Below are 49,606 nucleotides of genomic sequence, written 5' to 3' on the forward strand. Positions count from 1 at the left end.
GTTCGAGGGCTGCCCGCCCGAGACCTGCGGGTAGACCGCTGGAGCCCGTCGGCGACGACGGGCCGAGATGGATGGTCGCCACCCGCGGACCCGCAAGGGTCCGCGGGGACAGGATCCGGCTTACAGGCCGACTCCTCCGCCTCACCCACTCTGACCTGGACCGATCCTGCCCGGGACCGTCGTCGGGGCACACCTGGGGCTCGGCTGCCCTGAGCGTCCTGTGTGGCTCGTGTAACGGCCGAGCCCGCTCCCGCGAACGGATGAGCAACCCAAAGAGATCCTTCGGGGGGACCAATGAGCGAGCAGCTCGACATGCCGGCCGGCGCTACGTCGACGCCCAAGAAGACCGACTCGCCAGCGGCGGTTGAGCCTTCGCAAGTTCCACAGCAGCGCGTTCCGCAGCGCGCGCCCGAGGCCCCGCCTTCGGTGAGCACCCCCGAGCCGCAGAACGTGCAGGCGCAGGTTTTGCCTGCGCCCGCTTCCGGACGTCGACTCTCACCCCCAGTCCTACGGAGCACGTCGCCGACGTCGTGCGGGCAGTGTCCAGTGACACGGCGACCTTCAAGCATGCCGATGACGACACGATCGCCACCTCCATCTCGAAGGTCTGCACATCAGGAGCGTTGTTTGGCATCCGTCCAGGTCCGATGATCTGGGCGAAGGTTGCCAGGGGGACCGGGACACATCCCGAGTCCGTCTCGCGCGAGGAGTTCGTCAACGCCGTCGACGACTTCTGCGCGTCCGAGCGCTGACCGGAGATCATCAGGCTCTGCCCCGCTCCTTTCCTTGCGATCAGTAGTGGGGCCGAGCACCTGGTCGACCGCCTCGCGGGTCCGATCATCAGAGTCCGGCCATCGGTGCGAGTAGGTGTCCAGCGTCTCGGCCGCCGTTGCGTGTTCCAGCCGGGTCTGGACTGTCTTCACGGATTCGCCGTGCCGGATCAGCAGCGACGCGAAGTAGTGCCGGAGATCATGGAACCCGGTGCCATGCGGAGCGCCGACCCCGGCCACCAGCGGACGCCAGACGAGCAGGGAGAACGCAGTCCGCCGCAGTGCGCGGCCATCGTCGTCGGTGAAGACAAGCCCATCGGGGTGAGTGATCGGGAACTGCCGAACGTGCTCGGCCGGCTCCTCGACGACGACGCGGGGCAGCGGAATCGTCCGGTGCGATGCCGAGGTCTTCGGCGGCGCGAGGAACGCCGGCTGCGAAGGCACCAGCACGAGCTGCCGATCCACGCGGAGGGTCCGGCGCAGGAAGTCGATCCGATCGATGGTGAGCCCGAAGCACTCGCCCTGCCGCATCCCTGTCCCGGCGCCGAGGACCACGAGGGCGCGATACCGCCCGGCGACCTTGTCGATCAGCGCCTCGACGACCTTGGCCCCAGCGGCACGACCTCGCGCGGAAGCTTTCGGGGTAGCCGGGTCCCGTCGCGGGCCGATGTCCCCGCCTTGCGCGCAACGGGCTCAGCGCTGGCTGGCGAGCAGCATTGCGGCGTCCTGCGGGGCCCAGAACCATGCGGGCGGTGCTGGCGTGCCAGGTCGCCTTGCCGGTCGCGGTGAGGATGCTGTCGTCCATGTCGTCGCGGTCTTCGTGGGAGAAGACGCCGACGTCGATCCGGAAGGCCCGTGGCACCCCCGTGCCGTCAATGGCGGCCCCGTTCGTCCCGCCGCTGGACGCTGGTCAGTGCATGAATGCTGCGTATGCGATGCCGCCGACGAGCACCATCCATGCAGAGACAGCGATCCAGAAGGTGACCCACATCAGGGGGCGTCCGGCGTTGGAGTAGTAGACGCCGTTGAAGTCTTTGGTAGCTCGCAGAGAGCGGGCCGCAGAGAGGGCGGCGGGGTCCTCGACGGGGACGGGATTGAGGACGTACTCGATCGCGACGGGCTCGGTCGTGGCGGGTCCGACGAGGATGGGTGTGAGGACGGGCTCGATCGCGGTGGGGCCGACGACGAGGACTGGCTCCGTCGTGGCGGTGACGGTGGGTTCGCTGGGTTGGTCGATGGTGGTCATGGAAGGAGTCCCCCCGGGAGTTTGGTCACTGTTAGTGAGGTCTCGCGGGGCGCGGTCTGGTCGTTACGCGACCATTTGGGTGATTGGCCCGCGCGTGGCCAGGCTGTTACGAACCCGTGGCCAGCCACCTGAACGCTCGCTTCCCGAGCCATGACCGTTCCTCTGTACAGAACGACCGAGGACCGACGGCCCGGACCGCGTGATCGGCGTTTCCTGGTCTCACCGCGGAGAGCGACTCCGCGGGCGACTGGAGGAACCGAGAAATGGCGATCAAGTGGCGGTGAAGATCGCGGCCGAGGTCCAGCCGGTCCCGCCGGAGTCGCTGCCCGGTTCGCCGTTCCGGCCGGTGGAGTTCGAGGGCCTCACCCCGTACCTGGACTCGAACAGCCCGCGGCCGCGGGTGGCGTGGCGTGGCGTTCGCGCGAGCGGGATGCACGCACCCGCCCAGGGCCGCCGCCACGCCCCGTCCTCGGGGTCGAAGTCACTGAAGCGGTGGCCTGATGCGCGGGCTGTCGGTGCGCCTGAGCCCGATCGGTCGGGCCGAGGTGATCACCCCGGCGGATCAGACTCCGATCCTCGACGTCGTCGAGAACGCCCGCATGGGAGATCAGCGACGACGAGATGGAAGCCGCCCGCTCGCTGCTCGCCGCCCTGACGGTGTTGTCGTCGCGTGCGAGCTGTAGACCCTCCCCATGGTTGCGGTGGCCCCGCGTGCCTCGGGGGTCATGTCGGAGGGTGCGGCATGAGCGCCGCCGACCCGGCGACCCGGCCGGCCCGCAGCGTGCGGCGCATGACGCGGGAGAGGCTTCGGATGCTGGTGCGTGAGCTGGTCTTCGACGGCGGCGCTGTCCCGGCCTGGCACGAGCACGCGGCCTGCTCGGGGATGGACGAGACGTTGTTCTTCCCGCCCATCGAGTGCGGGCCGCTCGGTGAGGAGCGGGTCGAGCCGGCCAAGGCCGTCTGCGCCGGGTGCCCGGTGCGGGCGGCGTGCCTGACCGAGGCGATGACTCGCGACTGCTCTTCGACGAGGGCCCGTACCGCGCCGACGGGTATCGAACGCCCCGCCACCGTCGGCGCCCGCATCCGGCGCTCCGCGCTGGTCGCCATCGTGCGCCTCATCGCGCTCGTCAACTGGGCCGCGGGCATGGCCGTGTGGTTCGTGGCCGACGTCCCCATCCTCGGCACCGCCTTCGCAGTGGTCGTCGTGCTGTGGAACGTCGAGAGCCGCACGGCTGCTCGAGCACGCCGACAGGCCCCGACCGCTCGGTGGCGCGAGGGGTCAGGCGACCGCGCTCACGGACGGCCGCGGCGCGGCGGTGTCCGGGACGGCTCGGGGCAGGGCCAGGGAGGCCCCGCGGACGAGTGTCGCCGCGAAGACGATGCTCAGGATCGTCGCGGCGCCGACGACCAGCGGTCCGGTGCCCTCCAGGTGGAGCGCGACGACGACCGGTGCGCCGGCTCCGAGGTTGGCCATGAAGAACGTGCAGGGGAACAGGACGAACAGCCCCAGGAGGCCGGCTGTGCCGGCGGACCGTTCACGCAGGACCGCCGCCGCGACGGTGAAGCAGATGACCTGTGCGGCCTCGAGGACACCGATGACGAGCGGGTAGTCGAAGACCCGGAACACGTGCGGGCCCCAGTACTCGTACGCGCCGCCGTTGATCCCGATCATCTCGAACACGCAGGACATCGCGAACTCCACACCGGCGAGCCCGAAGAGTGCTCGCGGGGTCATCCGCCCCATCCGGATACGCCGCGTCCCGACCATCGCCGCGCTGGCGTACAACACGACATACCCGCTGTGCGTCCAGATCGGCTGGGGGACGTCGAAGGCGGTGAAGTGCGTGTACATGCCGGGCGTGGAGTAGAAGTACAGCATCATCGCCGCGTCGTAGAGCGGTTCGGCGAAGGCCCCGATGCCCGCGGCCAGGACGAGCAGGGCATAGAAGGGCGTCCGCTCCTTGACGCCCCACATCACGGCGACCCCGAGCGCGACGACGGTGAGGATCCAGCTGCCCCAGGTGAGGACGTCCTGCATCACCAGATTGAGGGGATGCTCGATCGGTGGTGCTGACACGGGGACGCTCCTCGGAGTCGGTCTCGACACTGCGCCCGGGGAAAGTACCGAGCGCGAGCGGTGAGGCCTTCCTCTCGACGGAGGGCATTGTCTGATCTCGACGGGGGCAATTCCGGGCGGTTGCGCACCCCGAATCCCCTCACCCCGCCCCGAGCACCCAGGAGCGGGACGGCCTAGCCGTCGTCGTCCTTCTGCGGCTGCTGCGCGGGCGCCGGTGCCTGCGGCCGGGTCTGCCCGGGAGCGGCCGGCTGGACCTGGCCGGGCATCGGCGCCGGGACGACCTGGCTGGTTCCCGGAGCGCTGGGTGCCTTGTCGTCATCGTCCGCATCGGCCTTGTGGCCGGCTCCGGTGAGGACGAGCACGAGGCCCGCGATGGCGGCCAAGGTCGCGACGACGGGTCCGATGCGTTCCTTCGTCAACACCGCGACAGGGCCCCCTCTGGCGTGGTCCGACCGTGTGCGCCACCCGGCGACGCGGATCTCGAGGGTGATCGAACCCCGGGGTCTCGTCAAGGCGTCCCGGGCGGGCTCCGGGGTCCGGGGAGCCGGCCGCGAGGGGCGGGTCAGGCCGCCACGAGGCCGTGCGGGTCGATGACGAACTTCTCGGCGACCCCGGAGTCGAACTGCGCGTAGCCCTGCGGTGCCTCGTCGATCGAGATCGTCGTGGCGTTGACGGCCTTCGCGATCTGGACCCTGTCGCGCAGGATCGCGTTCATCAGCTTCCGGTGGTAGCGCATCACCGGGCACTGACCCGTCGTGAACGAGTGCGACTTGGCCCAGCCCAGCCCGATGCGGATCGAGAGGCTGCCCTCCTGCGCGGCGGCGTCGACGCCACCCGGGTCGCCGGTCACGTACAGGCCCGGGATGCCGAGCTGACCGGCCGCCCGCGTGATCTCCATGATCGAGTTCAGGACCGTGGCCGGCGCCTCGCCCGCGTCCTTGCCGTGCCCGCGGGCCTCGAAACCCACGGCGTCGACGGCGGCGTCGACCACCGGCTCGCCGACGATCTGCTCGATCTTCTCGGGCAGCGTGCCGCCCCCGCTCAGGTCCACGGTCTCGCAGCCGAAGGTGCGCGCGTGCGCGAGTCGGTCGGCGTTCATGTCTCCGACGATGACAGCGGACGCCCCGAGTAGGTGCGCCGACGCCGCGGCGGCCAGCCCGACGGGGCCGGCGCCGGCGACGTAGACGGTGGAGCCGGTACTCACCCCGGCCGAGACGCAGCCGTGGTACCCGGTCGGGAAGATGTCCGACAGCATCGTCAGGTCGAGGATCTTCTCCATGGCCTGGTCACGGTCGGGGAAGGGCAGCAGGTTCCAGTCCGCGTACGGCACCATCACGTACTCGGCCTGTCCGCCCTGCCAGCCGCCCATGTCGACGTACCCGTACGCCGACCCGGGCCGGTCCGGGTTGACGTTGAGACAGACCCCGGTGTGCCCCTCCTTGCACATCCGGCATCGCCCGCAGGCGATGTTGAACGGGACCGAGCACAGGTCCCCCTGCTTGATGAACTCGACGTCGCGACCCACCTCGATCACCTCGCCGGTGATCTCGTGGCCGAGGATCAGGCCGGGCGGCGCCGTGGTCCGGCCGCGGACCATGTGCTGGTCCGATCCGCAGATGTTGGTGGAGACGCAGCGCAGGATCACCCCGTGCGGGCACTGGCGCCCGACGTTCGCGGGGTTCACCCCGGGTCCGTCCTTCAGCTCCAGTCCCGGGTACTCGATGTCCTGGACCTCGACCTTCATGGGTGCGATGTAGGCGACGGCCTTCATGGGCGCTCCTCGATGGCGGCATGCGCCGAGAGCCCGTCGCCCCCGACGTCGTCCTCATCGTCACCCGCGATGTGGCCTGGGTCACTCCCGCACCCGGCCCAGTGCGGGGGCCCGGGAGCCGGAGGCCCCCGACGCCCGTCTCCGTGGCGCGGATGCTGACGGCCGAGCGCCGCGCCCCGGAGGGCGTCAGTGGCCTGACGGCCGGATGTTCGGGTTCAGGTGGAACACGTTGGCCGGGTCGTACTTGGCCTTGATGGCCGCCAGGCGGTCGTACTTCGCCGGGCCGTAGGCGGCGCGGACGCGGTCCTCCTCGAAGTCGACCATGAAGTTGACGTAGCTCCCGGCGCTGCCGGCGTACGGGCGGAGGGCCTCCCAGAACGAGCGGACCCACTCCCGGTCCGCGGCGAGGGCCTCGGCGTCGGGGGCGACCGCCGCGATGTTGAACACCCACCTCGTGGACCGGCTCCCACCGAAGGCGGTGGCCTGGTCGGCGACGTCCCCGAAGGCCCCGCCCACCGGGAAGATCGGGGTGAACGACATCGGCGAGGTCTTCCGGGGGAACTGCTCGACGACGACGTCGATGGCCGCGTCGGTGAACTCGTCGAGGTAGAGCGCCTTCTCGTAGCCGAAGATCCCCCAGGGGGTGCTCTCGTCGAGCATCTGCTGCAGCGCGGTGTAGGGCATCGGGGTGATGAAGTCGACCGCGGGCGGGAGCACCGCGCGGATCGGGGCCACGGCGGCCGCGTGCTCCTCGGCGGAGTCGAAGCCGACGATCAGGAACGCCACCCCCGGACTGAAGTGGTATTGCTCGGGCACGAACGGTGCCGGCGGGGCGTTCAGGCACGCGACGAGACTGCCGGCGCCCCGCGGCAGGCCGTCGACGGCGTCGCGGATCGCGCGCAGCGCCTCGCGGGCCGAGTCCAGGGGCCAGAAGAAGAAGCCCAGGTGCACCTCGGGGCCGATCGGGGCGAGCGCGAACTCGAAGGTCGTGACGACCCCGAAGTTGCCGCCGCCACCACGCAGGGCCCAGAACAGGTCCGGGTGCTCGGTCGGCGAGGCCCGCAGACAGTGTCCGTCCGCGGTCACGACCTCGGCCGCGACGAGGTTGTCGCAGGTGAGCCCGAGCCGGCTGGTCAGCCAGCCGAAGCCGCCGCCGAGGGTCAGGCCGCCGACGCCGGTGTGGCTGATCGTGCCCCCGGTCACCGCGAGGCCGTGCTCCTGGGTGGCCGCGTCGAGGTCGGCGAGCGTCGCCCCGCCGCCGCAGCGGGCCCGGCGGGCGCCGACATCCACGGTCACCTCGTCGAGTGCGCTCAGGTCGATCATCAGGCCGTCCACGCACACGGCGGCTCCCCCGAAGTTGTGCCCGCCGCCCCGCACCGAGATCTCGAGACCCTCGTCGCGGGCGAAGGTGATCGCCGCGCCGACGTCGCCGGGCGACAGACATCGGGCGATGAGCGCGGGTCGTTTGTCGATCTCGCCGTTCCACACCGACCGGGCCGTGTCGTACTCGAGGTCACCCGGACCGAGCACCGGACCCGACATCCGGGCCCGCAGACCCTCGACGCCTCCGCTCACCGTGGCAGTCATCGCCTACCGTCCTCTCCGTCGAGAGGTGCGTGCGTCCCGTGCGCCCGCACCTGGCAGCGGATGCACCGGGCGGGCTCCCCGTGACGGGGCCATCACCACGTGGAATCGTCGGACGAATGCGCGCGATCAATGACGTGTGATGCTCGGCGATGAATCGAGCTGCGCGGTCCGACGCTACTACGGTCCGTGATGTCGGGAATAGAATAACTTCGTGCCCAGATCTCCTCACCGTGCGTGACGCCATTCGTGCGGTTGGAATTCATCGGATCTGTTACTCCCCGACGTCGGAAAGAGACGTTGCGCGACGTGATGAGCAGGTTTCCGTTCCGTGCTCAATCGCCCGGGGGTGACGAACCGAGAAGTCGGCCCACGAGCTCCCGACGGCTGCGGACCCCCACCTTGTCGAAGATCGACTTGAGGTGGTCCTGAAGGGTGTGGCGGGAGATGTGCAGGGTGCTCGCGATGGTCGTGGTGGCCGTCCCCCGCAGGACGAGCCGCGCGACCTCGACCTCGCGGGGCGTGAGGCCGTGGGCGGCGAGCAGCAGCTGCGCGATCGTGTGCCCGCCCGCCCGCTCGAGCACCACCGCGATCCGGCCGTCGGGCGGCTCCTGCAACCGGGAGGCGTGGACGTCGAGCCAGTGTCCGTCCGCGGTGCGGGCCCGGGTGCTCGGGACCCGCGGTGCGGAGGTCCCGCCACGCTCCAGGCTCATCAGCGCGGTGGCCACCGCGTGGACGGGCACGGGGAGTGGCCCGGTCGCCCGTGGCCCGTCGGTGATCAGCGAGATCAGCGCCTCGGCCTCGGGGGTCATCGCGACCACCGCCAGGTCCTCGTCGGCGAGGACCACGACGCCGGGCCGGGGTCCCGTGGCGGCGCCGCCCGGCCCGTGGAGCAGGACCGCCTGACGGAGGCCGTGGGCGATGTGCGGCCCGAGACGGGCGATCAGGTCGCCGTCGTCCCGCGCGAACCCCAGCTCGTGGTCCTCGCGGTGCAGGCACAGGTAGCCCCAGCAGTGCGCGTCGACCACCAGCGCCGCACGCAGTTCGTCGCCCAGGCCGAGCGGCCCCATGATGTCGCGGTAGCGCCCGCTGGCCGCCCGCTCGTGGCGGGTCGCGTCGTCGAGTGACGCCACGTGTCGCGACGACGTGGCGAGCGCGGCGAACTTGTTGACGTCGACGGCGCCGAACTCGTTCTCGACGAACCGGGCCTGGGCGTCGCGGAGCGGTTCCTCGGCATGCGCCCCCGTGAACAACAATGTGTCCGGATCGGCGGTGGCGAAGAACGCCGCGTCGATCGACATCACCCGCCGCAATGTCGCGAGCACTTCGTGCTGCAGGCCGGGGACGTCCAGGCCCTGATGGCAGGCCCGGACGATCTCGTGCTCGACCTGGGCCGGGCTGGCTCGCTGCGGCATGGGGCCAGTGTCCGGTCCGGTGTGCTTCCCGCGGAACCCCAATATTGTGGGATGGCCACGGTCGCGGTCCGGCGTTCACGATTCCCGGCATGACCACTGATCAGATCGACCGCAACAAGAAGATCGTCGATGCCTTCATCCAGGAATTGTTCACCACGGGTGATCTGGGCGCCGTCGACCGCTACCTGGCCCCGGAGTTCGTCGACCACGACCCGCCCGTCCCCGGCGCGCCGAACGGGGCCGAGGGGATGCGGCGCGCGGCGGCGATGTTCCGCGCGGCGCTCCCCGACTGGCACAGCGTCCCGGACCAGATGGTGGCCCAGGACGACGTCGTCGTGGAGCGGTTCGTCGCCCGGGGCACTCATCGCGGCGAGCTCATGGGCGTCGCCCCGACGGGAAAGGTGCTCGTCCTGGCCGGGATCAACGTGTTCCGGCTGGAGGGCGAACGGATCGTCGAACGGTGGGGACGGCTGGACGAGCTCGGTCTGCTCCGCCAGCTCGGCGTCCTCCCGCCGACCTGACGATGGGGTCCCGTCGGAGCCGCAGGGGGCGCCGTGCCCGAGATCGCACCCGTCGCCCGCTCCCGGGCGACAGAACTCCTGGGGCTGGCCGCGCTGGTCTTCTCCGTCCTCTACTTCGTGTCCGACGTCTGGGAGACCGTCCAGGGCGGGTTCTCCGCGCCCCAGCTCTGGCTCACCCTGGTCGCCGAGGCCGCGATCCCCGTCGTGGTGGTTGGTCTGTACCTCGCGCAGCGTCCCTCGATCGCGCGGCATGCCGCGATCGCCGCGGGGGCGTACGCGTACGCCTACCTCTTCTGATCGCGGGGGTCTGGTTCGGCTACGCGGTCGTGCGGGCCGAGGTCCTCCCGCGCTGGACCGGGGTCGCCCTCGCGCGCGGCGTCGTCGCGGTCGCGGCGTCGCAGGGCGCACCGGAGGGCGAGCAGCTCGTGGCCGCCGCCCTCCGGGACCTCGGCATCGCCGGCATGGGCGCCGGACTGCTCGTCGGCGCCCGCGGGCCCCGCTTCGTCCCCCGGGCGCCCTGAGCGCGGCGGTTCACCGCTCGATGAGCGTCATCTGCTCCTCGGAGTGGTGCCCGCCTGCGGCGGGGGTGAGCCCGTCCAGGCGGGCCAGCTGGTCGGTGGTCAGCAGCACCGCGTCCGCGCCGACGTTCTCCTCGAGCCGCGAGACCCGCTTCGTCCCCGGAATCGGGGCGAGGTCGGAGCCCTTCGAGAGCACCCAGGCCAGCGCCACCTGGGCGGGCGTCACCCCCGCCTCGTCGGCGATCGTGCGCACCTCGTCGGCCGCGGCGAGGTTGCGCCGGAAGTTCTCCTCGGCGAAGCGGGGGTTGCTGCGGCGCATGTCGTTCTCGTCGAGGTCGTCGATCGAGCGCACCTGCCCGGTCAGGAACCCGCGACCGAGCGGGGAGTAGGGCACGAGGCCGATCCCGAGCTCGCGCAGCAGCGGGAGGATCTCGTCCTGCTCCCGGGTCCACAGCGAGTACTCGGACTGCAACGCGGTGATCGGATGGGTCGCGTGCGCCCGGCGGATCGTGTCCGCCCATGCCTCCGAGAGCCCGATGTGGCGGACCTTGCCCGCCTCGACGAGCTCCGCGACCGCCCCGACCGTCTCCTCGATGGGCGTCCCCGGGTCCACGCGGTGCTGGTAGTAGAGATCGACGTGGTCGACGCCGAGGCGGCGCAGCGATCCGTCGACGGCGGCGCGGATGCTCGCCGGGCTCGAGTCCGCACCCTCGCGGCCGGTGTGCGAGATCAGCCCGAACTTCGTCGCCAGCACGACCTCGTCACGCCTGCCCTCGATCGCCTTCCCGACGAGCTCCTCGTTCACGTAGGGCCCGTATACCTCGGCGGTGTCGACGAGGGTGACGCCGAGGTCGAGCGCCCGGCGGACGGTGCGGATCGACTCGGCGTCGTCGGTGCCCGAGCCGGTGTACGCGGCGGACATCCCCATCGCCCCCAGGCCGATGCGGCCCACCTCGAGCGTGCCCAGCGTCGCGGTCTTCACGTGGTCGTCCTTCCCGTGGTCGGTGTGTCCACGGGGAGACTTCCCGCTCAGCCGGCGATCACCCCGCCTGCGCGCGGAACATCGGCAGCGAGCCCGTGGCGCCGCTGCGCCAGCACTGCACGCGGACACCGTGCTCGGCGAGGACACGCCCGGCGACCGTGCGCGCGTCGGCCTCCGCGGTGTGGGCGTCGACGCCGTGGGCGAGCAGCCCGGTCGACCAGAAGCGGTCGTTGCCGCTCCAGGCGAGCAGGCTCCAGCCGGAGTTGTAGCCGGTCACCGGGTGGGCGGGGTCGTTGAAGACGAGCAGGTAGAGAGCGCCCGGCCCGGACGGGACGAGACTGCCGGGGCGGCCCGGGTGCACGGTCGAGGTGGCGACGACGATGTCGGCGAACGCAGTCATGGCGAGACCCTTTCGGTCACAGGAACGTCCTGGCCCCGGTCTCGAGCCGCTGCACCCCCTGGCTTGCCGACCGCGGGCCGCCCGGAAACGTCAGTCCGTGACGTCTCGCCCGGCGGTCCGCACCACGTGAGTCGGCGCAGCTCCACGACGATCGATCGTGCGCCGCGATGGATGGCGCCACAACATCGGCCGACCGTGATCGCCCGACTTAGGGTTCCCTCACCCGGTGGCCGCGCCTAAGGTCGGGAGCGCACGACGCGGTGCTCAGGGTCCGCCCGCCCACCAGGAGGTGCCGGTGTCCGAGACGACGTCCTCGGCCGCGATCCCGTTCCACCAGGCCGTCCGGCGGTCGACGTTGGAGGCCCACCAGCGGGCCAACCACTCGCCGTTCATGGACGCGCTGTTCGACGGGCGGCTCGCGGTGGCCGACTACGCCCGGCTGGTCGAGCAGTACTCGTTCGTCTACGGCGCGCTCGAATCGGTGAGCGACGCGCTCGCCGAGCACCCGGTCGCCGGGCCGTTCCTCATCGACACCCTGCGGCGCTCCTCCCGGATCGCCGCGGACCTCGAGTTCTTCGGAGTGACCGACCCCGAGCCGCTGCCGTCCACCGCGCGTTACGCCGAACGCATCCGCGAGGTCGGGGACTGGCCCGCCGGGTTCGTGGCGCACCACTACACGCGCTACCTCGGCGACGTCGCCGGCGGCCAGGCGGTCGCGGCGCTGCTGCCCCGGCGCTACGGCGTGACCGGCGGCGGCACCGCCTTCTACGACTTCTCCGGTCTCGGCCCGGTGCCGCGCTTCCGCGAGCACTACCGCGCGCTGCTCGACGCGGCGCCGTGGGACTCCGACGAGCGCGCCCGCGTCGTCGAGGAGGTCCGGACGGCATACGACCTCAACATCGCGATGTTCCACGACCTCTGGGCGCGGGCCGAGCCGGCCGCGGCGTGAGCGAGGTGCCGCCGCACCCGCCCGTGCCGGCAATGGCCCATTGCTGTCATCAGGCGAGTGGACGGCGCCATCCACCCATCCGTCGGTCGGTCAGGCCGCCGGGGCCCTGAGGGGCTCCAGGGCCAGGTCCGCGGCCTCGTGGCCGACCCGCAGCGCCTCGGCCAGCAGGCGGAGATCGGTCGAGGTGCGGGAGACCGCGGGTGCGTCGTCCGGCGGGCGCACCTGCAGCACCTTCCCGGCCGCCCCGAGCTCGGCGAGCAGCGCCTCGGTGGCCCGGGCGCGCTCGACCCGGTCCACCCACGCGTCCACCACTCCCGGCGCGTGACGGCGCAGCCAGCGGCGCACGACCGCGTCGACGACGCCTGGCGGCTCGGCCGCGACGTGGGCCCCGGCGTGCGTGCGCAGCACGACGAGGTGGGTGGCGCCCTGGGCCAGGGCGGTGTGCACGGCGACGGGCTCGGTCAGTCCGCCGTCGACCCACCGCCGGTCCCCGAAGGCCACCGGCGGCCCGGCGAGCACCGGCAGGGTGGAGCTCGCCCGCAGCGCGCGCCGCAGCGCGGGCGGCCCGTCGAGCAGCGGCGCGAGGTCGGTCGAGGCTCCGGTCGCCGCGTCGGTGGCCATCGGGTGGTAGGTCACCGGGCTCGCAAGGATCGTCGCGAAGGGCATCGGCACCTCGCGGACGTAGACGTGCTCGACCAGGTGCTCGAGGTCGACCACGCGGCCACCGCGCAGCACCCGGCGCGGGTCGATCGTCCCGCGCATCACCGAGCGGTCGGTCCACGGCGCCATCGCCTCGCGCGCCTTCCCGGCGACCAGCCAGGCCGCGTTGAGCGAGCCGGCCGACACCCCGTAGACGTCGTCGAGCAGTGGGGTCAGGCCGTGGTCCTCGACGGCGGCCGCCATGCCGGCCGAGAACGTCGCGCGGCTCCCGCCGCCCTCGACGACGAGGGCGACCCGGCAGCGGTCCTCCCTGCCGTGGTCGCGGCGCCGGGCGAGGACGTCCAGCACGGTCACCGCGGGTCCTTCCGGCGCCCGACGACGACGGTCGCGTCGGCCTCGTCGTCGTGCTCGGCCGTCGCGGACAGGCCCGCGGCGGCGACCGCCTCCCGCGCGGCGTCGGCCTGGTGCGCGGCGCACTCCAGCAGCACGGCGCCCCCGGGCGCGAGCCAGCCGGGCGCCACGGCGGCGATCCGGCGCAGCACCCCGAGCCCGTCGTCCCCACCGTCGAGGGCGACGCGGGGCTCGTGCTCGCGGGCCTCCGGGGGCATGGTCGCGAGGCCCGCGGTCGGGACGTAGGGCGGCGAGGCCAGCATGAGGTCCACCCGCCCGCGCAGGTCGCCGGGCAGGGCCGCGTCGAGGTCGCCGTGGTGGACCTGGGCGCCCGGCGGCACGGTGCGCCGGGCGCACGCGACCGCGGCGGCGTCGACGTCGGCCGCGTGCAGGTCGACCCGCTCCACCTCGGCGGCCACCGCCGCGCCGAGCGCGCCCGAGCCGCAGCACAGGTCGACGACGACGGCGCCGGGCCGGCCGAGCGCGACGGCCCGGTCGACGAGCAGGCCGCTGCGCTGCCGCGGGACGAAGACCCCGGCGACGACGGCGACCCGCCTGCCCCGGAACTCCGCCCAGCCCAGGACGTGCTCGAGCGGCTCGCCCGCCACCCGGCGCGCGGTCATGGACTCGCACGCGGCCGGGTCGGTGGACTCGGCCAGCAGCAGGGCGGCCTCCTCCTCGGCGAACACGCAGCCCGCGGCGCGCAGCCGGGCTGTCAGGGCCGCCTCCTCCACACCGCCCAGGTTAGCGATCAGTCCTCGTCACGGAACGGTGAGCACGATCTTGCCCTGGAGGTGTCCGTGGCCCGCCCGGTCGTGCGCCTTCGCGGCGTCGACCAGCGGGAACGTGCTGTCCACGGCGACACGGACCGTGCCGGCGTCGAGCAGGCGCCCGAGCTCGGCGAGCTGGGCGCCGTTGGAGCGCACCTGGGTTCCCGAGGTCGTGACGCCGAGCTCGGCCACTTCGGCGGGGTCGTACTCGGCCAGGTACACCGGGAAGAGCGCCCCGCCGCGCCGCAGCGTGCGCAGGAGGCGCCTGCTCTCGGGGCCGCCGACGGTGTCGAGGACCAGGTCGAGGTCGTGGGCGACCTCCTCCGGACGGGTCCGCGTGTAGTCGATGAACTCGTCGGCACCGAGGTCGCGCAGGAAGGACTCGTGCCGGCCCGAGGCGACCGCGGTGACGTGGGCGCCGCGCCACGTCGCGAGCTGGAGCGCGAGGTGGCCCACGCCGCCCCCGGCACCGTTGACGAGCACCGTCGAGTGCTCGTCCAGGGCCACCGGGCGGTGCTGTGCCGCCTGGAAGGGCGGGGGGTGGTCGTGTCCGAGCGCGATGAGGAACTGCCAGGCGGTGAGCCCGGCCATGGGTGCCCCGGCGGCGTGCACGTGGTCGAGGTGGGCCGGCTTGGGGGCGAGGTCCGCGGCGGGCGCGGCGACGTACTCGGCGTAGGCGCCGCCCTCGAGACCGGGGAAGCGCAGCATGCCGAAGACCTCGTCGCCGACGGCGAATCCCTCGACGTCGGGCGCGACCGCCGCCACGACGCCGGAGACGTCCGTCCCCGGGATCAGGGGAAGGCGCGGGGGCGGCATCACCTCGGGCGGGACGTCGGGCATCCCCTCGCGCACGTACCAGTCGGGGGGATTGACCCCGACCGCGTGCACGCGGAGCAGCACCTCGCCCGGCCCCGGCTCGGGGACCGGTACCTCGTCGGGACGCAGCACCTCCGGGCCGCCGAACTCGTGCAGCCGGATCGCGGTCATCGTGTCGCTCGGCATCGCTTCCTCGTTCCCGGCGCCCGTGGGCTACCGTAGATGGAGCAGTGCTCCGACTATAACCGGGGCAGTGCTCCGAATGTCAAGGTGGAGGTGGGATGCGGGCGGACGCGCGGAAGAACTACGACCATCTGCTCGTCGTCGCGCGCGCCGTCCTGACCGAGCAGGGTGCCGACGCGTCGCTGCGCGACATCGCCCGCAGGGCGGGCGTCGGGCTCGGCACGCTGTACCGGCACTTCCCCACCCGGGAGGCGTTGCTCGAGACCCTGCTCCGCGAGAGCTTCGACGCGCTGGCGGTGCAGGCGGCCGAGCTCGAGGCGTCGAGCCCGCCACGCGAGGCGCTCGTCTCGTGGCTGCGCGACTGCGTCGCCTTCGCCCACGCGTACCGGGGCGTGACGGAGCTGATGGTGGCCGCGATCGAGGATCCGGAGTCCGCTCTCCACGGTTCGTGCGTCTCGATGCGTGCGGCGGGGACGCGGCTGCTCGCCCGGGCGCAGGACGACGGCGCGGCGCGGCCGGACGTCGACGGCACCGATCTGTTCGCGCTGGTCGCGGCGCTCGCGTGGCTCGGTGACCAGCCCGGGCTCGCGCCCCGCGCCGCCCACCTCTTCGACGTCGTCACCGGTGCTGTCCTGACCGGCTGAGCACGCGTGTTGCCCGCGCCGGCGGCGTCGGTGTGGTCGGCGGCGGTCGGCAGGTCGGGTCGTGACGACGGAGGTGCCCCGGTGCGACCGACGCGGGGCGCACACAAACGCGGCGACGAGCCGTCGCCACTGGGGGACCGACGCGCGCCGAACACAACACCCGCACGGCCACCGAACTCGGGAGGGGCAGCGTGCGGGGCCACACGTCAGGCCCGGTCCGGGCACTTCCGTCCGTGGCGGCCCATGTGTGTGCGGGACGCGTCGGTCGTGCCAGCAGGGTGTCCGGTGCCGGGCGGAGTGTGTGCGTCGCGCGTCGGTCGCACCACCGCGGTGCCCGCCGTCGGCGGGTGGGAGGGGGCGGCGCTGTCGGCGGTGCTCCTCGCAGTGGCGTGCTGCTGGTCCCCGGCACCCGGGAGGCGCTCCGGTGTGTTTCGGTGATCCCGAGGACGCACCGCGCGAGGGTCGGAGGCCGACGATGCAGTACGGCGACTATCAGCTGGAGATCTACGGGGCCGGTCTGAAGGGCGTGCTGCCCCGCTGGCCGGTCGACTTCGCCGGGCTCGAGGCCGCGGCCGCCGCGAGCCTGCCCGACTGGATCCTGAACTACGTCGCGGGCGGCGCCGGGGACGAGCGCACCCAACGCGGCAACGCCGAGGCGTTCGGGTGGTGGGGGATCGTCCCGCGGATGATGAACGGGGCCTACGAGCGGGACCTCACGACGTCGATCTGCGGCATCGATCTCCCGACGCCGCTGTTCTGCTGCCCGATCGGCGTCATCGGGCTGTGCTCGCAGGACTTCCACGGTGATCTCGCGGTCGCACGGGCCTGCGCCCGGACCGGGGTGCCGATGGTGATGTCCACGCTCTCCCAGGACCCCCTCGAGGACGTCGCGGCTGCCCTCGGCGACACCCCGGGCTTCTTCCAGCTCTACACGCCGCGCGATCGCGACGTGGCGGTCTCGTTGATCCAGCGGGCGGAGAAGTCGGGCTTCCGGGGCCTCGTCGTCACCCTGGACACCTGGGTGACCGGCTGGCGCCCGCGTGACCTCAACACGGCGAACTTCCCGCAGCTGCGGGGCCACTGCCTGGCGAACTACTTCTCGGACCCGGCGTTCCGCTCGTTGCTCGACGCCCCGCCGGAGGAGGACCTGCGCGGCGCCGTCGGGATGTGGGCGAGCCAGTTCGGCAACAGCGTGTCATGGGACGACCTGGCCTGGATGCGCGAAGCCACGGACATGCCGATCCTGCTCAAGGGGATCAGCCACCCCGACGACGCCCGGCGTGCCGTCGATCTCGGGATGGACGGGTTGTACTGCTCCAACCACGGGGGACGGCAGGCCAACGGCGGGCTGCCCGCGCTGGAGACGCTGCCCGACGTCGTCGCGGCCGCCGGCGACGTGCCGGTGCTCTTCGACTCCGGGGTGCGCTCGGGGGCCGACGTCGCGAAGGCGCTGGCGCTCGGGGCCTCCGCGGTGGGGATCGGCCGGCCCTACGCGTACGCGCTGGCGATCGGCGGCGAGGACGGGGTGGTGCACCACCAGCGTTCGGTGCTCGCCGAGACTGACCTGATCATGGCGGTGGACGGCTATCCGACGCTGGCCGACCTGCGGGCCGAGGGCACGATCCGCCGCCTGCCTCAGCAGGTGCGCTGAGGACGGTCACCCTGCCCGCGAGGGGCACACCACACAGGTCCTCGATGCTCCGGACCTGCGTGGTGTGCTGCTGATCAAGGAGGTCGGCGGCGCCAGGTGCTCCTGATCATGCGGGGGACGGGGATCAGTCGTACGCCACCATCATCGTCGCGCCACCGGTGGCGAAGTTGGGGACGTCGCCCGCGGCGGCCTGGCCCTCGGGCCCACCCATTCCGGCCTGCAGGTCCTCGAGCGAGTCGAACTGGAGCTCCGCGATGAGGTGGTACGGCGGCTGCGAGCCGTCCAGGGAGGCGCAGTGCCGGTAGGTGAAGCTCCGCATGCCGGGGATCTTCTCGGCGAGCGGGGCGTGGGTCCCGGTGTAGTACGCGTCGAAGGCAGCGGGGTCGTCGGGCTGTCCGTACAGGACCGTGAGGATGTGCATCGGGTCACCATCGCGGACACCACCCGCGCGGTCACCTGCCCGACCGGGCAGGTCTGATCTTGGGTGCAGCCCCGACGCCGGGTCAGGTGGCGCGCGGCAGGACTATCCCGCGTGCTTCTCCATGACGCCGCCGAGCCGCGGCAGCGCCTCGATGACGTTCTCCTGGGCCTTCGGGCGCAGCTTCGAGTACATCGAGGTGATGGCCTGGCGGTTCGACTTCGCGGCGCGCCGGTCGGTGACGCCCAGCAGGGCCTCGGAGACGGGCTGCGGGTGGGCGGCCAGGTAGGCGCCGAAGTCAACCGGGGGGCCCGCTTCGGAGGAAGAAGCGCAGTAGGCCATCCAGTGCGGCTCCAGGGCCTCGACGAACTCGTCGAGCAGGGTGTCGATGACGCCCCAGATGATGCCGGGCTTGACCTTCTTGACCGCGGCGTACCCGGTCTTGATCATGCCGCCGGACAGACCGCTCTTGTCCTTGACCTCGTCGTCGACCAGCGTTTCCAGGTCGGTCACGACGTATCCGCGCTTGTCGGAGTCGAGCAGGGCTGCCTTGAGGGTGACGGCCACGCGGTGAGTCCTTCCACGGGGGAGCAGGGCGCGCCGACGGTACGACACCCGATCGTGATCACCACGCCCGGCCCCGGGGCCGAATCACACGGTTGTGGTTCTCACGAGCCGTCGTCGTGGGCCCCGTCGTCGTGGGCCCCGTCGTCGTGGGCACCGACGAACTCCAGGAACGTCGCCCAGGAGTGGTCGCGGGCCCGCCGTCCGGCGAGCACGCCGAGGTGGCCGCCGGGCTCCACCGCGAACCTCAGATCCGACGACGACGTCAGCAGTTCGGTCCCGCGGCGCACCCCGGCGACCGGTGCGATCCCGTCGTCGGAGCCGGCGATGAGCAGGACGGGCGCGGTGACGTCGGCCAGGCGGACCGGGCGGTCGTCGATCCGCACGGAGTCGGTCGCGACCTCGTTGCCCCGGATGACGTGGTGGTAGACCTGCCCGAACGCCCGCCCCGGGTACGCGACCATGTTGTTCATCAGCTCGTCGACCGCTTCCATCTGCTCGAGCAGTTCGCGGTCGTCGAGGTGGGTCAGGACCGTCAGCGGCTTCGTGATGTAGCGGTCGACGCTCGCGAGCTGGAACGCCGCGCGCACCGCGGGTGCCGGGAGACCGCCGAGCAGGCGGTAGGCCGTCGTGAAGATCTGGCCGCCGGTGTACTCGGCGATCGACCGGAACGGGGCGACGATCGGCACCGCATCGACGTCGACGGGCGAGGCGAACGCCGTCACGGAGGCGACCGGGAGCTCGGCGTGCCCCGCGACGGTGAGCAGGACGAACAGCCCGCCCAGACTCCAGCCCGCGAGGTGCACCGGGCGCGCAGGCCCGCCCTCGCCGTCGCCCGCGGTGCCGGGCGCGGCCTCCTCGGCCGAGACGCGGGTGACGGCCGCGGGGACGACGTCGTCGACCCACGTCTCCAGGCCCCGGCGGCGGCCCCGCCAGAACGCGGCGTCGTAGGTGACGACGTAGACCGTGCGGCCCTGCTCGAGCAGGAACTCGACGAGGCTGTTCCCCCGGCGCAGGTCGAAGGCCAGGTCGGGCGCGCCGAGCGGGGGTACCAGCAGGATCGGGTCGCCCACCCCGGTCGGTCCGTCCGGGAGGGGCGCGTACCGGTAGAGGGTCCAGCCGCGGTCGCCGGTCACGGCGATGCGGGGCATCCGCCGGGTGTCGGCGAGGTGCCCAGTGACGATCCGGTCCCGGACGTTCACCGCCGCGGCGCCGACGCGGTGCATCACGGACCCCGCCTCGTGGAGCGCGGCGCCGACGACCGCGGGCAGCGGGCCCGAGCCGTCCGACGGAGGCTCGGTGGGCGCGACGCCGTCGTCCGGGACCGAGGACGACGTGGACGGGGCGGTGGGCACCGCCGGATCGTAGGGCTGATCGGGGGATGCCGAGTGGTCGGTGTCGTCCGTTCGTCGCCGGACGACTCCCGGGGGTGACGCGACGAGCGGCCGTCCTGCCGCGACCGGCAGGCATCCACCCTGCTCGACGCAGCGTCCGGACGTGACTCCGACGAGTGAGCCCGGCGCCCACTCGGACGCATGACATCCCGCCTGATCGTCCGAGGGACGACTACACCATTCGTCCGTTTGACTGGGCACATGGCGCCCGGACCGGGGCGGAGCCCGGGTGCCCTGGCCCGGGTGGCGACCCGCCCGGGCGGTCGAGGAGAAGGAGTCCACGGTGGAACCGAGGTCGGTGTCGGCCGGTACGACGCCCGCGCCCGCGGGTGTCGACGGCGGGATGTTCGACCCCGGATCGCCCGGGAGGTTCGACCCCGCCGCGGCGTGGGTGCGGCTCACTACGGACGACGGGCCGGGAGCGCGGCGTCGGCGGGTCGCGGTGGCGGGCGTGTCGATCATGGGCGCGGCCGCGGTCAGCACGGCGGTCTTCCAGACGGTCACCGGGACCTCGACGTCGCTGGCGATGACGCCGGGCCTCGGTGCGCTGTTCGCGGGGGTCCAGACCCCGACCCCCGAGGGCCCGGCGGTGGCGCCGACCGCGCTCGCGGCGCCCGCCATCACCGACCTCGGCCCGACGCCCGGGACCGTGGCCGCACCCCCGCCCAGCACCCAGGTCGGCCTCCAGGCGCATCGCGGGCCGCTGCCCGGCCCCGGCGAGGCGGCGGGCCCGGCCGCACCGGCCTTCCCGGCTCCGGTCGTGGGGGGTCCGGCGGGTGGGGCCGGCGGGGGCGCCGGGCCGGCCGCGCCTGCGCCCGGATCGTCGGGGCCCGGGTCCTCGACGGGAGCATCGCCGACCGGGCCGACCTCCACGAGCCCGACGTCGACCCGGCCCCCGTCCACCGCCCCACCGTCGACGACGACACCCCCGGCCTCGACCCCGCCATCGACCACGAAGCCGCCGACCACGAAGCCGACGACCACGAAGCCGACGACCACGAAGCCGCCGACGACCACGAAGCCGCCGTCGACGACGAAGCCTGTCCCGACGACGAAGCCCATCCCGACGACGAAGCCCGTGTCGTCGGCGCCGTCCTCGATCCCCTCCGTGCCCTCCTCAGCTCCGTCATCGGCCTCGTCGTCGGCGTCCTCGAAGCCTTCGGGGGACTCGTCCTCCTGAGGCCCTCGAGGGTCGGTCTGTGCGGGTGGTCGCGCCGAGACCGGTTCGCGTCGTTGGGCAGTCCGTGTCGGTGATGCGTGCGAAGATGCCGCCGTACGGGTGGACCCGAGGCGTCTGCCCACGAGAGGTGTCCGGACGTCGCCGTCGGCGGCCGGGTCGGGGGTGGACCAGACGATGAGTGAGCCGGATCGCGAGCCACGGGACGCCGACCCGTTCGCCAGGCCACAGGGGGAGCAGGCGGGGTCGGACCCTGGCTCGACGGGTTCCGGCGCGTCGGGTTCGACGGGCTCGGGTTCGGAGAGCGGCGGCTACCCGCCGCCGACCGAGTACCCCGGCAGCGGCTCCGCGGCGGGCCCGGCGTCGGAGCCGTCGGGGGCGTCGCCGTACGACTCCGGCTCCTTCAGCCGGCCCGGGTACTCCCCGACGGGCTACTCCCAGCCCGGGGAGCCCCAGCCGGGATACGGCCAGCCCGGATACCCGCAGTCCGGGTACGGCCAGCCCGCCTACGGCCAGTCGAGCTACGCCCAACCCGCCTACGCCCAGCCCGGTTACGGCCAGCCCGGGTACGGCCCGCAGCCCTACCCGCCGGGTCAGCAGCAGGCGCCCTACGGCTATCCCGGCCAGGCGAACGCGCCGACGAACGGGCTGGCGATCGTCTCGCTGGTGCTCTCGCTGCTGGGCCTGTTCTTCTACGTCACCGCGATCGGCGGGGTGATCTGTGGGCACATCGCCCGGCGCCAGATCCGGGAGGGCCCCGAGTCGGGCGACGGGATCGCGCTCGCCGGCCTGATCATCGGCTACATCATCCTGGCCCTGGGCGTGCTCTTCATCGTCTTCCTGGTCGTCGTGTTCATCGGCGCGGCCGCGTCGTCCGGTGTCAACTCCATCTGACCCACCGGCCGACCCACCGACGACGACCGCCCCCGGCTCCACCTGGGAACCGGGGGCGGCATCGGGTGATCGGTGGGGTCAGCGGCGCCCGAGACGCAGGGCGCGGCGCTGTTCGGCGCGCAGCTGGTAGACGACCACGGGCAGCACGACGAGGGCCACGAACGGCAGGCCCACCATCGGCAGCACGAACAGGCCGAGCAGACCGAGGGCCATGACGACGAGTGCGGTCACCGGCGACGTCGCCAGGTGACGGGCACGGACCAGCGCCTCCGGCGTGGGCCGGGCGGTACTGGTGGAGAAGCGATCGGCGCGCAGGTCCGGCAGACCGACGCGGGGGAGGGTCGGGGGGTTGTAGGGCAGTGCCATCGGGAGCGCGCAATCCTTAGTCGTCGGGGGTGGACCGTGCGGCGGGGGGACGTGCACCGGGCTCGTTCGTGATCGATCGAGCCCGGCATGGAGTGAGACGTGTCGTCCCGGGCCGGGTTGCCCTCGGCGCAGGTGTCGATTCGGCAACGACGGGCGGGACGTGCGAGGTCCCGCCCAGTCTGCTCGGTGTCCCCCACACGGACCAGGACACAGTGGAGTGGTTGTCCTCGTAGGCTCTCCGCCCGTGGCTTCCGCGAATCATGGCGACGCCGGTGTCGACGGCGTGGATCCCGAGGTAGACGCGCTCCTGGCCGGCTTGCGCGAGCGGGGCGAACCGGCGATGTTCGCCGGCACCGACACCGTCGGGGGCGTCGACGCGGCCCGGGCCCGGTTCGCGGCGCTGATGACGGAGACGGTGCGCCCGGTCCACGGCACGCCGGAGCTCGTCGGGGACGGCCCCGTGCCGCTGCGGGTGCACCGCCCGGCGGCAGAGGAGTCCGGCGCCCTCGTCGTGCACGTCCACGGCGGCGGCTGGGTCCTCGGCGGCGGCGACGTCTACGACCCGGTCGCGCAGCGTCTGGCCGACGACACCCACGCCGTGGTCGTGGCCGTCGACCACCGGCTCGCCCCCGAGCACCCCTTCCCGGCGCCGTACGACGACGTCCTCGCCGCGGTCGACTGGGTGGTCGAGCACGCGGCACGCTGGCACGCCGACCCCACGCGCCTGGGGCTCGCCGGCGACAGCGCCGGGGCGAACCTCGTCGCGGGGGCGGCGCTGGCCCGCCGCGACGCGGGCACGCCCGCCGTCGCGACCCTGCTGGTCTACCCGCCACCGGACTTCGAGGGCCGCTACCCGTCGGTCCGCGAGAACGGCGCGGGGTACTTCCTCACCGCCCAGGACGTCGTCGCCTGCAGCAAGCTCTACCTGGCCGGGACGTCGCCGCGGGGCGAACCGCGGGTCTCGCCGATGCGCGCGGGGCTCGCCGGGCTCGGCCCGACGGTCGTCGCCACCGCCGGGTTCGACCCGTTGCGCGACGCCGGGCACGCGTTCGCCGAGGCGCTCGCCGACGCGGGCGTCGACGTGCGGCGGCGCGAGCATCCCTCACTGATCCACGGGTTCCTCGGCTTCACCGGGGTCTCCGGGGCGTGCGACGCCGCCGTCGCGGCCCTGAACGCGGAGCTCGCCGACCTGCTCGCACCGGGAGGCACCTGGTGACCACCCCGCGCAGCACCGAACTGGCGGCCGACGGCCGGTTCCACCGCCAGCCCAACCACTTCGACGCCCGCATCACCGCGGACGGCTCCTCGGGGTGGCCGGTCGAGCCCGGGCGGTATCGCCTGGTCGTCTCGCTGGCCTGCCCGTGGGCGCACCGGTCGGTCATCGTGCGCCGCCTGCTCGGGCTCGAGGACGCGATCTCGCTGGCCGTCGTCGACCCGATCCGCGACGACCGCGGCTGGCGGTTCACCCTCGACGAGGGCGGGGTGGACCCGGTGCTCGACATCGGCTTCCTGAGCGAGGCCTACGCCGCCACCGACCCGGACTACGAGCGCCGCGTCACGGTCCCGACGATCGTCGACACCCGCACCGGGCACGTCGTCACCAACGACTACCCGCAGATCACCCTCGACCTGTCCACGGAGTGGCGCGCCCACCACCGGGCGGACGCCCCCGAGCTCTACCCGGAGCACCTCCGCGAGGAGATCGACGCGGTGAACGAGGGCGTCTTCACCGACGTCAACAACGGCGTCTACCGGACCGGGTTCGCGATGTCGCAGGCCGCGTACGAGGAGTCGTACACCGCGTTGTTCGCCCGCCTCGACCAACTCGACGCGCGACTGGCCGAGCGCCGCTTCCTCGTGGGGGAGCAGCTCACCGAGGCCGACGTCCGGCTGTTCACGACGCTGGTCCGGTTCGACGCCGTCTACCACGGTCACTTCAAGTGCAACCGGCAGAAGCTCGGCGAGTTCGAGCACCTCTGGCCGTACGCGCAGCGGCTGTTCGCGACCCCGGGCATCGGCGACACGGTCGACTTCGACCACATCCAGCGCCACTACTACGGCACCCATCCCCGGGTGAACCCGACGCGGATCGTGCCGCTGGGGCCGGATCGCGGGAGGTGGCCTCCGGCCTCGTGAGCACTCATCCGTGCCATGGCACGGATGAGTGCTCACCAGGGCTCCGCCCACCTACTCGAACGAATGTTCCGCCGTCGGGTAGACGCCCTCGCGGACCTCGTCGGCGAACTGCTGGGCCGCCCCGCCCAGCGCGCCCGCGAGGTCGGCGTAGCGCTTGACGAACCGCGGCGCCTTCCCGGTGTTCAGCCCGGCCATGTCCGGCCACACGAGCACCTGGGCGTCGGTGTCCGGGCCCGCGCCGATCCCGACGGTCGGGACCCGCAGTTCCGCGGTCACCCGCTTCGCGACGTCGGCCGGAACCATCTCGAGCACGACGGCGAACGCCCCCGCCGCCTGCACGGCCAGCGCGTCCTCGATCAGCTTGTCGGCACCCGCGCCCCGGCCCTGCACGCGGAACCCGCCGAGGGTGTGCTCGCTCTGCGGGGTGAACCCGAGGTGGGCCATCACGGGGATGCCCGCGTCGGTGAGCGCGCGGATCTGCTCCGCGTAGTGCGCCCCACCCTCGAGCTTGACCGCCGACGCGCCGCCCTCCTTGAAGAACCGGACCGCGGTCTCCAGGGCCTGCGCGGGGGAGGACTGGTACGAGCCGAACGGCAGGTCGGCGACGACGAGGGCCCGCGAGACCCCCCGGACGACGGCCTTGGTGAGCATGAGCAGTTCGTCGACCGACACCGGGACCGTCGAGTCGTAGCCCAGCATGTTGTTCGCGGCGGAGTCGCCGACGAGCAGGACCGGGATCCCGGCACCGTCGAAGATCCGCGCGGTGGGGAAGTCGTAGGCCGTGAGCATCGGCCAGCGCTCGCCGTTGTCCTTCCACTGCTGCAGGTGGTGGATGCGGACCCGCTTGGGAGTGCGGGGCGAGCCTTCCGGCGTGCGGGCAGCCTGCTGTTCGGGTGACGTCATCGTCATGTCCTCCTGCCTCGAGGCCCGCGGTGCGGGTCCCCGGGCGTGCCGAGGGTCGTGGTCGGACAGCCGGAGCGTGGCACCACGGACCGCTCCGGCGAAGCGACCGGCCCCACGGTGGGACGAGCTTCACAACCACGACGCCCTCCGACCCCTCCGACGGGGGCCGACGGAGGGCCCACCGGGCGATTGCGAGGATGACCCGCGTGCAGCGACGGGGCGCGGGGATCGACGGCCGGGGACGAGCGGAGCTCGACGACGGGGGCGGCATCGACGCCGCCGCGTCCCTCCCGGGGCCACGTCCCCGCCCGCGACGCCGGATGGCGGTCCGGGTCCTCGCGGTCGCCGCGGTCCTGGCCGCCGCCGCGGGGTGCGCCGACGCCACGCCCGGCCCCGCGGCCTCGTCGTCGTCGGCGCCCCCGGCGACCAGCGCAGGCCCGGCCCCGACCCCGGACCTGAGCCGGTTCTACGGCCAGCACGCGACCTGGGGGTCCTGCCTGCCGTTCGCCACCACCGACGACCAGCGGCAGTACTACGGGCAGCCCGGGCTGGAGTGCGCGAAGGTCGACGTGCCCGCCGACTACGCGAACCCGCAGGGCCGGACCGCACAGATCGCGATCTCCCGGTTCAAGGCCACCGACCCGACCCAGCGGATCGGCTCGCTGCTGGTCAACCCCGGTGGACCGGGTGCCTCCGGGATCGAGATCGCCTCGCAGCTCTCGCTGCTGATGAAGAACACCGAGGTCGCCCGCAAGTTCGACCTGGTCGGCTTCGACCCCCGTGGGATCGGGGCGAGCACCCCGACGATCCGCTGCCTGACCGCCCAGCAGCAGGACACCCAGCGCAGCACGGACATCCTCGACCCGTCCCCGGCCGGCGTCGCCCGCGCCGAGGCCGCGGCCCACCAGACCGCTGACGGGTGCGCCCAGAAGACCGGGGTGGACCAGCTCGCGAACGTCGGCACCCGCGACGTCGCCCGCGACATGGACGTGCTGCGTTCGGTGCTCGGGGACAAGCAGCTGAACTACCTCGGCTACTCCTACGGCACACGGATCGGCTCCACCTACGCCGAGGAGTTCCCGAAGAACGTCCGCGCGATGGTCCTCGACGGAGCCGTCGACCCGGACCAGGACCCGACCCAGCAGCTCGTCGACCAGGGCCGTGGGTTCCAGGGGGCGTTCGAGGCGTTCGCCAAGGACTGCGCCGCGAAGCCCGGCTGCCCCCTCGGTCCGGATCCCACGCAGGCCACGGCCCGCTACCAGCAGCTGACCCGCCCGCTGCTCACGAAGCCGATCAAGCTGCCGGACGGCCGCGAGCTCTCCTTCAACGACGCGCAGCAGGGCACCATCCAGGCGCTCTACGCCACCTCGATGTGGCCCGACCTGCGCCAGGGGATCACCGAGCTGGCCCAGGGCCAGGGGCAGACGCTCATGGGCCTGGCCGACCAGTACTACGACCGCGCCCCGGACGGGACGTACTCGCCGCAGCAGGACGCGTTCAACGCGATCCGGTGCGTCGACGACCCGCGCGTGACCGACCACGCCCAGGCCCTCGACCGCGCGAACCGCTACAACGAGGCCGCCCCGTTCCTCGACTCCGGCCGCGGCCCGAGCCAGGCCCTGGACACCTGCGCGTTCTGGCCGACCCCGCCCACCGGCGGCCCGCACCTGCCCAAGGCACCCGGTCTCGCGCCGCCGCTGGTGGTCTCCACGACCGGTGACCCGGCGACGCCGTACCAGGCGGGCGTCGAGCTCGCGAAGTCGCTGAACGGTTCGCTGCTGACCAAGGTCGGCGACCAGCACACGGCGTCGTTCCAGGGCTTCCCGTGCGTCGACGCGATCGTGACGCGCTACCTCGTGGACGGCACGCCGGCTCCCGCGGGGGCCCGCTGCGCGGACACCGGCTGAGTGATGCTCGTCCGTGCGCGAAGGCCAGGACCCCCCTGTGACGTCCCTGTAACACCGTCTCCTTAGGGTCCCAGACATGGATCGGCAGCAGGAGTTCGTCCTGCGGACGCTCGACGAGCGCGACATCCGTTTCGTGCGGCTGTGGTTCACCGACGTGCTCGGGTATCTCAAGTCGGTGGCCATCGCGCCCGCCGAGCTCGAGGGGGCGTTCGCCGAGGGCATCGGGTTCGACGGATCGTCCATCGAGGGCTTCAGTCGCGTCTACGAATCGGACATGGTCGCCAAGCCCGATCCGTCGACGTTCCAGGTGCTGCCCTGGGAGGACACCGACGGCGATCACTACTCGGCGCGGATGCTGTGCGACATCACGATGCCGGACGGCTCGCCGTCGTGGGCCGACCCGCGCCACGTGCTGCGCCGCACGCTCTCCCGCGCGGCCGAGGCCGGCTTCACCTGCTACGTCCACCCGGAGATCGAGTTCTACCTGCTCCGCGGGCTTCCCGACGACGGGTCGGCGCCGCTCCCGGCCGACACCGGCGGGTACTTCGACCAGGCCAGCCACGACGTCGCCCCGCACTTCCGGCGCCGCTCCATCGAGGCGCTCGAGGCGATGGGGATCTCGGTCGAGTTCTCCCACCACGAGGGCGGGCCCGGCCAGCAGGAGATCGACCTGCGCTACGCCGACGCGCTGACGATGGCGGACAACATCATGACGTTCCGCTACCTCGTGAAGGAGGTGGCGATCACCCAGGGCGTGCGGGCGTCCTTCATGCCGAAGCCCTTCACGAACCACCCCGGCTCGGCCATGCACACCCACGTCAGCCTCTTCGAGGGCGACCAGAACGCCTTCCACGACGCCGCCGAGCCGTTCGAGCTGTCCAAGACCGGCAAGGCGTTCGTCGCCGGCGTGCTGCGCCACGCCCGCGAGATGTCGGCGGTGACCAACCAGTTCGTGAACTCCTACAAGCGCCTGGTGGTCGGCGGCGAGGCCCCGACCGCGGTGTGCTGGGGCCACGCGAACCGGTCCGCGCTGGTCCGGGTGCCGATGTACTCGCCGGGCAAGGCGTCCTCGCGGCGCGTCGAGGTCCGCTCGCTCGACTCCGCGGCGAACCCCTACCTGGCCTACGCGGTGATCATCGGCGCGGGGCTCAAGGGCATCTCCGAGGGCTACGAGCTGCCGCCCGCGGCCGAGGACAACGTCTGGTCGCTCACCGAGGGGGAGCGGCGGGCGATGGGCTACCAGACGCTGCCGCAGAACCTCGACGGTGCGCTGCAGTCCTTCGAGCAGTCGGACCTGATGGCCGAGATCCTCGGCGAGCACGTCTTCGACTTCTTCCTGCGCAACAAGCGCTCCGAGTGGGACAACTACCGGCGCAACGTGACGCCCTACGAGCTGTCGACGTACCTGCCTATCCTGTAGCGCCACGCGCATGTGAGTGGATGTCGTCGTCCGGACGACCCCGTCCGTTCACCGGGCGCGTGCGCCTAGAGTTGGTCGCGTGACCGCTCCCCGAACGGCCCGGGACGGCCGTCCCGCGCGGGCTCCCGCGCGCCTGGGGCTCACCGATGCCGACGCGGGGCCCCGCCTCGCCGACCTCGGCTGGTGGGACGGCGACGACGCGGTCCCCGCGGCGGCCCTCGTCGTCTGGGCCCTGGCCCGGGCGGCCGACCCGGATCTCGCACTCGTCGCCGTCGAACGCCTCCGGGAGGCCCTCGACGAGGACGCCTGGGCCGAACTGGACCGCGAGCTGCGGACCGATCAGGGCCTCCGCGGTCGGCTCTTCGGCGTGCTGGGCGGGTCGACGGCGCTGGGCGAGCACCTGGTCACCCAGCCCGAGCGCTGGCGGATGCTGCGCACCGTCGCCGCGCCCGGGCGGGTGTTCGACGCGTCGCGGCTGCCCACCGCCGACGACCGCAGGCGCACCCATCTCGACGCCATCGGCGCGAAGCCCGACGACCCCGCCCCGGTCGCGACGGTCACCGGTCACGCCGCGGTGGAGCTGCTCCGCCTGGCCTGGCGCGACGACGTGCTGGTCCTGGCCGGCGCCGACCTGCAGGCGGTCTGCGAGCCGGAACTTCCGATCCTGCCCGTCGACGTGGTGTGCGCCCAGCTCGCGGACCTCGCCGCGGCCGGGCTGGAGTCCTCGCTCGCCGTCGCGCGCGCGGAGGTCGGGCCCGAGCGCGCCGGCGATCACCGCCTCGCCGTCATCGGGATGGGCAAGTGCGGCGGCCGCGAGCTGAACTACGTCTCGGACATCGACGTGATCTTCGTGGCTGACGGCACGGTCGACTCCGCGACCAAGGTGGCGGCGGCGATGATGCGCGTCGCCACCGAGGCGTTCCTCGAGGTCGACGCCAACCTGCGCCCCGAGGGCCGTTCCGGCCAGCTCGTGCGCACCCTCGAGGGCCACGTCTCCTACTACCGGCGGTGGGCCCGGACCTGGGAGTTCCAGGCGCTGCTCAAGGCCCGCCCCATCGCGGGGGACCTCGAGCTGGGGCGGGAGTACTGCGAGGCGCTGGCGCCGATGGTGTGGAGCGCCGCCGACCGCGACGACTTCGTCGCCGACGTCCGGGCCATGCGCCGCCGCGTCGAGGACCACATCCGCCACGATCACGCCGACCGAGAGCTCAAGCTCGGCCGCGGCGGCCTGCGCGACGTCGAGTTCGCCGTCCAGCTGCTCCAGCTGGTCCACGGGCGCGGGGACGAGACGCTCCGCGGGCAGAACACCCTCGAGACCCTCGCCGCGCTCGGGGAGGGCGGGTATGTGGGCCGCGACGACGCCGCGAACCTGGCCGCGTCGTACCGCTTCCTGCGGATGCTCGAGCACCGGGTGCAGCTGCAGAAGCTGCGTCGTACCCACCTGTTCCCCTCCGACGAGGACACCGCGGGCCTGCGCTGGCTCGCGCGGGCCGCGAAGCTGCGCCCGGACGGGCGGCGCGACGCCGTCGGGGTCCTGCAGACCGAGCGGTCGCGCACCACCGTCCGGGTCCGGCGGCTCCACGAGAAGCTCTTCTACCGGCCGCTGCTGGAGTCGGTGGCCCGCGTGCCGGGCGAGCAGCTGGTGCTCACCGAGTCCTCCGCGACGAAGCGCCTGGCCGCGCTGGGCTGGAGCTCGCCGTCGGGGGCGCTGAAGCACGTGGCCGCGCTGACCTCCGGGACCAGCCGCGCCTCACGCATCCAGCGGGCGCTCATGCCGGTCCTGCTCGACCGGCTGGGCACCACCGCCGACCCCGACCACGGCCTGCTCGCCTACCGGAAGGTCTCCGAGGCGCTGGCCGACACCCCGTGGTTCCTCGCGCTGCTGCGCGACGAGGGGCTCGCCGCCGACCGGCTCTGCTACGTCCTCGGCACCTCGCGCTGGGTCGCGGAGATGATGCCGCGGTCCCCCGAGGTGCTGCGGATGCTCGGCGGCGACGGGCCGTCCGCCGAGCTCGTGGCGCGGGACCCGGCCGAGGTCGCCAAGTCGTTGCGCGCCGCGGTGGGCCGGCACGCCGACCCGCGCTCGGCGGGCAACGTCGCCCGATCGCTGCGCCGGGTCGAGCTGCTGCGGATCGCGTGCGCCGACCTCTTGGGGCTCACCGACGTGCCGCACGTGTGCGCGGCGCTCTCGAGCGTGTGGGTGGCGGTGCTGCAGGCCGCGCTCGACGCGGCCGAGCGTGAGCGCGTCGGGTCCAGCCCGGCGCCCGCGACGATCGCCATCATCGGCATGGGCCGGCTCGGCGGCGCGGAGCTGGGGTACGGCTCGGACGCCGACGTCGTCGCGGTCTGCGAGCCCGCCGAGGGCGTCAGCGACCAGGAGGCGACCACGTACGCCCGTGGCGTCGTCGAGGCCGTCACGGCGGCCCTCGGGGCGCCGAGCCCGGACCCGCCGCTGGAGGTCGACACCAAGCTGCGGCCCGAGGGCCGGACCGGGCCGTTGGTCCGCACGCTGTCCTCGTACGCCGACTACCTGCGGCGATGGGCGGCCACGTGGGAGAGCCAGGCCCTGCTCCGGGCGCGGCCGGTGGCCGGGGACGCGGGGCTAGGCGAGCGGTTCTGCGAGATGATCGCCCCGTTCCGGTATCCCGTCGCCGGGCTCCCGGAGTCGGCGGCCATGGAGATCCGCCGGATGAAGGCCCGCGTGGACGCCGAGCGACTCCCACGAGGGGCCGACCGGGCGCTGCACACCAAGCTCGGCATCGGCGGGCTCGCCGACGTCGAGTGGACCGTGCAGCTCCTGCAGCTCCAGCACGCCGGGCGGCTGCCCGCACTCCGGACGACCTCGACGCTCGACGCCCTCGCCGCGCTGGCCGACGCCGAGCTGCTCTCCACCGCCGACGCCGCGGCGCTGGCGGCCGGGTGGACGGCCGCGACCCGGGTGCGGGGGATCGCGACGCTCGTGCGCGGCAAGGCCACCGATCAGCTGCCCCGCTCGGGGCGGGAGCTGGCGGCGATCGCGTCGGCGCTCGGCTACCCGGAGGACGACCCGGGCGCGTGCATCGACGACTACCGGCGGGTCACGCGGCACGCCCGCGCCGTGGTGGACGAGGCGTTCTCCGCGGTCTGACCGGCCGGCAGCCGTCGTCCTTCTGAGCGAGGGGCCCCTTCGCTCGACTAGATCGGCGAGGGGTGCCCTTCGCCGGAACCTGATGAGTGTCGGCTGGCGTCCGGGTGGGGTGACCCGTCATCATCGAACATGTGTTCGACGAGCGAGGCCCGGCGCAGCGCCGGAACGAGCGGTCGGGCGCCTTGCAGCGCACGGAGGTCCGCCGGGTGTGGGTGGATCTCGCCGTCGCCTATCCGCGCCCGGCGGGCAGGCCGCCGCGGCCGGTCCCGGACGGCGTGGACCTGCAGAGCCGCGTCCCGGGCGAGCTGCTCGGGTGGCGGCGGACGACGACGGGGGAGTGGGTCGGCTGGGTCTGCGTGCCGATCAGCCAGGGCGAGGAGGTCCGCTACGTCTACCAGTACGTGGCGGCCGGGGCCCTCTCCCCGCGGGAGGACCTGCGCGACCGGCGCTGACCACGGCCGCCGCCGGGAAGATCGACGACGGTTTCCGGACACCCAGTGTCTGGAACGCGACTTTTCTGACACAGCACGACGGCCCGGCCACCCCTGGCGGGGCGACCGGGCCGTGGTGCGTCAGCTGCCGGCGATCAGCAGTTGTAGTACAGCTCGTACTCGTACGGGTGCGGCCGCAGGCGCATGCCCGTCACGTCGTCGCGCTTGAGCTCGACCCACTTCTCGATGAGGTCGGACGTGAACACGCCGCCCTCGAGGAGGTAGTCGTGGTCGGACTCGAGGTTGTCGAGCGCGGACTCGAGACCGGCAGGCACCTGCGCGATGCCCGCGGCCTCCTCGGGCGGGAGCTCGTAGAGGTCCTTGTCGACCGGCGTCGGCGGCTCGATCTTGTTCCGGATGCCGTCCAGGCCGGCCATCATCATGGCCGCGAAGGACAGGTACGGGTTGCCCGACGAGTCGGGGCAGCGGAACTCGAGGCGCTTGGCCTTCGGGTTGTTGCCCGTGATCGGGATGCGGACGCATGCCGACCGGTTGCGGTTCGAGTAGACCAGGTTGATCGGGGCCTCGAAGCCGGGCACCAGGCGGTGGTAGGAGTTCAGCGTCGCGTTGGTGAAGGCGACCAGGCTCGGCGCGTGGTGCAGGATGCCGCCGATGTAGTGCCGGGCCATGTCCGAGAGGCCTGCGTAGCCGTTCTCGTCGTAGAACAGCGGCTCGCCGCCCTTGAACAGCGACTGGTGGCAGTGCATGCCCGAGCCGTTGTCGCCGGCGATCGGCTTCGGCATGAAGGTGACGGTCTTGCCCGCCTGCCACGCCGTGTTCTTGATGATGTACTTGAACAGCTGCAGGTCGTCCGCGGCGTGCAGCAGCGTGTTGAACTTGTAGTTGATCTCGGCCTGACCGCCGGTGCCCACCTCGTGGTGCAGCTTCTCCAGCTCGAAGCCCGCGTTGGTGAGGTTGGTGCCCATCGCGGCACGCAGGTCCGAGGTCTGGTCGGTGGGCTCGACCGGGAAGTACCCGCCCTTGGCGGCGATCTTGTAGCCCTTGTTGCCGCCCGGCTCGTCACGGCCGGTGTTCCAGACACCCTCGATCGAGTCGACCTTGTACATCTGGGTGTTCATCGTCGACTCGTACTGCACCGAGTCGAAGATGTAGAACTCGGCCTCGGGGCCGAAGAAACAGGTGTCGGCGATGTCGACCGTCGACAGGAAGTTCTCCGCCTTGCGGGCGACGTTGCGCGGGTCGCGGCTGTAGGCCTCGAGCGTCAGCGGGTCGTGGACGAAGAAGTTCATGTTCATCGTCTTCTGGGCCCGGAACGGGTCGATGCGCGCGGTCGCCACGTCGGGCAGCAGCGTCATGTCCGACTCGTTGATGGTCTGGAACCCGGTCACCGAGGAGCCGTCGAAGGCGAGGCCGTCGGTGAAGACCGAGTCGCCGAACTCCGAGGCAGGCACGGTGAAGTGCTGCATCTGGCCGGGGAGGTCGCAGAACCGGACGTCGACATACTGCACCCCCTCGTCGGAGATGTACTTGAAGACCTCGTCCTGGTTGTTGAACACCCTCGCTGGCTCCTTCTCTGGCCGGACACTGTGGTGCGGGCGAGCGTCGGGACCCCCGCCCGGTCGGGGTTCGCTCACCACATCAGGTGACCCCGGACGCTAAGCGGCCGGCGTTACTCGCTTGTCGCACCGGTGTTTCGCAGCAGTTAACGGGACAGACTCACAGTTCCGAGCTCCGTCTCATTGTCCACTGCCGAGTCGTGGACGAGCCGATCGGCGACGTTGCCGTGGCGCATCCCGACGCCGCGGCACCGTAGCCTGTCAGAGTGTCGTGGATTCGTGAATGGCTCGCCGACGAGGGGCCTGATCGGGCGTCGACACAGCGCACGGAAGGTCCGGAAGGTCGGGATCGGCCGGGCGCGCCGACACGTCGAGTACCCGATGCTGCGCCGAACGGGTCGCGCACGTCGTCGCGGACGGGGCCCTCGGCAGACGCGGGGACGGTGCCCGACGCGGAGGGCTACCCGGGTCGCGATCTGGGCCTCCCCGAGGAGGGGCCGGGGTCCGTCGCGGCCCCCCTGCGCCGCGCGGGCCAGTTCCTGCTCGACCTGCTGATCGGTGGCCTGGTCGCGTCCGCGATCAGCTTTCCGGCGCCGAACTATCTCAGCCTGGCCGTCTGGGCGGTGCTGGTGACGCTGCCGGTGGCGGTCCTCGGGCAGACGCCCGCGATGGTCCTGACGGGGCTGCGGGCCGTGCGGGTGGACGGCGCGGCGCGCGTCGGTGGGTGGGCCCTCGCGCGGACCGTGTCGCTGTTCTTCGTCGTCCCCGCGCTGATCATGGATCGCGACGGGCGAGGCCTCCACGACCGGGTGAGCCGCACGGTCGTCGTCCGCACCCGGTAGCGCCGGGCCCACCACCTCCCGGTGATCAGGGGCACGTGGGACAGGCCGGCGACGAGCCCGAGCTAACTGGTGTGCTCTTGATCACCCGAGGGCGGAGCGCGCGAGGCCGGAGCGGGCCCTCACCGGCGCCGGACGGTGCGCTGCATGCCCTTCATCTGCGCGCCCTTGGGCGCCGGGCCCTTGGGCATCGCGGGCCCGCCGCGCCCGGCGATGGCCTGGAGGCGCTTCTCCAGGGTCTCCATCTGGTTCTTGTCGATGTTGCGGGGCAGCTTGGTCATGTGGCGCTGCAGCTTCGAGAGCGGGATGTCGCCCTCCTCGCTGCCGACCGTGAACTCGTAGATCGGCACCTGTCCGGCGACCCGCGAGACCTTCTTCTTTTCCTGGGCGAGCAGGCCCTTCGTCCGGTGCGAGGCGCCCTCGGCCACGAGCACCACGCCCGGGCGGCCGATGACCCGGTGCACCACGTCGAGCTGCGTCGTGCCGGCGACGGCCTGGGCCACCCGCCACTGGCCGCGCATGTTGTCCAGCGCCCAGCCTGCCGCGCCGGGCTGGCCGTCGGCCTTGGCGTAGACGTTGTTCTGCACCCGGCGCCCGAACAGCAGCATCGCCAGCGCCACACCGAGGAGCACCCCGATCGGCACCAGGAACCACGACTGGCCGATCAGCAGGCCGACGACCAGGAACACCAGCGCCGTGAGCACGATCGCGCCGATCATCAGCGGAACGAGGAGCTTGTCCTCCTTGCGCTGCATCTGGAAGGCCTGCCAGATCTGCGACCAGCGCTCGCGACGCTGCGCGCGCGAGGCCTGCTTGGCGGCCTTCTTCTCTTCTTTGGTCGCCTTGCCGGCCGAGTCCTTCGCCATGGCGCCCATTCTGCCGCACAGCTCCGCCGTGCCGCGGACGGAGATGGCCCGAAGCGCTCAGGCGCGCCGGGCGAGCACCGAGCCGACCTCCTGGCGGGCCTCGCCCTCCTCGGCGAGCTCGGCCATCCCCTCCGGCAGTTCCTCGCCGCGGTGGAGCTTGGCCTGCGCGTAGAGCCGCCCGGCGCGGTAGGACGAGCGCACGAGCGGCCCGGCCATGACACCCGCGAAGCCCATCCCCGTCGCGTCGTCGCGGTGGGTGACGAACTCCTCGGGCTTCACCCAGCGCTCCACCGGGTGGTGGCGCAGCGAGGGCCGCAGGTACTGGGTGAGGGTGAGCAGGTCGCACCCGGCGTCGTGCAGGTCCTGCATCGCCGCGGTGACCTCCTCGGGGGTCTCGCCCATGCCGAGGATGAGGTTGGACTTGGTGACCATGCCCGCGGCGCGCGCCTGGCGGATGACGTCGAGGGAGCGCTCGTAGCGGAAGCCCGGCCGGATGCGGCGGAAGATCCGCGGCACCGTCTCGAGGTTGTGCGCGAGCACCTCGGGCGCGGCGTCGAACACCGGGCCGAGCTGGTCGCGCCGCCCGTCGAAGTCAGGGATGAGCAGCTCCACGCCGGTGCCCGGGTTCATCGCGTGCACCTGGCGGACGGTCTCGGCGTAGAGCCACGACCCGCCGTCGTCGAGGTCGTCGCGGGCGACGCCGGTGATCGTCGAGTAGCGCAGGCCCATCTGACGGACCGACTCGGCGACCTTGCGCGGCTCGTCGCGGTCCAGCGGGGACGGCTTGCCGGTGTCGATCTGGCAGAAGTCGCACCGGCGGGTGCACTGCTCACCGCCGATGAGGAACGTCGCCTCCCGGTCCTCCCAGCACTCGTAGATGTTGGGGCAGCCCGCCTCCTCGCACACCGTCGCGAGGCCCGCCGATGCCACCATGCCCTTGAGCTCGGAGAAGTTCGGGCCGGTCTGCACCCGGGTGCGGATCCAGTCGGGCTTGCGCTCGATGGGCGTCTGCGAGTTGCGGACCTCGAGTCGGAGCAGCTTGCGTCCCTCGGGAGCGGTCGCGGGCCCGGTAGTCGTGGTCACGGGCGCGAGTTTACGCGTGGGCCCGATCCATGATCGGCGGCGAACCTCACGCCCGTGGTCAGCGCCCGGCGAGCATCTCGACGGCGACGCCGCCGACCTTCGCGGTGGCGTCCGCCCGCGCGACGGTGTGCTCGCTGACCGGCAGGTCGCCCGCGCAGGCGGCCAGCACGGCCTCCCGGACGTCGGGCAGGACCTCGGCGACGGTGACGCGGCGACCCAGCTCGGTCGAGAGGCTCGTCACGCCCGCGTCGGTGATCCCACAGGGCACGATCGCGCCGAACGCGGTGAGGTCCGGGTCGGCGTTGAGCGAGAACCCGTGCAGGGTCACCCCGCGCGCCACCCGCACCCCGATCGCGGCGATCTTGCGCTCCGGTCGCCCGTCACCCGCGGCGAGCCACACTCCGGAGCGCCCGTCGATGCGCCCGGTCTCCAGGCCGTAGCCCGCGCAGACGGCGATCAGGGCCTCCTCGAGGCGGCGCACGTGGGCGACGACGTCGAAGGGCTCGGCGAGACGCAGGATGGGGTAGCCGACGAGCTGGCCGGGCCCGTGCCAGGTGATCCGGCCACCGCGGTCGACGTCGACGACGGGGGTGCCGTCGGTCGGACGGTCCTCGGGCTGGGTGCGCTTGCCCGCGGTGTAGACGCTGGGGTGCTCGAGGAGCATGAGCACGTCCGGACCGGTGCCCGCGACGCGCGCGTCCGCGTGGGCCCGCTGCTGCTCCCACGCCCGGGTGTACTCGACGGTGCCGAGCTCGAGGACCTGCATCGGGTCGCTGCTCGCACGGTGGGAGCCCATGCGGCCGACGCTACCCCGGGTCAGCCGTCCAGCACCGCCGAGAGTGCCGCGGTCACCGTCCCGTGCTGGAAGGCGTAGCCCTCGCGCTCGAGGACCCCGGGCAGGACCCGCTGACTCACCAGCACGCCCTCGTCGGCGAACTCGCCGAGCACGGTGCGCATCGCGAACCCCGGCACGATCCAGGGCGCGGGGCGGTGGATCGCGGCGGCCATCGCCTTGGTGAACTCGGTGCAGGTCACCGGGGCGGGGCCGGTGGCGTTGAGCGGCCCGACGACGGTGTCGTGCTCCAGCGCGTAGGTGATCGCGCCGACCTGGTCGTCCAGGCTGATCCACGGCCAGTACTGCTGGCCGGATCCCAGTCGCCCGCCCAGGCCGTACTTGAAGATCGGGCGCATGATGCCCATCAGGCCCCCGGCGTGGGAGAGCACCAGCCCGGTGCGGATCGTCACGACCCGCGCGCCCGCCTCGGTCGCGGGGGCGGTGGCGTTCTCCCAGTCCCGGACGAGGTCGGCGAGGAAACCGCGCCCGCGGGCCCCGGACTCGTCGACCGCGACCGCGCCGGTGTCGCCGTAGAAGCCCACCGCCGAGCCGCTGATCATCACCGGGATGCCCCGAGCCGCGACGGCGCGCGCGAGCACGTCGGTCGGGACGAGGCGACTGTCGCGCAGCTCCTGCTTGCGGGCCCCGGACCAGCGCTTGTCGGCGATCCCGGCCCCGGACAGGTTGATCACGGCGTCCGCGCCCTCGAGGGCGTCGTCGTCGATGCGACCCGCCGGCGGGTCCCAGCCGCGCTCGTCGGGCGCCTGCGGTGCGCGGCGGACGAGACGGACGACCTCGTGGCCCGCACCGCGCAGGTGCGGCACCAGGGCGGTACCGATGAGTCCGGAGGAACCGGAGATGACGACGCGCATGGCGTGATCGTCGCGGAGATGGGGACGCGGCGCGACCCGGACGCGCCGTGGGTGATCGTCACGGCCGTCCGGTTCGCCCGTTGCCGCCAGGGGACCCCTCGGTCGGCTGGAGCGACGGAATCGTCCCCTCGCGGCCCCACTGCGCGCGCCGGGCCCAGCACGAGGGGAGCTCTCGGTCGGATAGAGCGGCTGAGAGGTCCCCTCGCGTCGGTCCCGCCGGAACGGAGCCCGCTACAGGCCGAGGTCCGCCTCGAAGGAGCCCGCCTCGAGCCGTGCCTTCACCGAGCCGAGGAAGCGCGCGGCGTCGGCGCCGTCGACGATCCGGTGGTCGTAGGACAGGCAGAGGTAGCACGTCGAGCGGATGGCGATGGACTCGCCGCCCTCGCTGTCGGTCACGACGACCGGCTTCTTGACGACGGCCCCGGTGCCCAGGATGCCGACCTGCGGCTGGTTGATGATCGGGGTGTCGATCAGCGCGCCGCGCGAGCCGGTGTTGGTGATCGTGAACGTGCCGCCCGAGAGCTCGTCCGGCGCGATCTTGTTCGCCCGGGTGCGGTCGGCCACGTCGGAGATCCTGCGGGCGATCCCGCCGAGGTTGAGGTCCCCGGCGTCGTGGATCACCGGCACGATGAGCCCGGCCGGCGAGTCCACGGCGATCCCGAGGTGCTCGGCGCCGTGGTAGGTGACCTCGCCCTTCTCGGTGTCGATCGAGGCGTTGACGCCCGGGTGGGCCTTGAGGGCCTCGACGGTGGCCAGCGCCATGAACGGCAGGAACGAGAGCTTGACGCCCTCGCGCGCCGCGAAGTCGGCCTTGGCCCGGTCTCGCAGCCGCGCGATGCGGGTCAGGTCGGCCTCGACGACGGTCGTGAGCTGTGCGGAGGTCTGCAGCGACTCGACCATGCGCTTGGCGATGGTCGCCCGGCGCCGCGACAGCTTCTGCGTGGTGCCGCGCAGGCCCGACTCGTCGGGCTGGGGGATGGCGGCACCGGCTCCCGCGCCAGACGGCTTCTGCACCTCGCCGCCGTGCACCGCGCCCGGCCCGGACCCGCCGGAGGCGGCCGCAGGCTGCGGCGACGGCGACGCGGACGCGGCCTTCTGCTGGTCGGCCTCGTCGGCGACGGCGACCACGTCCTGCTTGCGGATCCGACCGCCGACACCGGTACCGGTGATCGTCGAGAGGTCGACCCCGCGCTCGGAGGCGAGCTTGCGGACGAGCGGCGTCACGTACGGGGTGCCTGCCTGCCCGCTGCCGTCACCGTTGGAGGACGGTGCCGCGCCACCCGCGTTCGCCGGAGCGCTCGGGGCCGCCGGGGCGGTGGTCTCGTGGCTGACCTCGTCGCCGGCGCCGGACGGTGCGGGCTCCGGCTCCGGCTCCGGCTCCGGCTCGGGGGCGGGCTCCGGGGCCGGCGCGGACGCCTCGGGCTCGGGCTGCGACGCACCTTGACCGCCACCCGACGACGGGCTCCCGCTCCCGACGACGGCGAGCACGCCGCCGACCTCGACGGTGTCGTCCTCGTTCGCGCGGATCTCGAGCAGCGTGCCCGCGACCGGCGAGGGGATCTCGGTGTCGACCTTGTCGGTGGAGACCTCGAGCAGCGGCTCGTCGACCTCGACCGTGTCACCGACCTGCTTGAGCCAGCGGGTGATCGTGCCCTCGGTGACGGACTCGCCCAGGGCCGGCATCTCGACCGACGTCCCGGAGCCCCCGGAAGAGCCTCCGGACGACCCGCCCGAGGACGACCCACCCGACGACGCGGCCGGCTCGGGCTCGGGCTCCGGCTCGGACGCCTGCGCCGCGGGTTCCGGCTCGGGCTCGGGCTCGGGCTGCTGCTGGGCTTCCGACCCGCCGGAGCCGCCGGAGTCCCCGGAGGCCTCCGACTCGTCGCCGATGACCGCGAGGTCACCGCCGATCTCGACGGTGTCGTCCTCGTTCGCGACGATCCGCTGCAGGACCCCGGCCTGGGGCGAGGGGATCTCGGTGTCGACCTTGTCGGTCGAGACCTCCAGGAGCGGCTCGTCGACGTCGACGTGGTCGCCCTCCTGCTTCAGCCACCGGGTGATGGTGCCCTCGGTGACGCTCTCGCCGAGAGCAGGCATCTGGACGGTAAAGGCCATCGTGCTCGGAACTCCTTCGCGGAACCCTGGGTGGACGGTCGAACCGTCAGCTGTGGCTGTGGAGGGGCTTGCCGGCCAGCGCGAGGTGTGCCTCGCCGAAGGCCTCGTTCTGCGTCGGGTGCGCGTGGATGAGGTTCGCCACCTCGGCCGGGAGGGCCTCCCAGTTGTAGACCAGCTGGGCCTCCCCGACGAGCTCGCCCACGCGGGTCCCGATCATGTGCACGCCGACGACGGGTGAGTCGTCGGTGGTGCCGCCCTTGACCAGCTTGATCGCGCCCGCGGTGCGCAGGATCTGGGACTTGCCGTTGCCTGCCAGGTCGTAGGTCGTGGTCTGCACCTCGCCGTAGGCCTCCTTGGCCTCCGCCTCGGTGAGCCCGACCGACGCGACCTCGGGCTCGCAGTAGGTGACCCGCGGGATGCCCTTCTCGTCGATCACCGGCGGGTTCAGGCCCGCGATCTCCTCGGCCACGAAGATGCCCTGCGCGAAGCCGCGGTGGGCCAGCTGCAGGCCGGGCACGATGTCGCCGACCGCGTAGACGTTGCCCACGCCGGTGCGCAGCCGCTCGTCGGTGCGCACGAAGCCGCGCTCGAGGGTGACGCCCTGCTCCTCGTAGCCCAGGTCCGCGGTGTTCGGCCCGCGGCCCACGGCGACCAGCAGGAGATCGGCCTCGAGCTGCTCGCCGCTCTCCAGGTTGACCGTCACCGAATCGGCGGTCTGCTCGACGCCGGTGAACTTGGTGCCGATCTTGTAGTTGATCTTGCGCTTGCGGAACTGGCGCTCGAGCTGCTTGGAGAGGAACTCGTCCTCGTTGGGCACCAGGTGTGGCAGCGCCTCGACGATGGTCACCTCGGAGCCGAAGCTCTTCCACACGCTGGCGAACTCGACGCCGATGACGCCGCCGCCGAGGACGACCACGCGCTCGGGCACGTAGTCCAGGTTGATCGCCTCGGTGGAGGTGAGGACGCGGCCGCCGAGCTCGAGCCCGGGCAGCGTCTTCGAGTAGGAACCGGAGGCGAGCACGACGTTGCGGCCGGTGTAGCGCTGACCGGCATCACCCTCCCCCGTCGCCCCGCTCGCCCTGACCTCGACGGTGTCGGCGCCGACGAGCGTGCCGTGACCGTCGATCATCGTGATCTTGCGGGACTTCACCAGCCCCTGCAGGCCCTTGTAGAGCTTGCCGACCACGCCGTCCTTGTAGGAGTTGACGCCGGTCATGTCGATGCCCGACAGCGACGTCTTGACGCCGTAGGCCTCACCCTCACGGGCGCTGTCGGCGACCTCCCCGGCGTGCAGCAGCGCCTTGGTGGGGATGCAGCCGCGGTGCAGGCAGGTGCCGCCCAGCTTGTCCTGCTCGACGAGGGCGACGGAGAGGCCCAGCTCGGCCGCGCGCAGTGCGCAGGCGTACCCGCCGGAACCCCCACCCAGGATCAGGACGTCGTAGGTGTCGCTCTCGCTCAACTCTCACTTCTCCCGCGTCGGCGTGTGACGTGCGGTGGACCGGTCGGCGACGGTGGTCGCGGGCCAGGCACTCATGTCCGGATCCGCTGATCGGACCAGGACTCCCCGACCATCCTTCCACCGCGGGCAATCGGGTGCCGGGGCGCTCCCCACTACCGCCCGGTCAGCCCTCGCGGGCGACGTCGGCGAGGACCGCGGCGAGTGTCCGGACGGGCAGCCCGGTGCCGCCCTTGGGCGTGTAGCCGTGCGGCCCGCCGGTGTTGAACGCGGGGCCCGCGATGTCGATGTGCGCCCACGGCACCCCCTCGGCGACGAACTCCCGCAGGAAGATGCCGGCGACGAGCATGCCGCCGAAGCGGTGTCCGGTGACGTTGGCGATGTCGGCGACCCGCGAGTCGAGGTCGGCGCGCAGCTCCTCGGGCAGCGGCATCGCCCAGCCGCCCTCCCCGGTGGCGGTGGCGACGCCCGTCACCCGGTCGCGGAAGGCGTCGCTGCCCATGATCCCGGCGGTGCGCGCGCCGAGGGCCACCGTCTGGGCGCCGGTGAGCGTGGACGTCTCCACCAGGTAGTCCGGGCCGTCCTCGCAGGCGCGCACGATCGCGTCGCCGAGGACGAGCCGGCCCTCGGCGTCGGTGTTGAGCACCTCGACGGTCTTGCCGCCGTACATCGTGAGCACGTCGCCGGGGCGGTACGCGGTGCCCGAGGGCATGTTCTCGGCCATCGGCACCGTCGCCGTGACGTTCACCGGGAGGTTCTGCTCGGCGGCCAGGCAGATGGTGGCGACGACGCAGGCGGCCCCGGACATGTCCGAGGTCATGTGGTCCATGTTGGCGGCCGGCTTGATCGAGATGCCGCCGGTGTCGAAGGTGATGCCCTTGCCGACCAGCGCGACGGCCTTGGTCGCCTCGGGGTGGGTGTGGCGCAGCCGGACCAGGCGCGGAGGGCGGGACGACCCGGTGCCGACCCCGAGCACGCCGCCGTAGCCGGCCGCCGCGAGCTCGGACTCGTCGAGCACCTCGACCTCGACCCCGACCGCCTCGGCCATCTCGGCGGCCCGGCGGGCGAACTCGGCCGGGTAGAGGTCGTTCGGCGGGGTGTTGATGAGGTCGCGCGCCGCGCACACCGCCCGGGCGGTCATCGCGGCGTCGGCCAGGCGCTCGGCCGCGTCCCCACCCGCAGCCCCGTGGAACGAGACGGTGCGCAGCGGGCCGTCGGTCGCGGTGCGGTAGTCGGTGAAGGCGTAGGTGCCCATCACGGTGCCCTCGACGGCCGCGGCGAGGTCGACCGAGGCGAGGGTGGTGCCGATCCGCGTGGCGGACCTCGGCAACGCGCGGGCCGCGGCACCGGAGGCCCGGCGGACCTGCTCGGCGACGTCCGGTGCACCCTGCGCGCCGTTCGCGGGCCGGGAATCAGGGTCCGGCCCGAGCCCGACGGCGAGCAGCAGGGGCGCCGTGACCGCGCCGCGGGTGGGGAGCTTCACGACCTCGTCGGCGGCGCCGGCGGCCCCGGTGAGCGACAGCAGCGACGCGAGCTCCCCGCCGAAGGCGGCGTCCACGTCGTCCGCGCCGACCAGCACGGGCGGCACCGGGGCGTCGTCGTCCTCACCGGAGGCACCAGGACGGGTCCCGATCACGAGAACGTCGAGGGCGGCGGCGGTCGCCGCGGCGTCGCTGAGCTCGAGGTCGGGCGGGATGCTCACGGGCGGGCCTCCAACGGTGGCGTCGACGCGGCGGGTCCGCCCGCCGCTGTGATCGGCATGCTAGGACGCCCTCCGGGCCGTGCGCGTGCCGTACGGTCCCCGACCCGTGAGCGATGCTGATGCGAGTGACCTGAGAAGGAGCCCCCTGCACGCCCGCCACGAGGCGCTGGGCGCGACGTTCGCCCCGTTCGGCGGCTGGGAGATGCCGGTCCAGTACGCGGGGACGTCCACGGGCGACAAGGGCGGCGTGGTCGCCGAGCACACCGCGACCCGCGAGGCCGCCGGGCTCTTCGACGTCAGCCACCTCGGGAAGGTCCGCATCAGCGGCCCGGGCGCGGCGGCGTTCGTCGACGCGTGCCTGACCAACGACCTCACCCGCATCGTGCCGGGCAAGGCCCAGTACACGCTGTGCTGCGCGGACGACGGCGGCGTCGTCGACGACCTGATCCTCTATCTCGTCGGTGACGACGAGGTCTTCGCCGTGCCCAACGCGGCGAACTCGGCCGGCGTCGGGAAGCGCCTGGCACAGGTCGCACCGGACGGGATCACGGTGTCCGACGAGCACGACGCGCACGTCGTTCTCGCGGTCCAGGGCCCGGAGTCGGCCCGGGTGCTCGCCGAGGCGGGCATCCTGCCCGACACCGGCGATGACGACCTCGACTACATGGCGTTCGTCGACGTCACCTGGAACGGCAGGCCGATCCGGCTCTGCCGCACCGGTTACACCGGCGAGCACGGCTACGAGCTCATCGCACCGGCCGAGGGCGCCGAGGCGCTGTGGGACGCGCTGCTCGCGCTCGTCACCGAGGTCGGCGGGCGCGCCGCCGGGCTCGGTGCCCGCGACACGCTGCGCACCGAGGCAGGCCTGCCGCTGCACGGGCAGGACCTCGGGCCGGAGATCACGCCGGTCCAGGCGCGGTGCGGCTTCGCGGTCGGCTGGAAGAAGGCGGGGTTCTGGGGCCGCGACGCCCTGCTCGCCGAGCGCGAGGCGGGTCCGCGCCGCCGCTCCTGGGGGCTGAAGGCCACCGGGCGGGGCGTCCCGCGGTCGCACATGCCGGTGACCCTCGACGGCGCGACCGTGGGGGAGACGACGTCGGGCACCTTCTCGCCGACGCTGAAGACCGGTATCGCGCTCGCCCTGCTGGACACCGCGGCGGGCCTGTCGGAGGGTGACGTGGTGTCGGTCGACGTCCGCGGGCGCCCGCTGGAGTGCGAGGTCGTGAGCCCGCCGTTCGTGGCGTCCCACGTGCGGTGAGGTGTCGATGAGCTTCCCGACGGAGCCGGGCGGGCCGGGCGGCGAGGCGGCCGAGGCCGGGCTCTACCGCTTCCGCGCCGACGCCGAGCAGGCCGGGCCCGCGGTCTTCACCGCCCCCGGCGACGTCGTCGGGGGCGGTTTCGGCCTGTTCGAGAGCGCCGCGACGCCCGGGCGGATCGGCGCCGTCCCGCACTACCACCAGGGCTTCTCGGAGTCGTTCTGGGTGATCTCCGGGCGGCTCGCGGTGATGAGCGGCACGCGCTGGGAGGTGCTGGGCAGCGGGGACTTCTCCCACGTCCCGGTCAACGGCATCCACGCCTTCGCGGCCGTCGGCGACGACGTCGCCCGGTTCCTGATCCTCTTCGTGCCCGGGGCGCCGCGCGAGGAGTACTTCCGGCGGCTCGCGGACCTGATCGGGCGCGGGGCGAGCGCCGCGGAGATCGACGCGATGGCGCTGGAGTGCGACCAGGTCAATCTGCGCGACTGGCGCAGCGACCCGGTGCCCGGGGGCTGACCCCGGAACCCTGTCGCGCACATCATGCGTCGACATTGGTGCGATCTTTACTTAGCTTGGTACAACTAGACGGGCGGTCCGTGAGGGGCCGCGCCGTCCGTGCCAGGGAGGTCGAGGTCGTCGTGGCTGCAGGGTCCGCACACGGGACGGGGGTGAGCCCGTTCCGCCAGCCGAAGGCGGTCTGGGCGGTCGCCTTCGCCTGCGTCATCTCGTTCATGGGGATCGGGCTGGTCGACCCGATCCTGCCCGCGCTCGCCCAGCAGCTCTCCGCGACGCCGGCGCAGGTCTCACTGCTGTTCACCAGCTACCTGCTGATCACGGCCGTCGCGATGCTCGTCACCGGCTGGGTCTCGAGTCGCATCGGCGCGAAGGCGACCCTGATCACCGGTCTGACGATCATCGTCGTCTTCGCGGCCCTGGCCGGGCTGTCCGGCTCGATCGGCGAGATCGTCGGCTTCCGGGCCGGCTGGGGACTCGGGAATGCCCTGTTCATCGCCACCTCCCTCGCGGTGATCGTCGCGAGCGCGAGCGGCGGGTTCGCCGGCGCGATCATCCTCTACGAGACCGCCCTCGGCGTCGGGATCGCGCTCGGTCCGCTGGTCGGCGGGCTGCTCGGCTCGGTGAGCTGGCGGGCCCCGTTCTTCGGCGTCGCCGTGCTCATGGCGATCGCCCTCGTCGCGACCCTGGTCCTGCTGGACAAGACACCGAAGCCCGCCGAGAAGATCGGCTTCCTCGACCCGATCAAGGCGCTGCGCCACCGCAGCCTCGCGACGATCGCCGTCACCGCCTTCGCCTACAACTGGGGCTTCTTCACCCTCCTCGCCTACTCGCCGTACTCGATGGGGAACCTCGGGCCGCTCGGCCTGGGCGGGGTGTTCACCGCGTGGGGCGTGCTCGTCGCGATCTTCGCGGTGTTCGGGGCGCCCGCCCTGGAGCGGCGCTTCGGCACCGTCCGTGTCCTGTACTTCGTGCTCGGGCTGCTGGCACTCGACCTGCTCGTGATCGCGATCTGGCAGACGATCCCCGCCGTCGTGATCGGGGCGGTGATCGTCGCCGGCGCCATGATCGGGCTGAACAACACCCTGGTCACGCAGGCCGTCATGTCGGTCGCCCCGGTGCCGCGGCCGGTCGCCTCGGCGTCCTACAGCTTCGTCCGGTTCCTCGGCGGCGGGCTCGCCCCCTGGGTCTCCGGGCTGATCGCCGAGGCCTTCCTGCCCAACACCCCGTTCTTCCTCGCCGCGGTCGTCGTCGCCGTCGGCGTGCTGGTGCTCGCCACCGCGCACCGGCTGCTGCGCCGGGCCGAGACCGAGGAGGCCGAGGACTCCGGGGACGCCGCCGCCTCCGCCGACCCCGTCGTGGTGCTCGAACGTCCGGTCCTCGTCGCCGTCGACGACGCGCCCCACACCGAGCAGGTCGTCGCGGCCGGTGCCCGCCTGGCCCGCACCGTGGACGCGCCGCTCCTGCTGGTCCACGTGCCCGAGGACGCGGTCGCCGGGGACGCGCTGCCGGTCGGCGACGACCGCGGCGTGCTGACGGGCCGGGTCGCGGAGCTCACCGCCTCGGGGCTGACCGCGGCGGCCGAGTCGCTGCCCCCGGTCGCCTCCCACGACGCCGTCGGGGTCGCCTTGGCCGAACTGGCCCGGCGGCGCGACGCCCGCGCCGTCGTCGTCGGCAGCCCGCACGGCGGCCCGCTCGCCGCGCTCGCCCGGCCCAGCGCCGACCGCGGCCTGTGGGAGCGAGCCGACCGGCCGGTGATCGTGATCCCGGCGGGGATGGCTACCTCCCGGGGCGACAGCAATGGCCCATTGCGCTCATCTGACGAGCGGGGGCAGGAGAGCACGCCGATAGGGCCACTCACTCCCGAGCCCGCCGCCGCGTGGGGACCGCCCTCGACGGTGCCGGCCGCCCCGGTGTCCCGGGAACCGGAACTCACCGGTCACGTCCACGACCACCTCGGCCGACCGGTCGACGCCGTCCTCACCCTCGTCGACGGCGGCGGGCACCAGGTCAGCCGCGGTGTCACCGGCCCCGACGGGGCGTACCGGCTGACCGCCGGGCCCGCCGCCGGACCGGGCCTGCTGGTGGTGCGCGGCCGTGACGGGGGCTCCGCGCCCGCCGTCGTCTCGGTGCTCCTCGGGGTGCCCGGCGCGCACGACGTGGAGCTCGACACCGACGGTGCCCGCCGCCCCGGTGGCGGCCTCGCGACGGCCCGCAGCACGGTGCCGGTCGACCCGAAGGCGGTCTAGGGTGGCGGGCATGTCGAGCACGACCTTCGCGCGCCTCCAGCACCCCGGCCCGGCCACCGAGGAGCGGGTCGCGGAGGTACTGGCCGCGCCGAGTTTCGGCAAGTACTTCACCGACCACATGGTCACGGTGTCCTGGGATGCGGCCCGCGGCTGGCACGACGCCACGGTCGGCCCGTACCAGCCGCTGTCGATCGACCCGGCGTCGGTGGTGCTGCACTACAGCCAGACGATCTTCGAGGGGCTCAAGGCCTACCGCCAGCCCGACGGGTCGATCGCGTCCTTCCGCCCGTGGGCCAACGCGGCGCGGATGGCGCTCTCCGCGGAGCGCCTGGCGATGCCCCCGCTGCCCGACGACCTCTTCCTCGACTCGCTGCGCGAGCTGCTCACCGTGGACGCCCGCTGGGTCCCGGCGGCGGGCGGCGAGGAGTCGCTGTACCTGCGCCCGTTCATGTTCGGGTCGTCGTCCGGGCTGGGGGTGCGGCCCAGCGAGGAGTACCTCTACCTGCTCATCGCGTCCCCGGCCGGCGCCTACTTCCCGCGCGGACTGGCCCCGGTGAGCGTGTGGCTCTCGACGGACTACGTGCGCGCCGTGCCCGGCGGCACCGGCGAGGCGAAGTGCGGCGGGAACTACGCGGCGTCGCTGGCCGCGCAGGCGCAGGCCTCCGCGCAGGGCTGCGACCAGGTGGTGTGGCTCGACGCGCTCGAGCACCGCTGGGTGGAGGAGATGGGCGGGATGAACCTGTTCTTCGTCTTCACCGACGCCGAGGGCAACACCGAGGTCGTCACCCCCGAGCTGTCCGGATCGCTGCTGCCCGGCATCACGCGCCGCTCGCTGCTCGAGCTCGCCCGTGAGGACGGCGCGACGGTCACCGAGCGCCGCATCTCCACCGACGAGTGGGAGAAGGAGGTCGCGTCCGGGGCCCTCACCGAGGTGTTCGCCTGCGGGACGGCGGCCGTGATCACCCCGGTCGGGTTCGTCAAGTACGACGGCGGGTCCTTCGAGATCGGCGACGGCACGCCCGGCCCGGTCACGGCCCGGCTGCGCGAGCGGCTGACCGCCATCCAGCGCGGCGCGGCGCCCGACCCCCACGGCTGGATGGAACGCCTGGCCTGACGCGGGCTTCCGGCGGGGGCTCGCCGGGCCCAGGTGATCCACGTGATCATCAGCACGTGAGGCAGCTGTGGGTGCTGCTCGGCCTGCGTGGTGTGCCCCTCGTGGCAGCGGCGGCGGTCAGGCACCCAGGGCGAGGACCGCGAGGGCGGTGGTCACCGTGACCTCGCAGACCCCACCGAACACGTCGCCGTTCACCCCGCCGAGACGACGGATCGCGTGCCGGGCGAGGGCGACGGCGGCGAGGGCGGCGATGACGACGGCCACCGGTCCGAGCCAGAGCCTGCCGGGGACGGCGACCAGGGACGCCGCGGCGAGGACGAGGCCCCACACGAGCGGCACGGCGGCAGGCAGGCTCCCGGCGACGAGCGCCCCGAGACCGCCCGGGGCCGCGGCCCCGACGGAGCGCCGGGCGCACCACGTGAACGAGGCCCGCCCGGCGGCGACGGCGACCGCGACCGCGACGATGCCCCACGGTCCCCGGCCGACCACCGCGGGCAGCGCCGCCGCCTGCGCGCCCAGCGCCACGATCAGGGTGATCACCCCGAACGCGCCGGTCGACGGGTCCTTCATCACCGCGAGCATCCGCTCCGGCCCGCCGTAGCTGCCGAGCCCGTCGGCGAGGTCGGCGAGCCCGTCGAGGTGCAGCCCGCGCGTGAGCCCGGCTCCCGCGGCCACCCCGGCCGTGCCCGCGAGCAGCGGCGGCGCCCCCAGCGCGAGCAGGCCGGCGACCACGCAGGCGACGATCCCGCCGATCAGCAGCCCGACGACGGGCGCGAGGACCAGGGCCCGGGCCGCCGCGCGTCGGCCGGTGCCCCGGGCGCGTACCGGGACGATGCTGAACAGCGACAGCGCGAGCGTGGTGGCGTCGAGCCACGACCCGCGCTCGGCGGGGGCGGGCAGCCGGGCACCGTCGGGACCCGTCATGGCCCGGCGGCGACCCGGGCGGCCATCGTCACCAGCGGGACGGCCGCGAGCGCACCCGTGGCGGCGCCGGCGCGCAGGTCGAGCAGGAGCAGCGGGTCGAGGCCGAGCACCTCGAGGGCGAGGG

At 73.0% G+C, this 49,606-nt stretch carries 45 protein-coding genes and 1 pseudogene; 19 read left to right on the plus strand and 27 right to left on the minus strand.

The window, feature by feature from the left end; all coding sequences use genetic code 11:
- Positions 1-614 precede the first annotated feature (614 nt).
- Positions 615-1,439, minus strand: coding sequence for a site-specific integrase (locus tag VGI02_RS06265; RefSeq protein ID WP_331626461.1), 825 nt, complete (start codon positions 1,437-1,439; stop codon positions 615-617).
- 241 nt (positions 1,440-1,680) lie between these two features.
- Positions 1,681-2,016, minus strand: coding sequence for a hypothetical protein (locus VGI02_RS06270; RefSeq protein WP_331626418.1), 336 nt, complete (start codon positions 2,014-2,016; stop codon positions 1,681-1,683).
- Between the two features lie 883 nt (positions 2,017-2,899).
- On the opposite strand from VGI02_RS06270, the pseudogene VGI02_RS06275 reads away from it, so the two are divergent.
- A pseudogene (locus tag VGI02_RS06275) lies at positions 2,900-2,971 on the plus strand (hypothetical protein); the annotation flags it as partial.
- A gap of 324 nt (positions 2,972-3,295) precedes the next feature.
- Here the strand turns inward: VGI02_RS06275 and VGI02_RS06280 are convergent.
- The 5 genes from VGI02_RS06280 to VGI02_RS06300 all read right to left on the minus strand — a co-directional run bounded on the left by VGI02_RS06280 (position 3,296) and on the right by VGI02_RS06300 (position 8,863).
- Positions 3,296-4,093, minus strand: coding sequence for a hypothetical protein (locus tag VGI02_RS06280; RefSeq protein ID WP_331626465.1), 798 nt, complete (start codon positions 4,091-4,093; stop codon positions 3,296-3,298).
- A 173-nt stretch (positions 4,094-4,266) separates the two neighbouring features.
- On the minus strand, positions 4,267-4,515 hold the full coding sequence (locus VGI02_RS06285) for a hypothetical protein (RefSeq protein WP_331626419.1): 249 nt from the start codon (positions 4,513-4,515) through the stop codon (positions 4,267-4,269).
- 140 nt (positions 4,516-4,655) lie between these two features.
- Positions 4,656-5,864 (minus strand): formaldehyde dehydrogenase, glutathione-independent, encoded by a 1,209-nt coding sequence (gene fdhA / locus VGI02_RS06290; protein WP_331626420.1) that lies wholly within the window; start codon positions 5,862-5,864, stop codon positions 4,656-4,658.
- A gap of 186 nt (positions 5,865-6,050) precedes the next feature.
- Entirely contained in the window at positions 6,051-7,451 is a 1,401-nt protein-coding gene (locus tag VGI02_RS06295; RefSeq protein WP_331626421.1) for an FAD-binding oxidoreductase, read from the minus strand.
- A 332-nt stretch (positions 7,452-7,783) separates the two neighbouring features.
- Positions 7,784-8,863 (minus strand): helix-turn-helix transcriptional regulator, encoded by a 1,080-nt coding sequence (locus VGI02_RS06300; RefSeq protein ID WP_331626422.1) that lies wholly within the window; start codon positions 8,861-8,863, stop codon positions 7,784-7,786.
- An 89-nt stretch (positions 8,864-8,952) separates the two neighbouring features.
- On the opposite strand from VGI02_RS06300, the gene VGI02_RS06305 reads away from it, so the two are divergent.
- Genes VGI02_RS06305 through VGI02_RS06315 form a run of 3 tightly spaced genes read left to right on the plus strand, consistent with a single transcriptional unit; the run spans position 8,953 to position 9,905 of the window.
- A complete protein-coding gene (locus VGI02_RS06305) occupies positions 8,953-9,384 on the plus strand; it encodes an ester cyclase (RefSeq protein WP_331626423.1) in 432 nt (143 codons plus the stop codon).
- A 33-nt stretch (positions 9,385-9,417) separates the two neighbouring features.
- Positions 9,418-9,681 carry a hypothetical protein gene (locus tag VGI02_RS06310; RefSeq protein WP_331626424.1) on the plus strand — a complete coding sequence of 88 codons (264 nt, stop codon included), beginning with the start codon at positions 9,418-9,420 and terminating at the stop codon, positions 9,679-9,681.
- Between the two features lie 29 nt (positions 9,682-9,710).
- Positions 9,711-9,905 carry a hypothetical protein gene (locus VGI02_RS06315; protein WP_331626425.1) on the plus strand — a complete coding sequence of 65 codons (195 nt, stop codon included), beginning with the start codon at positions 9,711-9,713 and terminating at the stop codon, positions 9,903-9,905.
- Between the two features lie 10 nt (positions 9,906-9,915).
- Here VGI02_RS06315 and VGI02_RS06320 read toward each other — a convergent pair whose 3' ends face one another.
- Both VGI02_RS06320 and VGI02_RS06325 read right to left on the minus strand, forming a co-directional pair.
- The gene (locus VGI02_RS06320; protein WP_331626426.1) at positions 9,916-10,884 is read right to left on the minus strand and encodes an aldo/keto reductase; all 969 of its coding nucleotides are present in this window, start codon (positions 10,882-10,884) and stop codon (positions 9,916-9,918) included.
- Positions 10,885-10,942: 58 nt separating this feature from the next.
- Complete coding sequence (locus tag VGI02_RS06325) at positions 10,943-11,284, minus strand: hypothetical protein (protein ID WP_331626427.1); 342 nt, start codon at positions 11,282-11,284, stop codon at positions 10,943-10,945.
- 295 nt (positions 11,285-11,579) lie between these two features.
- Here VGI02_RS06325 and VGI02_RS06330 point away from each other — a divergent pair, with 295 nt between their 5' ends.
- The gene (locus VGI02_RS06330; protein ID WP_331626428.1) at positions 11,580-12,233 is read left to right on the plus strand and encodes a biliverdin-producing heme oxygenase; all 654 of its coding nucleotides are present in this window, start codon (positions 11,580-11,582) and stop codon (positions 12,231-12,233) included.
- Positions 12,234-12,323: 90 nt separating this feature from the next.
- Here VGI02_RS06330 and VGI02_RS06335 read toward each other — a convergent pair whose 3' ends face one another.
- Genes VGI02_RS06335 through VGI02_RS06345 form a run of 3 tightly spaced genes read right to left on the minus strand, consistent with a single transcriptional unit; the run spans position 12,324 to position 15,055 of the window.
- Positions 12,324-13,247 carry a patatin-like phospholipase family protein gene (locus tag VGI02_RS06335; protein ID WP_331626429.1) on the minus strand — a complete coding sequence of 308 codons (924 nt, stop codon included), beginning with the start codon at positions 13,245-13,247 and terminating at the stop codon, positions 12,324-12,326.
- Positions 13,244-14,017, minus strand: a complete 774-nt coding sequence (locus VGI02_RS06340) for a putative protein N(5)-glutamine methyltransferase (RefSeq protein WP_331626430.1) — start codon at positions 14,015-14,017, stop codon at positions 13,244-13,246. The genes VGI02_RS06335 and VGI02_RS06340 overlap by 4 nt, the downstream gene beginning before the upstream one ends.
- 27 nt (positions 14,018-14,044) lie before the next feature.
- On the minus strand, positions 14,045-15,055 hold the full coding sequence (locus tag VGI02_RS06345) for an NADP-dependent oxidoreductase (protein WP_331626431.1): 1,011 nt from the start codon (positions 15,053-15,055) through the stop codon (positions 14,045-14,047).
- Between the two features lie 95 nt (positions 15,056-15,150).
- Here VGI02_RS06345 and VGI02_RS06350 point away from each other — a divergent pair, with 95 nt between their 5' ends.
- Both VGI02_RS06350 and VGI02_RS06355 read left to right on the plus strand, forming a co-directional pair.
- Positions 15,151-15,696, plus strand: a complete 546-nt coding sequence (locus VGI02_RS06350) for a TetR/AcrR family transcriptional regulator (RefSeq protein ID WP_331626432.1) — start codon at positions 15,151-15,153, stop codon at positions 15,694-15,696.
- Positions 15,697-16,171: 475 nt separating this feature from the next.
- Positions 16,172-17,347, plus strand: a complete 1,176-nt coding sequence (locus VGI02_RS06355) for an alpha-hydroxy-acid oxidizing protein (RefSeq protein ID WP_331626433.1) — start codon at positions 16,172-16,174, stop codon at positions 17,345-17,347.
- 124 nt (positions 17,348-17,471) lie between these two features.
- On the opposite strand, the gene VGI02_RS06360 is transcribed toward VGI02_RS06355, so the two are convergent.
- From VGI02_RS06360 to VGI02_RS06370, 3 genes are all read right to left on the minus strand, one after another.
- The gene (locus tag VGI02_RS06360) at positions 17,472-17,768 is read right to left on the minus strand and encodes an EthD family reductase (protein ID WP_331626434.1); all 297 of its coding nucleotides are present in this window, start codon (positions 17,766-17,768) and stop codon (positions 17,472-17,474) included.
- Between the two features lie 102 nt (positions 17,769-17,870).
- Positions 17,871-18,332 carry a DUF6918 family protein gene (locus VGI02_RS06365; protein ID WP_331626435.1) on the minus strand — a complete coding sequence of 154 codons (462 nt, stop codon included), beginning with the start codon at positions 18,330-18,332 and terminating at the stop codon, positions 17,871-17,873.
- Positions 18,333-18,433: 101 nt separating this feature from the next.
- Positions 18,434-20,785 carry a hypothetical protein gene (locus tag VGI02_RS06370; protein WP_331626436.1) on the minus strand — a complete coding sequence of 784 codons (2,352 nt, stop codon included), beginning with the start codon at positions 20,783-20,785 and terminating at the stop codon, positions 18,434-18,436.
- Between the two features lie 292 nt (positions 20,786-21,077).
- Between VGI02_RS06370 and VGI02_RS06375 the strand changes: the two genes are divergently transcribed.
- Positions 21,078-21,794 carry a DUF4190 domain-containing protein gene (locus VGI02_RS06375; RefSeq protein WP_331626437.1) on the plus strand — a complete coding sequence of 239 codons (717 nt, stop codon included), beginning with the start codon at positions 21,078-21,080 and terminating at the stop codon, positions 21,792-21,794.
- A gap of 78 nt (positions 21,795-21,872) precedes the next feature.
- Here the strand turns inward: VGI02_RS06375 and VGI02_RS06380 are convergent, their stop codons facing one another.
- The gene (locus VGI02_RS06380; protein WP_331626438.1) at positions 21,873-22,160 is read right to left on the minus strand and encodes a hypothetical protein; all 288 of its coding nucleotides are present in this window, start codon (positions 22,158-22,160) and stop codon (positions 21,873-21,875) included.
- A 244-nt stretch (positions 22,161-22,404) separates the two neighbouring features.
- On the opposite strand from VGI02_RS06380, the gene VGI02_RS06385 reads away from it, so the two are divergent.
- Complete coding sequence (locus VGI02_RS06385; RefSeq protein ID WP_331626440.1) at positions 22,405-23,376, plus strand: alpha/beta hydrolase; 972 nt, start codon at positions 22,405-22,407, stop codon at positions 23,374-23,376.
- Positions 23,373-24,296 carry a glutathione S-transferase family protein gene (locus VGI02_RS06390; protein WP_414638203.1) on the plus strand — a complete coding sequence of 308 codons (924 nt, stop codon included), beginning with the start codon at positions 23,373-23,375 and terminating at the stop codon, positions 24,294-24,296. Before VGI02_RS06385 ends, VGI02_RS06390 begins: the two co-directional genes overlap by 4 nt.
- Positions 24,297-24,347: 51 nt before the next feature.
- On the opposite strand, the gene panB is transcribed toward VGI02_RS06390, so the two are convergent.
- The gene (gene panB / locus VGI02_RS06395; protein WP_331626441.1) at positions 24,348-25,199 is read right to left on the minus strand and encodes a 3-methyl-2-oxobutanoate hydroxymethyltransferase; all 852 of its coding nucleotides are present in this window, start codon (positions 25,197-25,199) and stop codon (positions 24,348-24,350) included.
- Positions 25,200-25,405: 206 nt separating this feature from the next.
- Here panB and VGI02_RS06400 point away from each other — a divergent pair, with 206 nt between their 5' ends.
- The 4 genes from VGI02_RS06400 to VGI02_RS06415 all read left to right on the plus strand — a co-directional run bounded on the left by VGI02_RS06400 (position 25,406) and on the right by VGI02_RS06415 (position 32,105).
- Positions 25,406-27,106 (plus strand): alpha/beta hydrolase, encoded by a 1,701-nt coding sequence (locus tag VGI02_RS06400; protein ID WP_331626442.1) that lies wholly within the window; start codon positions 25,406-25,408, stop codon positions 27,104-27,106.
- A 76-nt stretch (positions 27,107-27,182) separates the two neighbouring features.
- Positions 27,183-28,526, plus strand: a complete 1,344-nt coding sequence (locus tag VGI02_RS06405; protein WP_331626443.1) for a glutamine synthetase family protein — start codon at positions 27,183-27,185, stop codon at positions 28,524-28,526.
- Positions 28,527-28,605: 79 nt separating this feature from the next.
- On the plus strand, positions 28,606-31,653 hold the full coding sequence (locus VGI02_RS06410) for a bifunctional [glutamine synthetase] adenylyltransferase/[glutamine synthetase]-adenylyl-L-tyrosine phosphorylase (protein ID WP_331626444.1): 3,048 nt from the start codon (positions 28,606-28,608) through the stop codon (positions 31,651-31,653).
- Positions 31,654-31,784: 131 nt separating this feature from the next.
- Entirely contained in the window at positions 31,785-32,105 is a 321-nt protein-coding gene (locus VGI02_RS06415; RefSeq protein WP_331626445.1) for a hypothetical protein, read from the plus strand.
- Positions 32,106-32,239: 134 nt separating this feature from the next.
- Here VGI02_RS06415 and glnA read toward each other — a convergent pair whose 3' ends face one another.
- A complete protein-coding gene (glnA, locus tag VGI02_RS06420; RefSeq protein WP_331626446.1) occupies positions 32,240-33,661 on the minus strand; it encodes a type I glutamate--ammonia ligase in 1,422 nt (473 codons plus the stop codon).
- Positions 33,662-34,104: 443 nt separating this feature from the next.
- On the opposite strand from glnA, the gene VGI02_RS06425 reads away from it, so the two are divergent.
- Positions 34,105-34,503, plus strand: a complete 399-nt coding sequence (locus tag VGI02_RS06425; RefSeq protein WP_331626447.1) for an RDD family protein — start codon at positions 34,105-34,107, stop codon at positions 34,501-34,503.
- A 119-nt stretch (positions 34,504-34,622) separates the two neighbouring features.
- Here the strand turns inward: VGI02_RS06425 and VGI02_RS06430 are convergent, their stop codons facing one another.
- From VGI02_RS06430 to VGI02_RS06460, 7 genes are all read right to left on the minus strand, one after another.
- Positions 34,623-35,366, minus strand: a complete 744-nt coding sequence (locus tag VGI02_RS06430; RefSeq protein WP_331626448.1) for a DUF4191 domain-containing protein — start codon at positions 35,364-35,366, stop codon at positions 34,623-34,625.
- Positions 35,367-35,423: 57 nt separating this feature from the next.
- A complete protein-coding gene (gene lipA / locus VGI02_RS06435) occupies positions 35,424-36,449 on the minus strand; it encodes a lipoyl synthase (protein ID WP_331626449.1) in 1,026 nt (341 codons plus the stop codon).
- A 58-nt stretch (positions 36,450-36,507) separates the two neighbouring features.
- Entirely contained in the window at positions 36,508-37,245 is a 738-nt protein-coding gene (gene lipB, locus VGI02_RS06440; RefSeq protein WP_331626450.1) for a lipoyl(octanoyl) transferase LipB, read from the minus strand.
- 20 nt (positions 37,246-37,265) lie between these two features.
- A complete protein-coding gene (locus VGI02_RS06445; RefSeq protein ID WP_331626452.1) occupies positions 37,266-38,156 on the minus strand; it encodes a TIGR01777 family oxidoreductase in 891 nt (296 codons plus the stop codon).
- Between the two features lie 231 nt (positions 38,157-38,387).
- Positions 38,388-40,271 carry a 2-oxoglutarate dehydrogenase, E2 component, dihydrolipoamide succinyltransferase gene (gene sucB / locus VGI02_RS06450; RefSeq protein ID WP_331626453.1) on the minus strand — a complete coding sequence of 628 codons (1,884 nt, stop codon included), beginning with the start codon at positions 40,269-40,271 and terminating at the stop codon, positions 38,388-38,390.
- Positions 40,272-40,317: 46 nt separating this feature from the next.
- The gene (gene lpdA, locus VGI02_RS06455) at positions 40,318-41,730 is read right to left on the minus strand and encodes a dihydrolipoyl dehydrogenase (RefSeq protein WP_331626454.1); all 1,413 of its coding nucleotides are present in this window, start codon (positions 41,728-41,730) and stop codon (positions 40,318-40,320) included.
- A gap of 163 nt (positions 41,731-41,893) precedes the next feature.
- Entirely contained in the window at positions 41,894-43,429 is a 1,536-nt protein-coding gene (locus tag VGI02_RS06460) for a leucyl aminopeptidase (protein WP_331626455.1), read from the minus strand.
- Between the two features lie 106 nt (positions 43,430-43,535).
- On the opposite strand from VGI02_RS06460, the gene gcvT reads away from it, so the two are divergent.
- From gcvT to VGI02_RS06480, 4 genes are all read left to right on the plus strand, one after another.
- Positions 43,536-44,684 (plus strand): glycine cleavage system aminomethyltransferase GcvT, encoded by a 1,149-nt coding sequence (gene gcvT, locus VGI02_RS06465; protein WP_331626456.1) that lies wholly within the window; start codon positions 43,536-43,538, stop codon positions 44,682-44,684.
- 7 nt (positions 44,685-44,691) lie between these two features.
- Positions 44,692-45,198 carry a cupin domain-containing protein gene (locus tag VGI02_RS06470; protein ID WP_331626457.1) on the plus strand — a complete coding sequence of 169 codons (507 nt, stop codon included), beginning with the start codon at positions 44,692-44,694 and terminating at the stop codon, positions 45,196-45,198.
- Positions 45,199-45,350: 152 nt separating this feature from the next.
- Positions 45,351-47,444 (plus strand): MFS transporter, encoded by a 2,094-nt coding sequence (locus VGI02_RS06475; protein WP_331626458.1) that lies wholly within the window; start codon positions 45,351-45,353, stop codon positions 47,442-47,444.
- A 10-nt stretch (positions 47,445-47,454) separates the two neighbouring features.
- The gene (locus tag VGI02_RS06480) at positions 47,455-48,558 is read left to right on the plus strand and encodes a branched-chain amino acid aminotransferase (protein ID WP_331626459.1); all 1,104 of its coding nucleotides are present in this window, start codon (positions 47,455-47,457) and stop codon (positions 48,556-48,558) included.
- A 117-nt stretch (positions 48,559-48,675) separates the two neighbouring features.
- On the opposite strand, the gene VGI02_RS06485 is transcribed toward VGI02_RS06480, so the two are convergent.
- Both VGI02_RS06485 and VGI02_RS06490 read right to left on the minus strand, forming a co-directional pair.
- Positions 48,676-49,482 carry an adenosylcobinamide-GDP ribazoletransferase gene (locus tag VGI02_RS06485; RefSeq protein WP_331626460.1) on the minus strand — a complete coding sequence of 269 codons (807 nt, stop codon included), beginning with the start codon at positions 49,480-49,482 and terminating at the stop codon, positions 48,676-48,678.
- Positions 49,479-49,592: a nicotinate-nucleotide--dimethylbenzimidazole phosphoribosyltransferase gene (locus VGI02_RS06490; protein ID WP_331626464.1), complete on the minus strand. Its 114-nt coding sequence runs from the start codon at positions 49,590-49,592 to the stop codon at positions 49,479-49,481. The genes VGI02_RS06485 and VGI02_RS06490 overlap by 4 nt, the downstream gene beginning before the upstream one ends.
- Positions 49,593-49,606: the final 14 nt, after the last annotated feature.

Origin of the sequence: Actinomycetospora sp. (assembly GCF_036497245.1) — a bacterium.
In the GTDB taxonomy this organism is placed as follows: Bacteria; Actinomycetota; Actinomycetes; order Mycobacteriales; family Pseudonocardiaceae; genus Actinomycetospora.

Excerpts from the sequence above, each read along its gene's own strand:
- VGI02_RS06270 (WP_331626418.1), bottom strand. The coding sequence starts at position 2,016 with ATGACCACCATCGACCAACCCAGCGAACCCACCGTCACCGCCACGACG.
- fdhA (WP_331626420.1), bottom strand. The coding sequence starts at position 5,864 with ATGAAGGCCGTCGCCTACATCGCACCCATGAAGGTCGAGGTCCAGGAC.
- VGI02_RS06295 (WP_331626421.1), bottom strand. The coding sequence starts at position 7,451 with ATGACTGCCACGGTGAGCGGAGGCGTCGAGGGTCTGCGGGCCCGGATG.
- VGI02_RS06300 (WP_331626422.1), bottom strand. The coding sequence starts at position 8,863 with ATGCCGCAGCGAGCCAGCCCGGCCCAGGTCGAGCACGAGATCGTCCGG.
- VGI02_RS06305 (WP_331626423.1), top strand. The coding sequence starts at position 8,953 with ATGACCACTGATCAGATCGACCGCAACAAGAAGATCGTCGATGCCTTC.
- VGI02_RS06325 (WP_331626427.1), bottom strand. The coding sequence starts at position 11,284 with ATGACTGCGTTCGCCGACATCGTCGTCGCCACCTCGACCGTGCACCCG.
- VGI02_RS06345 (WP_331626431.1), bottom strand. The coding sequence starts at position 15,055 with ATGCCGAGCGACACGATGACCGCGATCCGGCTGCACGAGTTCGGCGGC.
- VGI02_RS06350 (WP_331626432.1), top strand. The coding sequence starts at position 15,151 with ATGCGGGCGGACGCGCGGAAGAACTACGACCATCTGCTCGTCGTCGCG.
- VGI02_RS06355 (WP_331626433.1), top strand. The coding sequence starts at position 16,172 with ATGCAGTACGGCGACTATCAGCTGGAGATCTACGGGGCCGGTCTGAAG.
- VGI02_RS06360 (WP_331626434.1), bottom strand. The coding sequence starts at position 17,768 with ATGCACATCCTCACGGTCCTGTACGGACAGCCCGACGACCCCGCTGCC.
- VGI02_RS06370 (WP_331626436.1), bottom strand. The coding sequence starts at position 20,785 with ATGGGCTTCGTCGTCGGGACAGGCTTCGTCGTCGACGGCGGCTTCGTG.
- VGI02_RS06375 (WP_331626437.1), top strand. The coding sequence starts at position 21,078 with ATGAGTGAGCCGGATCGCGAGCCACGGGACGCCGACCCGTTCGCCAGG.
- VGI02_RS06380 (WP_331626438.1), bottom strand. The coding sequence starts at position 22,160 with ATGGCACTGCCCTACAACCCCCCGACCCTCCCCCGCGTCGGTCTGCCG.
- panB (WP_331626441.1), bottom strand. The coding sequence starts at position 25,199 with ATGACGTCACCCGAACAGCAGGCTGCCCGCACGCCGGAAGGCTCGCCC.
- VGI02_RS06405 (WP_331626443.1), top strand. The coding sequence starts at position 27,183 with ATGGATCGGCAGCAGGAGTTCGTCCTGCGGACGCTCGACGAGCGCGAC.
- VGI02_RS06430 (WP_331626448.1), bottom strand. The coding sequence starts at position 35,366 with ATGGCGAAGGACTCGGCCGGCAAGGCGACCAAAGAAGAGAAGAAGGCC.
- lipB (WP_331626450.1), bottom strand. The coding sequence starts at position 37,245 with ATGGGCTCCCACCGTGCGAGCAGCGACCCGATGCAGGTCCTCGAGCTC.
- VGI02_RS06445 (WP_331626452.1), bottom strand. The coding sequence starts at position 38,156 with ATGCGCGTCGTCATCTCCGGTTCCTCCGGACTCATCGGTACCGCCCTG.
- sucB (WP_331626453.1), bottom strand. The coding sequence starts at position 40,271 with ATGGCCTTTACCGTCCAGATGCCTGCTCTCGGCGAGAGCGTCACCGAG.
- VGI02_RS06470 (WP_331626457.1), top strand. The coding sequence starts at position 44,692 with ATGAGCTTCCCGACGGAGCCGGGCGGGCCGGGCGGCGAGGCGGCCGAG.
- VGI02_RS06480 (WP_331626459.1), top strand. The coding sequence starts at position 47,455 with ATGTCGAGCACGACCTTCGCGCGCCTCCAGCACCCCGGCCCGGCCACC.
- VGI02_RS06485 (WP_331626460.1), bottom strand. The coding sequence starts at position 49,482 with ATGACGGGTCCCGACGGTGCCCGGCTGCCCGCCCCCGCCGAGCGCGGG.